This window comes from Streptomyces mutomycini (assembly GCF_001700505.1).
GTDB lineage: Bacteria > Actinomycetota > Actinomycetes > Streptomycetales > Streptomycetaceae > Streptomyces > Streptomyces mutomycini.
In genome coordinates, this window is record NZ_MAPV01000045.1 from 1 (window position 1) to 53295 (window position 53295).

A 53295-nucleotide genomic window follows, 5' to 3' on the forward strand; every position below is an offset into this window, starting at 1 on the left:
CCCGGCACCATCTCTTCTGGTGCCGGGAGGCGACGTACACCGGCCCTCCGGCGGACGACTTCGAGTCCTCGCGCCGCGAGTGGGTCCCGCTCGAACTCGTGCCGGACATGGTCGCGCGCGGTGAGGTACCGGCGGCAAACATGGCAGCCGGACTGCTGATGCTCCATCACATGCGCGTGGCATGAGGGCACATGCCTCCGCGTCGGCAGGGCATGGCCCGATGGCCTCCTGGCGGCAGGAGACTTAAGAGGGTTCGGTTCGTGGGAGAGCTGGGTCCTGACGTCGTGTCGTACCCGGCCCGGAAGTGGGTTACTGGGCGGTGTAGCCGCCGTCGACGGGGAGGGCGATGCCGGTGACGTAGCTCGCGCCGTCACTGCACAGCCACAGGACGGCCTGGGCGATCTCGTCGGCGGTGCCGAGCCGGTCGATGGCCTGGCCCGCTTCGGCCTGGCCGCGGTCGAGTTCTCCGCCTTCGACCATGGCGTCGACCATCGGGGTGCTGATCGTGCCGGGACAGACGGCGTTGATCCGGACTCCGCGGGAGCCGTATTCGAGGGCGGCGCTCCTGGTCAGGCCGATCACACCGTGCTTGGTGGCGTGGTAGGCGGCGCGGCCGGGGTTGCCGACGAGGCCGCCGAGGGAGGAGCAGTTGACGATCGCGCCGCTTCCCTGCTCCCGCATGTGGCGCAGTTCGTGCTTCACGCTCGCCCAGATGCCCCGCAGGTTGATGCCCTGGACGCGGTCGAACTGGTCGGCAGGCTCGTCGGCGGCGTCGGTGGGCGGGGGCATGATGCCGGCGTTGTTGTAGGCCATGTCGAGCCGACCGAAGGCTTCGACCGTGCGGTCGACGGCGGCGGCGACCTGGTCCTCGTCGGTGACGTCGCAGACCAGCGCGAGGACTTGGTGGCCGTCGTCGGCGAGCTGCTCGGCGGCGGCGTTCACGGCGTCCTCGTTGATGTCGGCGAGGCCCACGGCGGCGCCTGCTTCGGCGAAGGCGCGAGCGGCGGCCGACCCCATGCCGGAGGAAGCTCCGGTGACGAAGGCGACCTGGCCGGTGAAGTCGTAGGTGGGGTTCATGGCGGTTGCTCCCAACGAAGGTGTACGGAGGCGCTGTTCAGCGTGCGGTCGTCGTGGTGGCGTCAGCTGTCTGCCGCGGTTCGTCCGCGTCGGTGGTGTGGTGGGCGACGATCCGTGAGGGGCCGGCGGTGCCGCGCAGGGCGAGGGCGATCAGAGGCAGCAGGGTGAGCGCGGCGAAGACGGCGCCGACCAGGGCCGGTCCGCTCAGGCCGAGCGAGGAGTCCAGGGCCCGGCCCGCGACGAGGGAACCGGCGGCGATGCCGGTGTTGTAGCCGGAGGTGGTCAGCGCCGAGGTGAGGGTGGGGGCGTCGCCCGCGAAGCGGACGGCGAGGGAGGTGACGACCGGGTTGACGGTGAACCCGGCCAGGGCCATGCCGAAGACCAGGACCACGGCGGCCACCGGACTGTTCGAGGCCGGGATCAGGGCCAGCAGGATGAGGGAGGTGGCCGCCGCCGCGGTGATCGTCGTGACCATCGGGCGACGGTCCCCGAGACGCCCGCCGATAGCGGTACCGCCCAGCGCACCGATACCGAAGGCGATCAGCACCAGCGGCACGGCACCGGCCGGGATGCCCGCCCGGTCGGTCAGCAGCGGCGTGATGTAGGTGTACGTCGCCAGCACCCCGCCCATGATCAGCACGGCTGCGCCGAGCGCCAGCCACAGCCGTCCCTGCTTGAGGGCCTGGACCTCGGCCCGCACCGACACCTCGGCCCGCTGTCCGGTACGGGGGATGAACCGGCCGACGAACGCGGCGGCCAGCGCGGCGAGGACGGCCAGCGCCCAGAACGGGCCGCGCCAGCCGGTGTAGTGGCCGACGAACGAGCCGATCGGCACACCGATCACGTTGGCCAGCGTGAGGCCGCCCATCATGACGCCGACCGCCCGCGTGGCGCGTGCCGGCCCGGCGGTGGTGGTGGCGATGACGAAACCGACGGCCCAGAACGCTCCGGTGGCCAGGGCGGTCACCACGCGGGCGGTGAGCACGACGGTGAAGGAGGTGCTGAGCGCGGCGACGGCGTGCCCGAGAGCGAATACGGCGAGTGCGCCGATGAGGGTGTGGCGCTGGGGCAGGCGCAGGGTGGCCATGGCCATCGTGGGCCCGCCGACGATCATGCCGACGGCGAACGCGGTGATCAGCAGACCGGCGTGCGACACGCTCACGTTCAGGTCGGCGGCCATCTCGGGCAGCAGTCCGGCGATGACGAACTCGGTGGTGCCCATCAGGAACGTGCCGGCGGCGAGCACCCATACGACGAAGGGCAGTCGGCCGGGGGCGGACCCGGTGGCGGAGGACATGCGAAAACTTCTTCCCGTACGAGGAGATGGATGTACTCGGGTTGGGGGTGCGGTCAGGGGGCGGTTTCGATGGTGATGCGGTCGGCCCCTGACAGCTGGTCCGCGTCGGCGTCGATGTGGCCGAGGATCAGCAGATCTGCGGAGGCGGCGGGGCCGTCCTTGTAGAAGACGGCGAGGTTGCCCCACGGTGCGAAGTAGGCGATGTCCCCGACCTTGGCCGCGGCCGGTTCGGGGGCGTCCTCGGTGGTCAGCTTTCTCGGCGGGTCGGCGACCCGCTCAGTTCCGTGGAAGTCCTCCAGGTCCAGGGTGAGCGGGAGCAGGGAGGCGAGGTCGCGGGCGGCGGGGCTGCCGTTCAAGCTCGCGTCGACACGCCGGCCGTCGATGGTGACGCGGATGTCCATCGGAGTGCTCCTGTCTGATCCGGACGCGCTTGCTGACGCCGATGTCTGCGGCTGCCCGGACGCCGGGGCGGACGATGACACGGAGGCTGTTGTGGCGGGGGCCTGCTCGGCGGGTGAGTCGTCGGAGCAGGCGGTCGCGGTCAACAGCAGCACGCCGGTGGTGGCGGTGGCGGTCAGGGCCCGGCGAGGGGCGAAGGTCATGGGGTGCCGTCCTGCGGGTCGGGCATGGGCTCGGCGTAGTGGCGGAAGCCCTTGCGGTCGGTGTGCAGGCGGTACAGCAGCTCGGCCAGCGCCTTGGGGCTGGAGTGCTCGGAGTCGGGGCGTGCAGCTCCTTGGCGACCTGCACCAGGCCCGTCGGGTTCAGCTGGTAGCCGGAGCTGTGGCGTACTCCTCGTCGGTGACGGGGTTCAGCCACTGCACGACGTCGTGGTCGTCGTCGCCCTCGTTGATGGCCAGGTGGACCATCAGCCGATTCGGCGCGGCACCGTGCCAGTGCTCCTCATCGGCCTCGAACAGGACGCGGTCGCCGGGCCGGATGACTTCCACCGGACCGCCCCGGCGCTGACACAGGCCGATGCCTTCGGTGACGAAGACGGTCTGGCCCAGCGGGTGACGGTGCCAGTGGGTGCGCGCGCCCGGCATGAAGTGCACCAGGTTGGCGGTGACCCGGGACGGGGCGGGGGCCGCGGCGACGGCGTCGATGTATACGTCGCCGGTGAACCAGTCGGCCGGCCCCTTGGCGGTGTCGATCGAGCTGCGGGTGATCTGCACGGATGCTCCTCTTTCGGTTGGCGGGGCAGGTCAGGGGATGAGGAGGGTCTTGATGGCGCGGCGTTCGTCCATGGCCTTGTAGCCTTCGGCGACCTGGTCGAGGGGGAGGGTGAGGTCGAAGACCTTGCCCGGGTCGATCGCGCCGGTGAGGACGCGGTCGATGAGGTCGGGAAGGTAGCGGCGTACGGGGGCGGGGCCGCCGCGCAGGCCGACGTGGGAGAAGAACAGCTCCTGCCCGTCGAGCGCGACCTCGTGGGGAACGCCGACGAAGCCGACGTTGCCGCCCGGGCGGGTCGAGTGCAGGGCCTGGCTCATGGACTGGGCGGTGCCGACGCACTCCAGGACGCTCTCCGCCCCGATCCCGCCGGTCATCTCCTTGATCCGGGCCACACCTTCCTCGCCGCGCTCGGCGACGATGTCGGTGGCGCCGAACTCGCGGGCGAGCTTCTGCCGGGACTCGTGGCGGGACATGGCTATGATCCGCTCCGCGCCCATCTCCTTCGCGGCGATCACCGCGCACAGGCCGACCGCGCCATCACCGACGACCACGGCGGTCGAGCCGGGCTTGACCTCGGCGGCCTCCGCTGCCCACCAGCCGGTGCCCATGACGTCCGAGACGGCCAGCAGACCTGGCCAGAACCGCTCGTCCGGCACACCATCGGTGGCCACGAGGGTGCCCTGGGCGTTGGGGATACGGACGTAGTCGGCCTGGCAGGTGGACATGAACTCGCGGTTCAAGCAGTTCGACTGGAACCCGTTGCGGCAGTTCGCACAGGTGTTGTCGGAGGTCGCGAACGAGCCGATAACGAACTGGCCGGGCTTGACCGAGGTGACCTCGGACCCGACCTCCTCCACGAAGCCGACGTACTCGTGGCCCATGGGATGGGCCGAGTCGGTGGGCTCCGCACCGCGGTAGGGCCACAGGTCCGACCCGCACACACACGTCACGGCCGTGCGGATGATCGCATCGGTCGGCTTGAGGATCTTCGGCTCCTCCAGAGTCTCGAAGCGGATGTCGCCGGGGGCGTGGATCACTGCGCTGCGCATGAGAGGTTCCTTTGCGTACCGGGTACAGGGTGCGCACCCGAATCACGGGTGGGCGGACCACCCGGGCTGGGCACGGGGCTCCGCCGCGCTCTCGCTGTGATGGCGGGGAGGCGAAGCACCACGCCTTCCAGGTAACCCCCTCTTCCCGCGCGGAGCGAGTCACTGACAAGGGGTGTACCGGCAGTACATCCCTGTGGCCGCGTGCGGGACGTACCGTCGAAGGCATGGACAACCGTGAGGAGGTCCGCGAGTTCCTCACCTCGCGGCGCGCAAAGATCACCCCTGACCAGGCCGGACTGCCTTCCGGAGCCCGGCGCCGGGTGCCGGGCCTGCGCCGCAGCGAGGTCGCGGCCCTGGCCGACATGAGCGTCGAGTACTACTCGAAACTGGAGCGCGGCACCCTCGCCGGAGTCTCCCCGGCCGTCCTCGAAGCCCTCGCCCGCGCCCTGCAGCTCGATGACGCCGAACGCGCCCACCTGCTGAACCTTGCCCAGGCCGCCGACGGCTCCGACGCCCTCACCCGCCCCCGCCACCGTGCCGCCACCCGGCAGTGGACACCGCACCGCAGCCTGCAATGGACCCTGGACGCGATCACCGCGGGGCCGGCGTTCGTCCGCAACGGCCGGATGGACATCCTCGCCGCCAACCAGCTCTTCCGCGCCTTCTACACCGACGTCTACGCCACGCCCGGCAACCGGCAGAACCTGGCCCGCTTCACCTTCCTCGACCCCACCTCCCGCCGCTTCTACCCGGACTGGGACGCCTTCGCCGACATCACCGTCGCCATCGTGCGCGCTGAAGCCGGCCGCAACCCCCACGACAAGGACCTGCACGACCTGGTCGGGGAGCTGTCCACCCGCAGCGACGCCTTCCGCACCCGGTGGGGTGCGCACAACGTCCGACACCACGGCACCGGCACCAAGCACTTCCACCACCACGCCGTCGGCGACCTCTCCCTCGCCTTCGAGGGCCTGGACATGGCCGCCGCCCCCGGCCTCACCCTCACCATCTACACCGCCGAACCCGGCTCGCCCTCCGAAGAGGGTCTGCGCCTCCTCGCCACCTGGGCCGCCACCCAGGAAGCCGACCGGGATTCAGAGCGATCTGCAGCCAACTGACCGTGACGGCGCCAAGCCCGCCAGGGGGGTGCACAGACCTTCCACTCCTCTTTGGACCCGCGTGGCGCATTCAGCAGCCGCGGGGCCCAGGCCGGCGCGGATCTCGCCGGCCGGGTCGACTGGTCGATGATCGGGGTGGACAGCGCATGAGCGCATGATTGCCAGTGACGCCCATAAGTCCGGTGGAGGTCGGGAGCTGTGTCCCGCGATGCAGCTGAAGCCGGAGGTGTCCACGTCGGCTCAGGGCGTGGAGAGCGCGGCGATGTCGCTCTGCCCCGCGAAGCGCAGGGTGACGAGGGAGCGGAGAGTGGTCATCTGGTCGCTGCTCTGGTGGAGCAGGCTGTCGACCTGGTGGAGCCGGTCAAGCCGAGGCTGCGTGGCCGGCTGCATGCGGGGATGGTCCCCGCCTCGTTGATTGCGGGCATCGCGCTCATCTGGCTGGCTCGCACACCGCAGGCGGTCCGGGCCTGCGCCGTGTACGCGGTCACTCCTGGCTGCTGTTCGCGACGAGTGCCATCTGCCACCGCGGTACCTGCGGGCCGCTGGGGGAGGCTCTTCCGCGACGTCTCGTGCCCCGGCTGCGGCGCGTGTCCATCCGGTCGGCGGCGCAGGCGAGGGTTGCTGCGGATGACGGCCCCGGTCCGGTGCAAGGGTGACGGGCGACGCGCTGATGTGCCGACCTGCATCCGAGCGGTCGGCATCTCCGCGCTGTGAAGGTGTGCATCCTTCCTGCAACGCTGTGCTCGGGGCGGGCCGATATCTATGGTCACGGTGTGAGGGTTCAACGCGCCGCGCCGGGAGTGTTTTTACCGCAGCGAAGAGAGTGGAATTGTTCACCGTACGCGGGCCATTACGGCATGCTACTGTCGTTCTCGGTTGCAGTTGTGGTTCCCAAAACTTCAAGCTTCTGCGTGGGTATTTTTCGACCAGTGGAAGCTTCATTTTGTCTCCGGTTCTTCTCCGGGCGGGGCATCATCGCGGCGACGCGGAATCCGTGCATTACGGATTCCGACGTACCTGCCCCCGAAGGAGATATGACATGGCGTCAGGCACTGTGAAGTGGTTCAACGCAGCCAAGGGTTTCGGCTTCATCGAGCAGGACGGTGGCGGCGCTGACGTGTTCGCCCACTTCTCGAACATCGCCGCCCAGGGTTTCCGCGAGCTGCTCGAAGGTCAGAAAGTCACCTTCGACATCGCACCGGGCCAGAAGGGCCCGACGGCCGAGAACATCGTTCCCGTCTGACGCTGGCGCGCACTTCGTAGCTGGGGCCCGCATCCTTCGGGGTGCGGGCCCCAGCTCCGGGCATTCTCCGGGAGTGAGTGGTGCCACCTGCGGTGGAACATCCGCCCGCGGAGCCTTCTCGCTGCCCACTCCTTCCGAGTCCCACCTGTCGGTGGAACTGGATTCCTCGCCCATATGGCGTCACTCATTCCATGGTCTGCATCCCGCTCCGGGACCAATCGCAGGTCTCATTTGATTTCGCATTCCGCTCGGCCCGTTCTTGTGATTCCCCGCGCTGTTCTTCCGCTGCGAGAATTCCTTGATACGTGCCGTATCAAGGAAGGTTCTGAATGAACCCCACACGTACGAACAGTCGTTCTTCCCGCAGCCGTGCCGCCGACTCCGGCCGGGGCGGTAGCCGCTTCAACTCGACCGCCTCGACCCGTTCCGCTGCCCCGGCCCGTTCCGGCGGTTCGGGCCGCTCGGCCGGCAATGGGCGGCGGCCCGCCACGGTTCAGGGCGAGTTCGCGCTGCCGGTCACGGTCACTCCCGCGCTGCCTGCCGTCGAGGTGTTCGCCGACCTCGACATGCCGGGGCAGCTGCTGGCGGCGCTGACCGCCCAGGGGGTGAGCGTTCCGTTCCCGATTCAGGGGGCGACCCTGCCCAACACCCTCGCGGGTCGCGACGCCCTGGGACGTGGGCGCACCGGCTCCGGCAAGACCCTCGCCTTCGGCCTGGCTCTGCTGGCCCGCACCGCCGGTCAGCGTGCCGAGCCCCGGCAGCCGCTGGCCCTGGTCCTCGTGCCGACGCGTGAGCTGGCCCAGCAGGTGACCGACGCCCTGGCCCCCTACGCCCGTTCGGTGAGGCTGCGCATGGCCACCGTCGTCGGCGGCATGTCGATCGGCCGGCAGGCCAACGCGCTGCGCGGTGGTGCCGAGGTCGTCGTGGCGACACCGGGCCGGCTCAAGGACCTCATCGATCGCGGTGACTGCCGACTCGACCAAGTCGCGATCACCGTCCTGGACGAGGCCGACCAGATGGCCGACATGGGCTTCATGCCCCAGGTCACCGCGCTCCTGGACCAGGTCAAGCCCGACGGCCAGCGAATGCTGTTCTCCGCCACCCTGGACCGTAACGTCGACCGCTTGGTCCGCCGCTACCTCACCGACCCGGTCGTCCACTCCGTCGACCCATCCGCCGGCGCGGTCACCACGATGGAGCACCACGTGCTCCACGTGCACGGCGCGGACAAGAACCGTACGACCACCGAGATCGCAGCCCGCGACGGCCGGGTGATCATGTTCCTGGACACCAAGCGGGCCGTGGACAAGCTCACCGACCACCTGCTGGCCAGCGGGGTCCGGGCCGCCGCACTGCACGGCGGGAAGGCGCAGTCGCAGCGCACCCGGACCCTGACCCAGTTCAAGACCGGGCACGTCACCGTGCTCGTGGCCACGAACGTCGCCGCCCGCGGCATCCACGTCGACAACCTCGACCTCGTCGTCAACGTCGACCCGCCGACCGACCACAAGGACTACCTCCACCGCGGCGGCCGAACCGCACGGGCAGGGGAGTCCGGCAGCGTCGTCACCCTTGTCACCCCGAACCAGCGCCGGGACATGACCCGCCTCATGACCGCCGCCGGCATCGTGCCCCAGACCACCCAGGTCCGCTCCGGCGAAGAGGCGCTCGGCCGCATCACCGGCGCCCAGGCCCCCTCCGGTATTCCCGTGACGATCACCGCGCCGGTGGTCGAGCGGCGCCGGCGCAGCGCGCCCTCACGCGGTCGGCGCAGCCCCGCCTCCGCGGCCCGGCGCGTGACCGCGCATCAGTCCTCCTTCGACGCGGCTGCCTGAGAACTTCGTGATCCGGAAGCTGACCCATCTGTGCAGGAGGCACCTTTTGACGCTGGTCCAGATGCAGCCGGGTTCGACGGATGCCACGGCCGCAGGCAGGACGGTGGCCGACGCGATGGAGACCGCCGGGCCGCAGGTCTGTAACGACATGACCGTCGAGGTGGCCCTGTCCGTCATGGCCAGTGCCCGTACCGGGCATCTGCTCGTCTGCGACGACAGCGGCCTGTGTATCGGACTGGTCACCCAGTCTCAGCTCGCAGCAGTTCGTGACGGCTCCGCGTACTCGGACAGGGTCCAGCTGCGGGACATCCTCGGCGACCGAGGGCCCTTCACCTCGCCCGTGACCACCATGGTCGAAGCCGGGCACATGATGCGCCACAGCGAGGTCGATGCCCTGCCTGTGGTCGACGAACACGGCAGTGCCTTGGGCGTCCTCGCCCTAGCCCGCTGAGCCGTCACATCCGCGGCAGAACCACTCCCTCTTCGTTCCTCTCCCTGTGAGGCATCATGCGCTGTGTCATCGCCCGCTTCCCGTTCGACCTGACCAGGAGCGGCGTCCTGGAATCGATGAAGGGCATCAAGCCCGAGCAGGCATCCGGCGAGTCCGTGATCATCGGCCGACGCACCTACCCCGTCAAACAGGTCGGACAGGTCATCACACGCCAGGACCGCCGAGACTTCAGCGCAGGAGAAGTCGTGCGGGCCATGACCCAGCTCGGCTTCACCTGCCGCGACCTAGCCCCGGCCCCCGCACCCACTCGGGTTCTCAACCCGTTGCAGCAGGCTTCCGCGATGCTCGGCGCCCCTGTGGCTGCCTGACCGAGGGGCAGGCGCGAGCCGCCGGTAAGCACTGCTGAGGGTCCGGCCGACGCACTCCGGCCGGGCCCTCACCGCGTATCGAGGTGTCCCGGCGAGACGTGGGTCAGTGGTCGGAGTAGCTGAAGTCGCCCATCGTCCAGGCACTGACGTCCTCGATCGCGACCCGGTACATCCCACCTGTCTCCGGGATCCCCACCGTGCCCTGAAGAATCCGCGCCACGTGGAAGTGCAGATGCGTGGGCGGCCCTTCCTCAGAGGCAGCGGTGGTGAACATGGAGGAGAAGTCGCTCAGGCGGGCCGAGTCCGCAAGGACCTCCGACACCCGCTGCCTCCAGACGGCTTCGGGAGCCAGCCGGCCCGTGATGACAGCACCACCGGCGACCACGGTCAGAGGCATCTGATTGCTGCGCCCGGACTCCACCAGGGCGGCAACGTCAACAAGCAGCGCGTCAGGCTTCGACATGAGGCCGATTATATTCCCGGGCAGGACGGCGCTGAGGCCTTGTCGTTGAAGGCGCTGCACCGCTGTGAGTGGCACGGCAGCCAAGATTTCTCCCGCCCATGGCCGCCTGGTCCGAGGGAGAGACGAGTCGGCCCGCCTCCGTGTCGAGCCGGTCCTTGCGCTCGGCGCATGCTCCGCTACGGGGTACGTGCCCCGGCGGGCCCGGCGGCGCGAGCGCCGGGCCCGCCGGCAGGACGCTCAGGCGTACGGGTAGAAGCCCGAGCCCGTCTTGCGCCCGAGCCGGCCCGCGTCCACCATCCGCTGGAGCAGCGGGGGAGCGGCGTACAGGGGCTCCTTGTACTCCGCGTACATCGAGTCGGCCACCGATGCCACGGTGTCCAGGCCGATCAGGTCGGCGAGCTTGAGCGGGCCCATCGGGTGGGCGCAGCCCATCTCCATGCCGTTGTCGATGTCCTCGCGGCTGGCGATGCCCGACTCGAACATCCGGATCGCCGAGAGCAGATACGGGATCAGCAGGGCGTTGACGACGAAGCCCGAGCGGTCCTGGGCGCGGATCGCGTGCTTGTCCAGCACGTTCTGCACGACGGCCTCGGCACGCTTTATGGTCTCGTCGGACGTCGTCAGTGCGGGGATCAGCTCGACGAGCCGCTGCACCGGGGCCGGGTTGAAGAAGTGGATGCCGATGACCTGGTCGGGCCGGGACGTCGCCACGGCCAGCTTCACCAGCGGGATGGAGGAGGTGTTCGAGGCGAGGATCGCGTCCGGCCGGGTCACGACCTGGTCGAGGACCTGGAAGATCTCGGTCTTGACCTGCTCGTTCTCCACGACGGCCTCGATCACGAGGTCGCGGTCGGCGAACTCACCGAGGTCGGTGGTGAAGCTGAGGCGGGCGAGGGTCTCGTCGCGCTCCTCAGCGGTGATCTTGCCGCGTTCGGCGGCCTTGGAGAGGGAGTTGTGCAGCCGGGTACGCCCTATCTCCAGCGCCTCGCCGGTGGTCTCGGCCACCCTGACCTCGAGGCCGCTGCGGGCGCACACCTCCGCGATGCCTGCGCCCATCTGGCCACAGCCGACCACTCCGACGCGTGCAATGTCGGCCATAGAGTCCGTCACCTCGTGCCTTTCGCTGATCTTTGTGCGGCAGTTCCCGTTTGATTCCGGTGTCCGCCTCGACCCCCCGACGTTACTCCGAGATCCGGCTCGGACGAGCTGCGGGTCGGAAGGTCCGAGGACGGGCATGATCTGCGTCACGCGCTGTCGACGTGACATACGGGAACAGAGGCATGGAGGGTACGCATATGCGTCATATGGGTCGGAGAGCATGGGTGGCGGGCGCGGCGGGCGTGGTGGCCGCTCTGCTGACAACGGGTGATGCCGCCGCCGCGCGCAGACCGGATACCCCCCGGCACGGAGGCCGGGGCCGCAGGGCGGGGGAGGGCGAACTGCGGGGTGTGTGGATCGCCACGGTCGCCAATCTGGACTGGCCCTCCGAACCGGGCCTGAGCGCCGCCGCCCAGGAGGCGGAGCTGATCGACCATCTCGACCGCGCGGTCGCCCTGCGGCTGAACGCCGTGGTCCTCCAGGTCCGGCCGAGCGCCGACGCCCTGTGGCCCTCGTCGTACGAGCCATGGGCCCAGTGCCTGACAGGTGTCCAGGGCAAGGATCCGGGATGGGATCCGCTGGGCACGGCGGTGCGCGAAGCGCACGCGCGGGGACTGGAGCTGCACGCGTGGTTCAACCCGTACCGGGTCGCGAACCACACCGACCCGTCCCGTCTGGTGGCCTCCCACCCCGCGCGGCTGCACCCGGAATGGGTCCTGCCGTACGGCGGGAAGCTCTACTACAACCCGGGCCTGCCCGAGGTCAGGGAGTTCGTCCAGGACGCGATGCTCGACGCGGTGAGCCGCTACGCCGTCGACGCGGTGCACTGGGACGACTACTTCTACCCCTACCCGGTCGCAGGCCAGGTCTTCGAGGACGACGCCGCCTACGAGCGCTACGGCCAGGACTTCGCGGACAAGGCGGCCTGGCGGCGCGACAACACCGACCGGCTGGTCCGTGGGACGGCCGAACGGATCAAGGAGGTCAGGAGCGGCGTCCGCTTCGGGATCAGCCCCTTCGCGGTGTGGCGCAACGCCAGGACCGATCCGCTGGGCTCGGACACCGCGGCAGGCGTGCAGACCTACGACGACCTGCACGCCGACACCCGGAAGTGGGTGAAGGAGGGCTGGATCGACTACATCTGCCCGCAGATCTACTGGAACATCGGCTTCTCCGCCGCCGACTACGCGAAGCTGCTGCCGTGGTGGGCGGACACGGTCCGGGGCACCGGCGTCGGCCTGTACGTCGGGGAGGCGCTCTACAAGGCGGGTGACCCGGCTCAGCCCGCCGCCTGGCAGGATCCGGCAGAACTCTCCCGGCACCTCGACCTCGCCGCCGGGCATCCGGAGGTGGGCGGCCACGTCTACTTCTCGGCGAAGCACGTGAAGGCCGACCCCGTCGGGGCCATGGCCCGGGTGGTCGCCGACCACTACCGGACCCGGGTGCGCGCACCCCGTTGAGCGGGGCCCTCGGGGTCTCCCGGTCCCGCCCGGACGTGTGTGCCGGGAGCCACTCGTGCCCCCGGCACACACGCGCTCTAGCGGTCCCGGTCCTCGGGGGCCGTGTGCTGGACGACGCTGTCGGGGCCCGGTGACCTGATCGATTCGTGCCCGTCCTCGAAACGCAGACGGTACGGGGGGCTGCCCCCGTCACCGAGCACTTCGATGATCTCTGCGACCCGGTCGTGCTGTCCCACGGTCCTGCCGTGCGTCAGCAGCCGGTCGCCCGTGTGTGCCTCCATCGGGGGTGACCTCCTCACGGGTGGTGGTCCATGTCGACAAGTCTATTGCCGGACCGGCGTGGCGGCTCGCGTGCGGAGGGCGGCACCCCGCCCGGCCCGCTGGGTGACGGCGATGCACACCAGGACGGCCACCGCCGCCACCGGGGCCGCGGTGGACACCTCCTCGCCGAGGGCGAGGAACGACCAGACCAGGGTGAGCAGTGGCTGGGCCAGCTGGAGCTGGCTGGCTCGCGGGACCCCGATCTCCGCCATGCCGCGGTACCAGACGTACAGCCCCAGGAAGGTCGACCCTGCGGCGACCCAGACCAGGCCGGCGACCCCGCGTGCCGTGAGGTGCACCGGTTCGAAGGGCAGCGCCACGGCCGCGCCGGCGATCGCGAGCGGCAGGGAGAGGACGAGGGCCCAGCCGATCACCTGCCAGCCCGGCATCACCCCGGCCAGCCTGCCGCCCTCGGTGTATCCCGCCGCGCAGACCAGCAGCGCACCGAACAGATACAGGTCGCCGCCGGAGAGCTTTCCGCCGCTCTGCTGGACGGTGAAGGCGATCACCACCGCCGCCCCTGCCAGTGCCGCGATCCAGAAGGCGCGCGGTGGGCGCGAGCCGGTGCGCAGCGCCGAAAGGAGAGCGGTCGTCAGCGGCAGCAGCCCCACCACGACGGCCGCGTGCGAACTCGTGGAGGTCTGGAGGGCCAACGAGGTCAGCAGGGGGAAGCCCACGACCACGCCGCCCGCGACGACCGCGATACCGCCCCAGTGGCGCCGCTCGGGGACCGGGACCCGGCCCGCGAGCAGTGCGCATCCCGCGATCAGCGCCGCGAGCATGCTGCGCAGCGCGACCAGGGACCAGGGGCCGAAGCTCTCCAGGCCCCACACCGTCGAGGGAAAGGTCAGAGAGAAGGCGAGGACACCGAGCCCGGCGAGCACGACCCCGTTCGACGGCCCACGGCGCGCCAGGGGCCGGCCGACGTCAACCGCTATCGCTGTCTGTCCGGTAGCGCTATTCTCTGCTGTCATGCATGAGCGTAGCAGTGTGTCCGAACTGGTGAACTCCCTGAAGGGTGAGCTCAACCGCTACTCACCAGGTGGGAAGCTGCCGTCCAGTCGGGCACTCGTCGAGCGTTTCAAGGTCAGCCCGGTGACCGTCTCCCGGGCCGTCGCACAGCTCGCCGCCGAAGGCCTGGTCGTCACCCGCCCCGGCTCCGGAGCCTTCCGCGCCGAGGCCCGCGCGGCAGCTCCGGCCCCGGGCGACACCTCCTGGCAGGAGGTCTCGCTCAGCGGGGACGGCGGGCCCGAGGTGGTGCCGCGCACCGTCGACGCCTCGGGCGTCCTCGTCACCCTTGCCGCACCGCCGCCCGGGGTGATCGAGTTCAACGGCGGCTACCTCCACCCCGGTCTCCAGCCCGAGCGGGCCCTGGCCGCAGCGCTGGCGAGGGCCGGACGCCGGCCGGGGGCGTGGGGGAGGCCGCCCACCGACGGGCTGTCCGATCTGCGCGCCTGGTTCGCCCGCGAGATCGGCGGCACGCTCACCGCGGCCGACGTCCTGATCACCGCGGGAGGGCAGAGCGCCCTGGCCACCGCCCTGCGGGCGCTCGCACCGCCGGGAGCCCCCGTGCTCGTCGAATCACCCACCTACCCGGGCATGCTGGCCGCCGCCCGCGCCACCGGTCTGCGACCGGTACCCGTACCGGTGGATGCCGACGGGGTGCGGCCCGACCTGCTGGAAGCGGCCTTCCGCGCCACCGGGGCCAGGGTCTTCGTCTGCCAGCCGCTCTTCCAGAACCCGACGGGGGTGATCCTCGCCCAGGACCGGCGCGAACGGATCGTCCGGGCCGCGCGGGAGGCGGGCGCGTTCGTCGTCGAGGACGACTTCGCCCGCCGCCTCGTCCACGCGGACGCAGGCCCGCTGCCCGAGCCCCTCGCGGCCCACGACCCGGACGGCGTCGTCGTCCACGTGCGCTCCCTCACCAAGGTCACGTCACCCAGCCTCCGTGTCGGCGCGCTGGCCGCACGCGGACCCGTCCTGGAACGGCTGCGTGCCATCCAGGTCGTCGACAGCTTCTTCGTTCCCCGGCCGGTCCAGGAGGCGGCGCTCGAACTCGTGGGCTCCCCGGCCTGGGAACGCCATCTCCGTGACGTGGCCGCCGAACTCGGCAGCCGCCGCACCGCCATGACGACGGCGGTGCGCACCCGGCTGCCCGAACTGGCCCTGCCCCTCGTGCCGTCGGGCGGCGGAAGCATCTGGCTCCGGCTCCCCGGCCCGGGTGCCGACGAGCCCGTCCTCGTCTCCGCCGCGCTGCGGGCGGGCGTGGCCGTGGCACCCGGCCGTCCGTACCACTGCGCCGAACCACCCGCCGGACACGTGCGGCTGAGCTTCGCCGCCGTCTCGGGGCCCGCCGAGATCGCGGAGGGGGTGCGCAGGCTGCGTATCGCGGTCGACGAGCTGCGGACGCCCGGCTAGCCTCCCCGGATGAGTCAGAACGACACCGCTGTGCAGCGCTACGAGATCTCCGCCGACCCCGCGCGACTCGACGCGGCCCGCATTCACCACTGGCTGTCCACGGACGCCTACTGGGCCCTGGGGCGCACCCGTGAGCAGCAGGACCGGGCGATAGCGGGATCACTCAACTTCGCCGCGTACGACACCGCTTCGGGCGAGCAGGCCGGCTATGCGCGCGTGATCACCGACCGGGCCACCTTCGCGTGGGTGTGCGACGTGTACATCGACCGTGCGGCCCGCGGACAGGGCCTCGGCACCCGGCTCGTCACCGCTGTCCGGGACGAGCTGGCCCCGCTGGGTGTCCGCAGGTTCCTGCTCGCCACCAAGGACGCCCACGGGGTCTACGCGAAGCTCGGGTTCACCCCGCTCGCCGAACCGGACATGTGGATGGTCCTCCAGACGGGCTGAGCGCGGGGTGAACGAACAGGGCGGGCGGCCCCCTTGACCGACGGGGCGCCTGGCCCCACGATCACGCGCATGAGTGTTCGGGTGTCTCTCGTCGCCGCAGCACGAAGCTCCGCCCTCCTCGCCGAGCGTTTCGACGACGACCGGCCGCTCGACCACGCCGGCTGGCGCGAGGTCCAGTTCGCCGCCCACGCCCTGGTGCGGCTCGGCGCCGCCGAGCTGCGCTACTGCTCGCCCACACCGCGCAGCCGCGCCACGGGTGACGCACTCGGCTTCGCCCCGCTCGTCCAGCTCGCCCTGCGGGACTGCGACATGGGCCGCTGGCGGGGCCTGACCCTGTCCGAGGTCGCCGCCCGCGAGCCGGCCGGTGTCGACGCCTGGCTCGCCGATCCGCGCTCCGCCCCGCACGGCGGCGAGTCCCTGCTCGCCTTCATATCCCGGGTGGGCGGCTGGCTCGACACCCGGCCGGTCCGCGAGGGCGCGGTCGTCGCCGTCGCCGAACCCGCCGTCGTCCGCGCGGCCCTCGTGTACGCCCTCAAGGCCCCGCCGTCGACGTACTGGAACGTCGACGTCCGTCCGCTGTCCACCGTGACGATCACGGGGCTGCCCGGCCGCTGGAGCGTCAGCCTCGAAGCCACTCCGCACTGACCGGGTCACCCGGTCGAAGGAACCGGGCCGTACGGCGTCTTCCCGCCAGTCCGACCAGTCGGTATGGTGCGTGGCACCGAGACGAGGAGAGAGACCCGTGCCGCAGATCCAAGGCCACTGTGACGACCGGTTCGCCGCGGTACGCGACGCGTTCGCGGCGAACTTCGCGGAGCGCGACGAGCTCGGGGCGGCGGTCACCGTCCTGCTCGACGGCCGCCCCGTGGTGGACCTCTGGGGCGGCTGGGCCGACGGGGACCGGACCCGCCCCTGGGAGCGGGACACCGTGGTCAACGTCTGGTCCACGACGAAGGGCCCCACCGCGCTCTGCGCCCACATCCTCGTCGACCGCGGCCTCCTGGACCTGGACGCCCCGGTGGCCGCGTACTGGCCCGAGTTCGCGGCCCGGGGCAAGGAGTCCGTCCGCGTACGCCACCTCCTCTCGCACCGCTCCGGGGTCGCGGGCCTGCGCGATCCGCACACCCTGGCCGAGCTCTACGACTGGGAGCTGACCACGGCCCGCCTCGCGGCGACCGAGCCCTGGTGGGAGCCGGGCACCCGCTCCGGCTACCACGCGATCTCGTACGGTTTCCTGGTCGGCGAGGTCGTCCGCCGGATCACCGGTCTGCTGCCCGGGGAGTTCCTGCGCCAGGAGATCACCGGACCGCTCGGCATCGACTTCACGGTGGGCCTCCCGGAGAAGGACGCGGAGCGGGTCGCCGAACTCGTCCAGCCGAAGGACGTCTCCCGCGAACAGGCAGCCCTCTTCGCCCTGATGGAGCCGGTGGCCATCGCCTCGCTGCTCAACCCCGGCACGGGCACGGCCGCCGCGAACACCCCGGAATGGCGGGCCGCCGAGATCCCCGCCGCCAACGGTCACGGCACCGCCCGCGCGGTCGCCGCCCTCTACGGCATCCTCGCCGGGCGCGGCACCCTCGACGGCAGGCGGATCCTGTCCGAGGAGGCGGCCGAGCGGGTCCGCGAGGGGCAGGGCAGCTGCCGGGACCTGATGCTGGGAGCGGGGTTCGCCCACGAAACCGAACTGGGCCTCGGCCTCTGGCTGAGCGGCCCGAACGGCTCGTACGGCCCCAACCCGCGTGCCGTCGGCCACGACGGGGCGGGCGGCTCCTGCGGCCTCGCGGACCCGGAGGCCGGGATCGCGCTCGGCTACGTCATGAACCGGATGGGCCCGAACATCGCCGACGACCCGCGCAAGATGGCGCTGGTCGACGCGGTGTACGGGGCTCTCCCGGCTCAGTAACCGGCCGGGCGCACCAGCCCCGACTCGTAGGCGTACACGGCGGCCTGGCGCGGAGGCCCGTTTCACCAGGATCCGGCTCACACGAACGGCAGCCGGAGAGCCTGTGCGGCATCGTGGCGATCCAGTCGTCCCCGCCCAGCCGGCCCGCTCCGTGGCCCGGGCATGCAGGGCGGCGGCACTCCCGGCACCGGTACCGGGCCAGGGGCCGCTCCACCCGCTACGGCCGGCGGCGGGGCTTTCCGCGCTTGGCGCCGCTCTTGGGGTTCTTGGCGCCGCCCGAGCCGCCGGAGCCGCCCCGGGAGGTCTTGCCCGCCGCCGGCTTGCGCGTGGCACCGCTCTTCCTGTCGGCCCGCTTGGCCTTGGGCTGCGGCGGTGTCGGCGGACGGCCCCGGGTGCTGTTGACGGTCCGCCCACGGACGATCCCGATGAACTCCTCCACCAGGTCCGTGGTCTTCTCCTCCGGCCACGACAGTGCGATCCGCGACTCGGGGACGCCGATCAGCGGCCGGTAGGTGAGGTCCTTGCGGTGGTGCAGGCGGGCCAGCGACTGGGGGACGACGAGCAGCCCCACCCCCGCCGCCACCAGCTCGACGGCGTCCTCGGTCGTGGCGGGCCGCTCGAACGCGGGCCGGCCCGGGGGGCGCTCCCAGTCGAGGACGTCGTCGAGCGGATGCAGCACGATCTCGTCGTCGAGATCCTTCACCGACATCTCCTCGACGGCGACCGCGGCGTGGTCCTTGGGGATCACGACGACCGTCGTCTCCGTGTAGAGGGGGATCGCGCTGAGATCCGCGGGGTCGACGGGCAGCCGCACGAAACCGGCGTCGGCGCCGCCGTCGCGCAGCAGGCCGGCCGCGTCGGCCGCGGGTACGCCGACGAGGGTCAGCGGGGTGCCGGGCAGCCGCTCGTTCCAGATCCGCACCCACTTGGTCGGGGTCACGCCCGGGACGTAGGCGAGCCGGAACGCAGGGGGTACTTCCGAGCCTGTCACCCCGCCAGGTTACCGGCCGTGGTCGGAGGCGGCGCACATGCTCGATACCCTGGACACCATGACGTCGCACCAGACCACCCAGACAATGAAGCCCGCCACCGCGGCGAAGAAGCTGGGTGTGTACCTCGAAGCCACCCCCGCCGAGTTCCAGGAGGGCGTCGTCTCGCGCGCCGAGCTGAACGCGCTGCAGACCGACCCGCCCGAGTGGCTGCAGGAGCTGCGCCGCAACGGCCCGCACCCCCGGCCCGTGGTCGCCTCGAAGCTGGGCGTCTCCATCGCAGGTCTCGCGCGCGGCGGTGTCACGGAGCCCCTCACCACCGAGCAGATCGACGCCCTCAAGCAGGACGACCCCGAGTGGCTGCGGAAGGAGCGCGCCACCCAGGCCGAGGTCCGCAAGGAAGCGGTGCGCATCAAGGAGCGCGACGCGGCCCGGGCCGAGCAGGCCGACCGCGACTGACGTGCCACCCCGGTCGTTACGGACGTTTGTGGCCGTCGGCGGCGATCCGGACACGCGCCGGGCCGGGCCGGCGCGCCGGCCCGGGAGCTTGGCGCGTCCCGGCGGTACGAGGAGCGCCTACGGGGCGGGACCGCGCAGGACCGGTGACGGGCCGGCGGTCTATTCGCCCGTGTAGAACGCGATCGTCGCCACCGTCGTCGCGGTCACGGTCTCCGGGTCCGCGCCGGAGGCGGCGAACGCGTGTCCCCACTCCTCGCCGGAGCGCGCCACGAAGGCCTTCGCCTCGGGGGAGGCCTGCCACTCAACGGCGTCCTCCGGGCTGATCCCGCCGCCCGACAGGTGCCACCCGAGCCCAAGCAGCGCCAGGTCCCAGCCGATTCCGACCGCGCCCGGACCGTACTGGCTGCGGAACTCCTCCGGAACCACGGACACGTGCTCCAGCTCGAACACCGTCCGGCCGGTGCCCTCCGGTGTGAGCCGCACCTCGACCTCGCTGAAGCCGGGGTCGGGCCCGAACCGCCACGACACACGGAGCCGCTCCGCGGGCACGCACTCCAGGATCTCGCCGCCGGCGTTCCCCTCCAGCTGATAGCTTCCGCCGGCCCGGAAGTCGCCGGTCACCGGGAGGAACCACCGGGCGATCCGCTCCGGCGAGGTCACCGCGCTCCAGACCTCGGCGGCACCGGCGTCGAACGTGCGACGCAACAGCACCGTGCCGGCCTCCTCCGACGCGACCCGGCGTGTGCCGACCTCCCGGTGGACCCGGCTGATCTCCTCGATGATGTCGCTCATGGCCGCTCATCCCGCTTCCGCGTGTCCGCCGTACTCGTTCGGTCCTCAGGCCATGTAACCCAAGTTCCGCCGCAGCCGCCTCTGCGGGCACGGTGGAACTCAGCCTTTGACGGCCTCCGCGATCCGCAGAGCCGCCTGGTCCGGCGTGAGATGCGTGGTGTCGACGACCTCGGCCTCGGCGTGCAGCCACGTGCGGGCCGCCTCGGCGTAGGGCTCGAGGTAGGCGCGGCGGAAGGAGGAGGGACCGAGAACGGTGTCCCCCTCGATGCGCCCGCGGAGGGTGTCCTGGTCGGCGTGGAGGACGAAGTGCCTGACCGGAATGTCATGGTGGGCGAGGCCCGTGCTGATCTCGCGCCAGTACTGCTCGACCAGGACGGTCATGGGCATCACCAGGGTGCCGCCCGTGTAGTCGAGCACGCGGCGGGCGGTCTCGACCACCAGCGGCCGCCAGGGCGTCCAGTCCTGGAAATTGCCCGTCCAGGGGAGCCCCGGCTTGATGTCCATGAGCGTCTCGCCGACCTTCTCGGCGTCGAACACCCGTGAGTCCGGGATCAGCTGCTGCACGAGAGCACCGGTGGTCGTCTTGCCCGCGCCGTGTGTGCCGTTGAGCCATACGATCATGGGGCCCCACGCTAGCGCCGTGCGGGTCTGCGCGGGGTCGTGTCCGCGCAACCACCGAGAATGCGCCCCGCCCATGCGTCCGGCACGAGACTCCTGGCGCCAGGCCGTTGCCCGCCCGCACGGCCCTGCACATACTGAGCCGGACCGATTCCGTACGGGGGACTCTTCATGACCGAGGGCATCAGCTCGCACTCCGGCACGACCGTCGCGGCGGACCGGGACGGAGAACCCATGGTGCGGGTGGAGAACCTGCATCGTTCCTACGGTTGCGGGGCCGCCGCCGTCCACGCGCTGCGCGGCGTCTCCTTCGACGTCCCACGCGGTGAACTGACCGCCCTCAAGGGCAGATCGGGCTCCGGGAAGACGACACTCCTCAACCTGGTCGGCGGCCTCGACTCCCCCGACGAGGGCCGCATCACCGTCGGCGGCACCGATCTGGCCGGCCTCGGTGAGGACGGCCTGCTGGGGCTGCGCCGCGACCGGATCGGCTTCGTCTTCCAGTCCTTCGGCCTGATCCCGATCCTGACGGCCGCGGAGAACGTCGGTGTGCCGATGCGCCTGCGCAGAACCGACCCTAAGGAGCGTGAGGAGCGCGTCGAGCTGCTCCTCGCCATGGTCGGACTCGCCGACCACGCGGCACAGCGGCCGGGCGAGCTCTCCGGCGGCCAGCAGCAGCGTGTCGCCATAGCCCGTGCGCTCGCCAACCGGCCCGCCCTGCTGATCGCCGACGAACCGACGGGGCAGCTGGACGCGGAGACCGGGCTCGCGGTGATGGAGCTCCTGCGCGCCGTGGTGCGGGGCGAGGGTGTGACGGCACTGGTCGCCACGCACGACGCCCAGCTGCTGGGCCTGGCCGACCGGGTTCTCGAACTCAACGACGGCCATATCGTCGAGCAGATCTGACCCACCGCCGGAGTGCCGCATTCCGGTGCTGGCGTGCCGAATTCCGGTCACGATCCGGTCAAGCCCTGTGCGAGAGCGATGTTTTCCGAGCGCAGGCTCTGAAAGCATCTGTGCTCGAAAGGCTGTCGGGGGACGTACACACAGGGGCACTTCGGGGGGAGACCGGTGACGGGGTTCGTGTTTCTCCGTGCGCGCGGACACCGGTCGCTGCTCACAGCCGCACTGCTCGCCGTCCTGCTGACCACCGCCGTACTGGCCACCCTCGCCGCCTTCGCAGGCTCCGTCGGGGACGCCGGGCTGCGCCACGCTCTGCAGACCCGGGACGCGGCTGCCGCCTCGCTGGTCATCACCGCGGAGGGCCCCGGCACGGACCGTGCCGAGGCCCTGCGGGCCGCCCGGCGCGGGGCGGAGCAGTCCTTCGACGGACTTCCGGTGACTCTGCGGCAGTTCGACCACTCGGGTCCGTACGCGCTGCCGCGGGGTCTGCAGCCACCGGCAGCCCGCGAGGGCGAACCGGATCTCACCGAGCTCGCCGTGGCCGACCGTTCACGGGTCCGCCTGTCGAAGGGCGACTGGCCCGCGGCAGGACCCGGTGACGTGATCGGGGTCGCCGTGCCCGAGGCCGCCGCGAAGCAGCTGAAGCTCGTCCCGGGTCCGCGGGTGCTTACCCTCACCGACCGGCTCGGTGGTCCCGCGGTGCGGATACGCGTCACCGGCACCTACCGGCCGGCCGACCGGAACGATCCGTACTGGCAGCTGGACGAGCTGGGCGGGCGCGGTGTGCGCAAGGACTCGTTCACGACGTACGGGCCGTTGCTCACCGACACCGCGGCCTTCGGATCAGGCCGTATCACCCAGGACGGTCCGTCGTGGCTGGCGACCGCTGACTTCAGCTCGTTCGGCGCCGACCGGATCGGCCCTCTGCGCACCGCCGCGGAGAACAGCCAGGCGTTCCTCGCCGCACAGCCCGGGCTGAAGGGCGGCGTCATGGCCCGCACCTCGCTGCCCGATGTCCTCGGCCAGCTGGAACGGGCGCTGCTGGTGTCCAGAGCGACGCTGCTGATCGTCTCGTTGCAACTGGTGCTGCTCGCGGCGTACGCGCTGCTGCTGGTGGCCCGGCTGCTGAGCACGGAACGCGCGGGCGAGACCCAGGTGCTGCTGGCCCGCGGCGCGTCGCGTGGCCGTCTCGCCGCGCTCTCCGCCATGGAGGCGCTGCTGCTCGCCCTGCCTGCCGCCGTGTGCGCACCGCTGCTCGCCGGTCCGCTCACCCGGCTGCTGGCCGGGCAGGGACCGCTGGCCAGGATCGGGCTGCACATCGACACCGGCCCGACCGCGGAGGTCTGGCTGGTCGGCGCGGCGGCGGCGCTGGCCTGTGCCGCCGCCGTGGTGGCCCCGGCGCTCACCGCGGCCACGGCGGTACGCGGCCGCGCCCGTGCACTGCCCGCCCCGCTGCGGGCCGGCGCCGATGTCGGACTCCTCGTCGTCGCCGCGGTCGCGTTCTGGCAGCTGGACCGGCGCACTTCGGGCAGCGGTGCGCTCAGCGGTGACCGCGAGGGGCAGTTGGGCATCGATCCGCTCCTCGTCGTGGCGCCCGCGCTGGCGCTGCTGGCCGGGACCGTACTCACCCTGCGGCTCCTGCCGCCGGCCGCGAAGCTCGCCGAGCGGCGCGCGGCCGCGGGCCGGGGTCTGACCGCCTCGCTCGTCGGCTGGCAGCTCAGCCGCAGACCACTGCGCGGGGCGGGTCCGGTGCTGCTGCTGGTGCTCGCGGTCGCGATGGGCATGCTGGCGATCGGCCAGGGCGCGTCCTGGGACCGCTCGCAGGACGACCAGGCGGACTTCCGTGCCGGTGCCCCGGTACGCGTACTGGGCAGCGGCACCGTCCAGTTCGGACAGGGCGGGGTGTACGACGGTATGCCGGGCGTACGGGCAGCGGTGCCGGCCGCCCGCACCGGTCTCGGTCTCTCGGGCGGACGTCAGGCCACCGTACTGGCGCTCGACACCCAACTCGCGGGCACGGAACTGCAGCTGAGGGACGATCTGGCGGACGCCGGCCCCGAGGGGCTGCTGAAGGCCCTGCGCCCGCAGAGGGCCGCGCGCACCGGCGTGCCGCTGCCCGACGACACCGCGCGTCTCGTTCTCGATGTCACCCTCCGCGCCGCCGAGGACGGCCCGTACAACGAAGCGGGCACGATGATCACCCTTACGTTCGAGGACCGCTACGGAGTGCCGTACCGGCTTCAGCCGGACACAGTTGAGCCGGACGGCAAGCCGCACGCGATGACCGTGGACCTCGCCGGGGCGGCCGACGCCCCGGCGGGGAGGCCGGCGGGTCCGCTCGCGCTGACCGCGTTGGAATTCGACGAGGTGGGCTACCCGGACCGGATCGCGTCCAAGCGGCTCACGATCGGGGGGATGCGCTCGATCACCGCCGATGGCGCCACCCGGGTGGTCACCGCGGCGAAGGGGCTCGCCTGGGAGGCGAGGACAACGGTGAGCGCCGAGCCCGATCCGGGCAAGAAGGAGCTTCCGCCCGCGATCACCGCCGTGGGCTCATCGGTCCGGACGCCGCTCGACCTCTCCTACCACACGGGCAGAGCGGTGTTCGACGAGGAGTGGGGTGCCGAGCGCACGGTCGGGGTCCGGGTCGCGGCCCGGCGTGCCGAAGCCGCCCTGCCGGCCGCACTGGCCACCGATCGGTTCCTCGAGTCCAGCGCCGCGAAGCCCGGCTCCGTGATCGAGGTCCCGATGCCCGGCGGCCCCGTCAAGGTGAAGATCGCGGGAGTCCTCCGTGGCATCCCGACCACCGGGCCCGGTGCGGGAGGCCCCGGTCCGGCCGCCACCCCCGCGACCGACGGCGGCGCGCTGCTGCTCGACCTGCGGGCCGTCAACCGGGTGCTCGCCGCCCGTCCCGACTCGGCGCTTCCGCCCACCGAATGGTGGCTGTTCACCGAGCCCGGCACGGGGGACCGGGTCGCGACCGCCCTGCGGGACAGGGCCGAGATCGACCCGACGCAGATCCAGGTGCGCGACGAGATCGCCGAGGACCTGCACGACGACCCGCTGGGCGCGGGCCCGCAGTCGGTGCTGCTCGCGGTGGCTCTCGCCGCCGCGGCGCTGGCCGCGGTCGGCTTCGCGGTGAGCACGGTGGGAGCCCTGCGGGAACGCTCGGCCGAGTTCGCGGTGCTCCGGGCGCTCGGTGCCCCGAGGCGCCGGCCGGCCCGGCTGCTCGCCGCCGAGCAGTCGCTGCTGATCGGGCTCGCGCTGCTGATCGGGCTCGCCCTCGGCGCGGTGCTCACCCGTGCCGTCGTACCGCTGATCGTGCTGACCGGACAGGCCACACAGCCCGTTCCGGGTGTGCTGGTGGAGCTGCCGGCCGGCCGCGTCGCCTTGCTGGTCGCGGGAGTTGCCACCGCGCCCGTCCTCATCGTGGCGGCGCTGGCACTGCGCCGCGGCGATCCCGCGACGGCGCTGCGCGTCCAGGGAGGCGAGTGACATGAAGGCCGCCGCCCCCTGGGTACGCACCCGGCTGCGTACAGCGCCCGGGCCCGCCGTCGCGCTGCTGCTGCTCGTCCTGGTCACCTCGTTCCTCGCCGCGGCCTTCCCGCGCGCGGTGGACACGTACGAAGGCCAGGGCCTGCGCCACGAGATGAGCAGCGCCTCGCCGGAGCGAAGCGCCATCCAGCTGACCGACGAGCCGATGCGGTACGAGGACAGCGGCCCGGGCGACTGGGCCGACTCTCTGCAGTCCCGTCGGCTGGCCGGGCACCACCGCGAGATTCTGGCCGCCCTGCCGAAACCGCTGCGCGCCGACACCGGACAGTCCGCCTATGGAGCACGCATCCTCGAGCCAGTGGCGGCCACCGACGAATGGTTGCCTCAACTGGACGGCGGAGGAACGGTGTTCACGCTCGTCGCCCAAGCCGGAATGGCCGAGCACTCCACCCTGGCCTCGGGGCGGCTGCCCGGAGCCACCGCGGACTCCGCCACCCCGGCAGCCGACGCCGTGGAGGCGGCGGTCACCTCCGCCACCGCCGCATCCCTGCACATCAAGGCCGGTTCGACCATTCATGTGCCGCGTCCCGGCGGCGCGCCCCTCGCCGTTCACGTCACCGGCATCGTCGAACCTCTGCGGCCGGACCTGAGCTACTGGTCCGTCGAACCCGTCCTGCGCACGCCGACGCGGCTCTACACGGCGCAGACCATTCCTCAGCCGTACTGGCACGGCGCACTTCTGCTGGCCCCCGAAGCGGCACCGGTACTGCTGTCGGTGACCCCGGAGACCGAGGCATACTGGCGTATCGCCCCCGACCCGGCCGGGGTCGGCATTGCTGATGTGCCCCGGATCACCCGAGCGATCGCCTCCCTCGAACACGGCCCGCTGCAGAGCGCGTTGCGCACCACGGTCTCGCCCCAGCTGCAGACCGAGTCCGGCCTGGACGGCGTCCTCATCGACTTCGACGTCATCGGCTCCGCCATCGGCCCGGTGGTCGCGGTCGCGGCCTTCGGCGTCGGCAGCATCGCGGGTGTCGTCCTGCTGATGGCCGGCGGTCTGGCCGCCGCGCGCAGGCACGCCGAGCTGTCCCTGCTGCGCTCGCGCGGCGCTTCGGTCCGCGGTATCGCGGGGCGGCTGCTCGCCGAGGCCGCCGTTCCCGTTCTGCCCGCCGCGGCCGTCGGCTGCGCTCTCGCGCTCGTCATCGTTCCCGAGGGCCAGATGCTGCCGCCGCTGCTGGCCTCGGCGGCGGTCGCCCTGGTCGCCTGTGCCGCGCTGCCGCTGAGGGCCGCGTTCCTGCACCGGCGGCCTAGGCTGCACGGAGAAAGGGACGACGTCGTACGGGCCAGACCGTCGCGCCGCCGGACCGTGGCCGAACTGACGCTGCTGGTGCTGACCGTGGCAGCGGTCGCCGCACTGCGCCGCCGGGGTACCTCGGACGGTGACGTGGACGAACTGGTCAGCGCCGCGCCGGTGCTGGTCAGTGTGATCGCCGCGCTGGTGCTCGTACGGCTCTACCCGCTGCCACTGCGGCTCGCGGCGCTGCCGATCGTACGACGGCGTGGTGCGATCGGCTTCCTGTCACTGGCCCGTGCCGGCCGTGCTCCCTCCGCCACCGCGCTTCCACTGCTGGCGCTGCTCGTGGCCCTGACGACGGCGGCGTTCGGCGGCTCGGTACTCGCCGGTGTCGCCGACGCCCGTGACCGGGCGTCCCTGGTCGCGGTCGGCGCCGATGCCCGGATCGATTCGGCCGAGGCGCTGCCGGACGCGCTGGCCGGGAAGATACGGAAGGTGGCAGGGGTGCGCGATGTCGTGCCCGTCCGCAGCGAGTACGACCTGGACCTGCGGGACGCCCGCACCGAGAGCGTCACGCTGCTCGCCGTCGACCCCGACTCGTACGCGCGTCTCGCCCACCGCACCGGCCTCGGCGCCTTCCGGGCCGACGAGCTGCGGAAGTCCTCCGGAGTGCTGCCCGCCCTCGCCTCCCCCGCCGTCGCCGAGCGGCTGCGCGGCCGGACGACCGCGATCGGACCGGCGGGCGGCCTGTTCACGGTCCGCGTGGACGTCGTGCGCAGCGCCACTCCTGCCGTGGCCGAAGGAGACTTCCTGGTGGTCGACGCGGGGGGCCTGCCGGGCAGCCGCCCCGCCACCACGCTGCTGATCTCCGGCCCTTCGGCGGACGGCGCCGGTCTCGAGGCAGCCGCCCGCACGGCCGGCTCCGCCGCCGCCGTGACGACCCGTTCCGCCGTACGCGACGGCTTCACGGAGTCACCCGTGCAGAGCGGCGCCGAACGGATCTACCTGGTGGCCGCAGTCGCAGGCGCCGGATACGCCGTTCTCGCGCTGGTGCTCTCACTGCTTCAGACCGCCCCCGAGCGGTCCGCGCTGCTGGGCCGGCTGCGCACCATGGGCCTGACCCGCCGTCAGGGGCGCCGTCTGCTGATCCTGGAGAACCTCCCGCAGGCGCTGCTGGCCGCCGTGGGTGGTGCGCTGGTCGGCTGGGCGGCGATCCGGCTGCTGGCCCCCGGAATCGATCTCGGCCGCCTCGCCCTGGCCACGCAGGGAGGCTTCACCTCGCTGGGCCCGGTACAGCTGCGTGCCGACCCGGTGAGTCTGCTGCTGCCCGCGCTCGCCGTGGTGGTGATCGCGTCGGCTGTGGCCGCGGCGCAGGCCCGGGTGGCCACCCGGCGTACGACAACGACCGAACTCAGGGCAGGAGACACGCGATGACCGAGTCCTCCACCGGGATCACCCTCGGCGAGCTGGAGCGCCGGGCCGCGGCCCGGCGCGACCGGCCCGAGTACGGCCACGACGCGCTGATCACCTGCGATCGTCTGGTCCGTATCTTCTCGGCGGACGGAGTCGAGGTACAGGCGCTGCAGGGGCTCGATCTGCTGGTGCGCGAGGGCGAGCTGATGGCACTTGTCGGTGCGTCCGGCAGCGGGAAGTCGACCCTGATGAACATTCTGGCGGGCCTGGACGAACCGACGGCGGGCGCTGCGAAGGTGGCCGGCTGCGATCTGCTGACCATGGGGGCGAAGGACCGGCTGCGCTACCGGCGCGAGGTGGTGGGCTTCGTCTGGCAGCAGACGGCGCGCAACCTGCTGCCGTATCTGAGCGCCGCGCAGAACGTGACGCTGCCGATGCAGTTGCGCGGCCGTACGAAGAAGAAGGCCGAGCGGGCCGAGTCGCTGCTCTCCCTGCTGGACGTCTCCGACTGCCGCGACCGCCGCCCGCACCAGATGTCCGGCGGCCAGCAGCAGCGCGTCGCCATCGCGGTGGCGCTGGCGAACGAGCCGTCGGTGCTGCTCGCCGACGAGCCGACGGGCGAGCTGGACTCCCGGACGGCCGAGCAGGTCTTCGCCGCGCTGCGTACGGCGAACGAGGAACTCGGCACGACGACCCTCATCGTCACCCACGACCAGTCGGTGGCCGACGAGGTCCGCCGCACGGTGGCCATCCGCGACGGCCGCACCTCCACGGAAACCCTGAAGCGTACGGAGATCGACGCCGCGACGGGCCAGGAATCGGTGGTGGCCAGGGAGTACGCGATGCTGGACCGCGCGGGCCGCCTCCAGCTGCCCGCGGACTACACCGACGCCCTCGGCATGCGTGACAGGGTGATGCTGGAGCTGGAACCCGACCACATAGGAATCTGGCCGGACGACGAGACGGGGCGCCTGCCTCCGCATTCCGGCTGAGGGCGGCGAGCCTACCGGGCGGCCGCTTCGGCGGCTTCCCGCCCCCAGTGAGCCGGCAGGGCGGGGCCGGCCGGCGAAGCAAGCGGGTTCTGCTGGCTACTGCGAGTGACAATCGGTGACTTCCGCACTCAGCGGACGGCAGCAGCATCACGGCGGTCAGGCCGCTGGGCGACGAAGACCAACTCCTTGCCCGGACGGTCGGGTGCGTCCCGGACCTCCTCCAGCACGAATCCCTGCGCGATCAGGTCCGTCTCGATCTCCTGGCGCTCCCGGAACCTCAGGGTCGAATCGGACGTGAACCGCTGCCCGTCCGCGGCGAACACGTAGTTCCAGCGAAAGGTCACCAGGGGTCCGCCCACCTCGACCAGATCGACCCAGCTCTCGACCCCGCCGACGCCCGGGATCTCCGTGACCCTGTGCGACGCGGCGCGGTTCCACGTCTCCCAGGCCCGCCCGGCCGGGTCGCGGGTCTCGAATACGAGTCGCCCGCCGGGTCGCAGAGCTTCGTAAGCCCCCTCGAGCGTCCGCCGCCACGTACGCGGAGCGGCGATCTCCTGGGCGACGTTCGCCGTCATGGTGACGAGGTCGACCCGCAGGGGTGGAAGAGCTGTCGCGTCCCCGCAGATCCAGCGGACCCGATCACTGCCCGGCTTGCCGCGGGCCACCTCGATGGAGGCCTGCGCGGGATCGACGCCGACGACCTCGATTCCGCGATCGGCCAGGAGGAGTGCGAAGACGCCGGTGCCGCAGCCGATGTCCAGCACGTGCCTCGCGTCGAGTCGCCGGGCGATGTCCAGGTAGGCGTGAAGGTCGCCGCGGTCCGGATCGAGCGGGTCGTAGATCGCTGCCAGTCGCGGGTGCTCGAAGATCTCGTCAGCCATGAGTTCGAAGGTATAGCTGATCGGCGGTCGACCGCTGCTCCGAATTTTTTTGCATAAAACTGCAGGCTTGCGTATAGTCATGCCATCGATGAGGAGGAATTCCGATGGTGGTACGTGCGGCAGTGGCTGGGGCGAGTGGATACGCCGGCGGGGAACTGCTCCGTCTGCTCCTCACTCACCCCGAGGTCGAGATCGGGGCCCTCACCGCCCACTCCAACGCCGGAGAGCGGCTCGGCGCACTGCAGCCGCACCTGAGGCCGCTCGCGGACCGCGTGCTCCAGCCGACCACGGCCGAGGTGCTCGGCGGGCACGACGTCGTCTTTCTGGCTCTCCCGCACGGGCAGTCCGCCGCTGTTGCCGAACAGCTCGGCGACGAGGTGCTCGTGGTCGACATGGGCGCCGACTTCCGGCTCGAAGACCCCGCCGACTGGGAGAAGTTCTACGGATCGCCGCACGCCGGCACCTGGCCCTACGGCCTGCCCGAACTGCCCGGGGCCCGTGCCGCACTGGCGGGGACCAAGCGCATCGCCGTCCCCGGCTGCTACCCGACGGCCGTCTCCCTCGCTCTCTTCCCGGCGTACGGGGCCGGCCTCGCCGAGCCCGAGGCCGTCGTCGTCGCCGCGTCCGGGACCTCCGGCGCGGGCAAGGCGGCCAAGCCGCATCTGCTCGGCTCCGAGGTCATGGGCAACATGACCCCGTACGGCGTCGGCGGCGTCCACCGGCACACGCCCGAGATGATCCAGAACCTCGGTGCCGCGGCAGGCGAGCCGGTCACCGTGTCGTTCACGCCGACCCTCGCACCCATGCCCCGCGGCATCCTCGCCACCTGCAGCGCCAGGGCGAAGCCCGGGGTGAGCGCCGAGTCGCTCCGTGCGGCGTACGAGAAGGCCTTCGCCGACGAGCCGTTCGTCGACCTGCTGCCCGAGGGGCAGTGGCCCGCCACCGCGGCCGTGTACGGGTCCAACGCCGTGCAGATCCAGGTCGTCCATGACGAGGCGGCCGGCCGGATCGTCGTGATCAGTGCCATCGACAACCTCGCCAAGGGCACCGCCGGAGGCGCCCTGCAGAGCATGAACATCGCTCTCGGGATTCCCGAGGACACGGGTCTTTCCACGATCGGCGTCGCCCCGTGAGCGACGCACACGCAGTCGCCGGGCTGCGGGCCACGAACAACGCCGTGCGGCAGGGCCGCGCGTGCGGAGAAACGAACGAGGAGATGCAGTGAGCGTCACGGCAGCCAAGGGATTCACGGCGGCGGGCATCGCCGCCGGGATCAAGGAGAGCGGCGGACCGGACCTGGCCCTCGTGGTCAACGACGGGCCCCGCCGCGCCGCCGCGGGCGTCTTCACCTCCAACCGCGTCAAGGCCGCACCCGTCCTCTGGTCGGAACAGGTGCTCAGGGGCGGAGAAGTGACCGCCGTCGTCCTCAACTCCGGTGGCGCCAACGCCTGTACGGGCCCGCAGGGCTTCCAGGACACCCACGCCACCGCCGAGAAGGCCGCCGAGGTCCTCGCCGGACACAGCGCGGGCGAGATCGCGGTCGCGTCGACCGGACTCATCGGTCTGACGCTCCCGATGGACAGGCTTCTGCCCGGTATCGAGAAGGCGGCCGCCGCCCTCAGCGAGCACGGCGGCGAGAAGGCCGCCATCGCCATCAAGACCACGGACACGGTCCACAAGACCGCCGTCGCGGGCGGAGAGGGCTGGACCGTCGGCGGCATGGCCAAGGGCGCGGGCATGCTCGCCCCCGGACTGGCCACCATGCTCGTCGTCCTCACCACCGACGCCGACGTGGAAGCGCCCGCGCTCGACACCGCGCTGCGAGCCGCCACCCGCACCACCTTCGACCGGGTCGACTCCGACGGCTGCATGTCGACGAACGACACCGTGCTGCTGCTCGCCTCCGGGGCGAGCGGAATCACCCCCGGCCGGGCCGAGTTCGACCAGGCCGTGCAGAGCGTCTGCGCCGATCTCGCCCGGCAGCTGATCGGCGACGCCGAGGGCGCGTCCAAGGACATCCGTATCGAGGTGATCAACGCGGCCACCGAGGACGACGCCGTCGAGGTGGGCCGCAGTATCGCCCGCAACAACCTCCTCAAGTGCGCCATCCACGGCGAGGACCCCAACTGGGGCCGCGTCCTCTCCGCGATCGGCACCACGAAGGCAGCCTTCGAGCCCGACCGGCTGAACGTCGCCATCAACGACGTCTGGGTGTGCAGGAAGGGCAGCGTCGGCGAGGACCGCGACCTGGTGGACATGCGCTACCGGGAGGTCAGGATCACCGCGGACCTCGCGGCGGGCGACGAGTCCGCCGTTATCTGGGCCAACGACCTGACCGCCGAGTACGTCCACGAGAACAGCGCGTACAGCTCGTGAGCGCCGCGAGGAAGCACACCGCGCTGCCCAAGGCGCAGATCCTCATCGAGGCGCTGCCCTGGCTCACCCGGCACAACGGCAAGACCGTCGTCATCAAGTTCGGCGGCAACGCCATGATCGACGACGACCTGAAGGCCGCCTTCGCCCAGGACGTCGTCTTCCTGCGGCACGCCGGCCTCAAGCCCGTCGTCGTGCACGGCGGCGGCCCGCAGATCAGCGCCCAGCTCGACAAGCAGGGCCTGGTCAGCGAGTTCAAGGCCGGACTGCGCGTCACCACGCCCGAGGCCATGGACGTCGTGCGCATGGTGCTGGCCGGGCAGGTCCAGCGTGAGCTCGTCGGGCTGCTCAACCAGCACGGCCCGCTCGCCGTCGGCATGACCGGCGAGGACGCCCACACGATCACCGCCACCCAGCACCGCCCGACGATCGACGGCGAGATCGTCGACATCGGCCGGGTCGGTGAGATCACCGCCATCGACACCGGAGCGATCCAGGCGCTGCTCGACGACGGCCGGATCCCGGTCATCTCCTCCATCGCCCGCTCCGCCGAGGACAACCACGTTTACAACGTCAACGCCGACACCGCGGCCGCCGCACTCGCCGCCGCGCTGAACGCCGAGACGCTCATGGTCCTCACCGACGTCGAGGGCCTCTACGAGGACTGGCCGAACAGCGACGACGTCATCAGCCGTCTCACCGCCACCGAGCTGGAGAAGCTGCTGCCGGACCTCTCCAGCGGCATGGTGCCCAAGATGCGGGGCTGCCTCCACGCCGTGCGCAACGGTGTCGAGACCGCCCGTGTCATCGACGGCCGGGTCCAGCACTCGATCCTGCTGGAGATCTTCACCGACGAGGGGATCGGCACGATGGTCGTGCCCGACGCGACCTCCGCCGCACGGACGGGAACAGAGGGGGAGTCATGAGCAACGAGGAGTTCGCACAGCGCTGGCAGGGTGCGCTGATGGACAACTACGGCACCCCGCAGCTGCCCCTGGTGCGCGGCGAGGGCGCCCGGGTGTGGGACGCGGACGGGGCCGAGTACCTCGACTTCGTGGGCGGCATCGCGGTCAACGCGCTCGGCCACGCCCACCCCGCGGTGGTGGAGGCCGTCTCCAAGCAGATCGCTTCCCTCGGCCATGTCTCCAACCTCTACACCGCCGAGCCCCCCATCGCGCTCGCCGAGCGGCTGCTGCAGCTCTTCGGGCGTACCGGCAGGGTCTTCTTCTGCAACTCCGGTGCCGAGGCCAACGAGGCGGCCTTCAAGATCGGCCGGCTGACCGGGCGTACGCACATGGTGGCCACCGACGGCGGCTTCCACGGCCGGACCATGGGCAGCCTCGCCCTGACCGGCCAGCCCGCCAAGCGCGACCCGTTCCTGCCGCTGCCCGGCGATGTCACGCATGTGCCCTACGGCGATGTCGAGGCGCTCCGGGCTGCGGTGACGACCGACACCGCGCTCCTGGTCATCGAGCCCATCCAGGGCGAGATCGGTGTCGTCGTACCGCCCAGGGGTTATCTGGATGCGGCCCGGGAGATCACGCGGGCCACCGGCACGCTGCTCGTCCTGGACGAGGTGCAGACCGGGATCGGCCGCTGCGGCCACTGGTTCGAGCACCAGGCCCACCAGGGTGTCGAGCCCGACGTGGTCACACTGGCCAAGGGGCTGGGCGGCGGACTGCCGATCGGCGCCGCCGTCGCCTTCGGTGCCGCGGCCGACCTCCTGAAGCCCGGTCAGCACGGCACGACGTTCGGCGGCAACCCCGTCGCCTGCGCCGCCGGTCTGGCCGTGCTGGACACCCTGGCCGCCGACGGCGCGCTGGACGAGGTGAAGCGGCTCGGCGAGCGGATCCGGGACGGCGTCGAGGGTCTCGGGCACCCGTTGGTCGCCCACGTCCGCGGCTCGGGACTGCTGCTGGGTATCGTGCTCACCGGGCCCCTCGCACCGAAGGTGCAGCAGTCGGCCCAGGGAGCCGGACTCCTGGTGAACGCGCCCGCCCCCGACGTCGTACGGCTCATGCCGCCGCTGATCATCGGTGACGCCGAGGTGGACGCGTTCCTGCGGATTCTTCCGGGAGCCCTCGACGCGGCTTACGGGGACGGACGATCCGGGGAGTGACGATCCGGAGAATGAGGCGACGACGATGACCGAGGCGCAGGACACCGAGCACGGCGGGCCGTCGGTGCCGCAGACCCGCACCGCACGCCACCGCAGGATCGTGGACATCCTGAACCGGCAACCGGTGCGCTCGCAGAGCCAGTTGGCACGGCTGCTGTCCGACGACGGGCTGAGCGTCACCCAGGCGACGCTCAGCCGGGACCTGGACGAGCTGGGTGCGGTGAAGATCCGCAACACCGGCGGCGAACTGATCTACGCGGTGCCCAGCGAGGGCGGTTTCCGCACCCCGCAGGCGCCGCTCGGAGGGTCCGCCAAGGAGGAGCGGATGCGCAGGCTCTCGGCCGAGCTGCTCATCTCGGCGGAGGCCTCGGCCAACCTCGTGGTGCTGCGCACGCCTCCCGGGGCCGCCCAGTTCCTCGCCTCGGCCATCGACCAGGCCGAACTCCAGGCGATCCTCGGGACGATCGCCGGGGACGACACGCTGATGCTCATCAGCCGTGACCCGAAGGGCGGCCAGGCGCTGGCCGACCACCTGCTGCGGCTGGCCCAGAACGACCGCTGAGCGGCCGTCAGTAGCGGGTGATCGCGGTCGGGCCGGACGCCGTCCCGACCGCGATGTGCGGACGGCGGACCGGGTCGGCCCAGCCCAGGATCCGGTCCATGGCGGCCGCGGGCACGGACACACAGCCGGCGGTCGCGCCCCTGCCGTCGACGTGGAGGAAGATCCCGGCGCCCCTGCCCCGTACCGGCCGGTGGTAGTTGAAGCCGATGACGAGCGCACGGGCGTACTGGGTGGCATAGGTGACGAGGTGTTCGGCCTCGTCGGCGCGGCAGTCGCCGGGCCGCGGATCCACCCAGCGGTTGTAGGCCCGCGACTCGTTGTCCTGGCACCACCACGCGCTCTCGCCGGCCCGGCGGTACGGGTACCGGGTCCCTGGCGGGGCGGCCTCGGTCCCGAAGGCGTACGGCAGGTCGTACAGCCCGGTGGGCGTGGTGTTCGTGCCCTGGATGCGGGTGGCGCCCTCCACCAGGCCGTTCGCCCCGAAGCGGGCGGGCGCCGAACCCGCCGCCACCCAGCCGCTCCCGCGCCGGTCCCACCAGGTGACCGTGCCCGTGACGGAGTCCGTGCCCGGCGCCTCGGCGGTGATCAGCTGGGTGCCGCCGCCCGTGTCGGCCAGCCGCTCCGGCAGGGGCGGGGGCTCGGCGGGGCGCGCGGCGAGCGATCCGGCCAGGGCGAGGAGTACCGACGCGGTCACCAGGAATCTGCGCATGCTCCGGACCGTACGGCGCGCGGCGGCCCGGCCCCACCGCGCCTGCTCCGTACGGCCCAGTGGTTCACCCCGCGGCCTGCGGGGGCATCGCGGGCAGCGGAAGAGGGAGTCCCGGCAGACCGTCGATGCTGGTGGCGATGGACTGCTTCTTCTCGAAGTACCGGCTCAGGCTCTCGTCGTCCTCGCGCCGGAAACGGTCGGAGTGCAGGGAGCGGTCCTCGTCGTACGACATGAAGGGCACCGCGTAACCGCAGCTGTCCCGGACCAGTTCGGCCGTCACCACGATGATCGCGCGCAGCCCGTGGGGGGCCGGGTCGATCCCGGGGAAGTGACCGAGCAGGCCGGGGAAGCGGGGGTCGTCACGGAAGACCGGCTCCCCGCGGCCGTGCACGCGGACGATCTTGGGCGGGCCCTGGAAGGCGCACCACATCAGCGTGATGCGCCCGTTCTCCCGGAGATGGGCGACGGTCTCGGCAGTGCTGCCGGCGAAGTCGAGGTAGGCCACGGTCTGTTCGTCCACGACGGCGAACGAACCGCGCACGCCCTTGGGGGAGAGGTTGACCGTGCCGTCGCCGTCGAGGGGCGCGGTCGCGGTGAAGAAGAGGGGCTGATCCTCGATAAAGGTCCTGAGCCGGCCGTCGATGCGCTCATAGGTTTTTCCCATGACGCCATTGTCGTACGCACCGCAGGCCATGGCCCGGGCATTTCACGGTCCGGGGTACGCGCCCCGGGCTCGGGCGCGCTCCTGTGCCTGCAGGAGCCTCAGTGCCGCGATGCGCGTGGGACGCGGCCGGTCCGGCATCAGCCGCGCGCGCAACAGGGCCGTGTCGAGCGTGGCGGCGTACGGCCGCAGGGCGCGGACGGTGGCACGGACGACGACGGCCGACGGATCGTCGAGCAGCGGACGTATCCGGTCCGGCCGAACGGCGTCGAGCGCGCACAGCGCCGACACCGCATGGGCGCGCACGGCGGGCAGCTGATGTGACGTCAGGGGCCACAGTGTCTCGACGTCCGTCCGTGAGCCGCACTCGCCGAGCCCGGCCACCGCGGCCGGGTGCCGCGTGGGATCGGCGCACATCGACCGGTACAGGGGGAGCGGGTCCGTGCCGCCCTGCCGGAGCACGTAACGGGCGCACGCCCGTACGAGTCCCGAGCGGTCGGCGAGGAAGGCGGCCGCCTCTCCGTGCCGTCCGGTCCGTCGCAGGCCGGTCACCCCGGCGGACCGGACCTGTGGTGACCGGGCAGCCAGGAGGGGTGCCACCACGGCGTCGTAGCCGTCGGCACCGGTCCCGGCGAGTGCGGCCTCGGCGCAGAGAACCTGGATGCGTACGTCCGCGGCGGTGGCCGCCCTGCGGGCGAGCTCCGCGGGCGTCAGCAGGTGGCGGTCGACCGCGATGCGGTGGGCGAACCGGCACACCGCGCGGTCCTCGTGGGTGAGCAGCGCCCCGACGTCCGGGCCGGGCCCGTCGCGCAGCACGCGTTCCAGCAGGCGCAGGGCGAAGCCGCCCCGGTCGCGTCGGGACAGGAGAAGGATGAGCGGGGCAGCCGGGGCGAGCTCCGGCCCGGTGGCGTCCGCGAGCACGGCGCGGGCCAGGTCGCGCACCTGCGCCGCCCAGTCGGCGCAGCGCACCACCACCAGGGGCAACAGCCCGGGTGCGTCGGTGGCCCTGCCCAGGGCCGCCTCGCGCACCCTGCCGTTGGGGTGGCACAGGGCCAGCGCGAGCCGGGACTCGGAGGCGGGGCCGAGCGGACCGCCAGGCAGTCCTCTCAGTTCGTTGCGTGTCGGCAGCCGGTTCGCGGGGTGGGCGGCCAGAATCCGTACCCCGGTGTCCAGCGCGAGCCAGGCCGCCGGGGAGGTGGTGTCCAGCGTCTCGCGCACCGGCAGCCCGAGAGCGAGGTGTCCGGCCGACTGCTGCCCGTCACTCATGAGGCCCCCCGGGGAATGTCGATGGACGCCGATCGTAGAGCGCGGCACTCCTCCGAGGACAGGCAATTTACCGATACTGACCAGCGACTTTGACATTATATACGGGATGCCGCATAGTTATGCCATTCGCTGCCGTCAGGCGGACGTACACCCCTTGCACACCCGAGGAGCACCGCAGTGAGCAACGGCACCGGTAACAGCGACGTACGCCTCTGGGGCGGCCGTTTCGCCGACGGCCCCGCCGAGGCGCTGGCCAAGCTGTCCGCCTCCGTCCACTTCGACTGGCGCCTCGCGCCGTACGACATCGCGGGCTCCCGCGCCCACGCGCGAGTGCTCAACAAGGCGGGGCTGCTCACCGACGACGAGCTGGCCCGCATGGCAGCCGGACTCGACGACCTCGAAGCCGCCGTCGCCGACGGCTCGTTCACCGGCACCATCGCCGACGAGGACGTCCACACCGCGCTGGAACGAGGGCTGCTGGAGCGCCTCGGCCCGGACCTCGGCGGGAAGCTGCGCGCCGGCCGGTCCCGCAACGACCAGGTCGCCACACTCTTCCGTATGTACCTCCGTGACCACGCGCGGATCATCGGCGGACTGATCGCCGAGCTCCAGGACGCGCTGGTGGGCCTGGCGGAGGCGCACCCGGACGTGGCCATGCCCGGCCGCACGCACCTCCAGCACGCGCAGCCCGTCCTCTTCGCCCACCACGTCCTGGCCCATGTGCAGTCCCTGATCCGGGACGCCGAGCGGCTGCGGCAGTGGGACGAGCGGACGGCGGTGTCCCCGTACGGCTCCGGCGCGCTGGCCGGGTCGTCCCTCGGGCTCGACCCGGAGGCCGTCGCGGCCGACCTCGGCTTCGAGCACGGCTCCGTCGCCAACTCCATCGACGGCACCGCGTCCCGGGACTTCGTCGCCGAGTTCGCGTTCATCACCGCGATGATCGGCGTCAACCTCTCCCGGATCGCCGAGGAGATCATCATCTGGAACACGAAGGAGTTCTCCTTCGTCACCCTCCACGACGCATTCTCCACCGGCTCCTCGATCATGCCGCAGAAGAAGAACCCGGACATCGCCGAGCTGGCCCGGGGCAAGTCCGGCCGCCTCATCGGCAACCTGACCGGGCTGATGGCGACGCTGAAGGCCCTCCCGCTCGCGTACAACCGCGACCTCCAGGAGGACAAGGAGCCGGTCTTCGACTCCTGCGACCAGCTCGAGGTCCTGCTCCCCGCCTTCACCGGCATGATGGCGACGCTCACCGTCAACCGGGAGCGCATGGAGGAACTGGCCCCGGCGGGGTTCTCCCTCGCCACGGACATCGCCGAGTGGCTCGTCAAGCAGGGCGTCCCCTTCCGGGTGGCGCACGAGGTCGCGGGCGAGTGCGTGAAGGTGTGCGAGCTTGAGGGCATCGAGCTCGACGAGCTGACGGACGAGCAGTTCGCGAAGATCTCCGAGCACCTCACCCCGGAGGTCCGCACCGTCCTGAACGTGCCCGGCGCGCTCGCCTCGCGCGACGGGCGCGGCGGAACGGCCCCCTCGGCCGTCGCCGTCCAGCTGGCCGAGGTGAAGGCCGACCTGGTGACGCAGCACGGCTGGGCGACCGCGCGCGGATGATTCGCAGGCATCGCGGGCTACGTTGACGGGAAGGCGTTCGGAACCGACCCAGAGGAGCCCGCGATGCCCTTCGCCCGCCTGAACCGAGCGACCACCCCCACCTCCCACATCGGGCTCGGCCTGGCTGCCGTCGGCAGGCCCGGATACATCACGCCGCACCGCGACCGCGATCTGCCCGGCGACCGGGGCGTGGACGCGCTGCGCGCCCGCACCCACGAGCTCCTGGACGCGGCCTACGCCCAGGGGGTGCGCTATTTCGACGCCGCCCGCTCCTACGGCCGGGCCGAGGAGTTTCTCGCCGAATGGCTGACCGCCCGTCCCGATGTGACGGATGTGGTCATCGGCAGCAAGTGGGGGTACACCTACACCGGTGACTGGCGCGTGGACGCCGAGACGCACGAGGTGAAGGACCACGGACTCGCCACCTTCGAACGTCAGCACGGCGAGACGGCCGCCCTGCTCGGCGACCGGCTCGATCTCTACCAGGTCCACTCGGTGACCGCCGACAGCCCCGCGCTGAGCGACAAGGACCTGCACGCGCGTCTCGCCGAGCTGGCCGCCGGAGGCACCACGGTGGGCTTCTCGGCGAGCGGCCCCGGCCAGGCCGACGCCATCCGGGCCGCCCTCGCCGTGACCGTGGACGGTGAACCCCTCTTCCGTACCGTCCAGGCCACCTACAACGCCCTGGACACCTCCGCCGGAGCGGCACTCGCCGAGGCGCACGAAGCGGGACTCACCGTGATCGTCAAGGAGGCCGTGGCCAACGGGCGGCTCGCCGGGACCGAGGCTCCCGCTGTGCTCCGGGAGATCGGCGCCGACGCGGGGCTGGACGCCGACGCCGTCGCCCTGGCGCTCGTGCTCCACCAGCCGTGGGCGGGAGTCGTCCTGTCCGGCGCGGTCACCGTCACCCAGCTGGCGGCCAATCTGCACGCGCCGCTGCTCGACCTCGACCCGGACCGGCTGGACCGGCTCGCCGCCCTGGTGGAGGAGCCGGAGGCCTACTGGCGCCACCGCGCCTCGCTGCCCTGGAGCTGAGCGGCCCGCCTCCGCCAGGTGGGCCGCCGCCTCGGTGTCCCCCTCACGCCCAGTCGGCGAGCGCCTCGAAGTCCGCCCGCACCAGCCCCACCCAGGGGTCGATCCGCCGCAGCAGGGCCCGCCCCGGATGGTGTGCGGCCACCCAGGCCGTGTCGAGAGTCGTGATCTCGTCGTCGACCCAGGCGAACGGCCGGCCATCCGCGTAGTCGACGACGTACCGCGTCTTCCAGTACGTCCCGTCGACCGTGACCGCGTGCATCGCGGGCCAGTCGATGTACGGCAGCGGGGGCAGCCCGATGCGGGGGCCGACCCACTCGTTCGCCTCGTCCTTCCAGGTGGTCGCCCAGACGAGTTCGTACCGGCCGGCGAGAGCCCGCAGCTCGTCGCCGTGACCTGGGCTGAGCAGTACGGGCAGCGGCACCCCGGTCGTCCACCCCGTCGGCCGCATCCGGTGGCGCGTGTAACCCTCAGGGGCGGTGGGGAGGGACAGCGCCGCATACGGGTTCAGCGGACCGTCGATGTCGATCAGCAGCAGCGGCTTCATGGGCGCCATGGTGCCTTGCCGGGTTGCTGACGGCCCGCGTGACGACGCGCCGGCTCCGGGCGGGGCGGCCTGGCGGTACGAGGTCGAGTGGAACGGACTCCGGAGAGTCGATGGGACATCGCTGTCTCACATGGGATAACTTTGTCTCATGACTCTCGATCGTGAGCAGGTGCTGCGGAGCGCCGCCGCACTGCTGACCCGCAAATCCACGGCGACCATGGACGAGGTGGCCAGGGCCGCGGGCATCGGCCGCGCCACCCTGCACCGGCACTTCGCAGGGAGGGACGCCCTGGTCGCGGCGCTGGAGAACCTCGGCATCCAGGAGTTCGAAGCCGCTCTGGACGCGGCCGCACTGGACGAGGGCAGCGCCGAGGACGGCCTGCGACGGCTGGTCACGGCCGTTCAGCCCGGTGCGGGGCTGCTGTCCTTCCTCGTCACCGAGAACCAGCTGTTCGAGGGCGACGACGTCAACGAGGGCTGGAGCCGTCTGGACGCCCGGGTGTCGGCCTTCTTCCGGCGTGGCCAGGAGCGTGGCGAGTTCCGGATCGACCTCACACCTGCCTGGCTGACCGAGGCGCTTTACGGACTGATCGGGAGCTGCGCGTGGTCCGTACAGACGGGCCGGGTCGCCGCGCAGGACTTCTCCTACATGATCGTCGAGTTGCTCCTCGGCGGAGCACGCCGGAGCGTGGAGAAATGAGCAGCACCGATGCAAGGGCGGGCGTCACGGGCGACCCGCACCATCCGGGCCGGTGGATCGCCCTCACCGTCCTCGTCCTGGCCGTGCTGCTGGTCGCCGTCGACGCCACCGTCCTCGGCCTCGCCACCCCATTCCTCAGCGAGGATCTCGAACCCACCGGCACCCAACTGCTCTGGATCGGCGACGTCTACTCCTTCGTCATCGCGGGACTCCTGGTCTCCATGGGCAGCCTCGGTGACCGCATCGGCCGCAAGAAGCTCCTGCTGACCGGTGCCACCGCCTTCGGCGCGGTCTCCGTGCTCAACGCCTACGCGTCGACTCCCGAGATGATGATCCTGGCCAGGGCTCTGCTCGGTGTCGCGGGCGCCACCCTGATGCCGTCCACCCTCGCCCTGATCCGCAATCTCTTCCACGATCCGCGCGAACGCAGCCTGGCCGTCGGCATCTGGGGTGCGATGGCAGCGGCGGGTGCCGCCGTCGGGCCGGTCGTGGGCGGGCTCCTGCTGGAGCACTTCTGGTGGGGATCGGTCTTCCTGATCAACCTGCCCGTGATGGCGGTCCTCGTCGCCGTGGGCATCAAGATGATCCCCGAGTCGAAGAACCCGGCACCGGGCCCCTGGGACCTGCTCAGCGTGGGGCTATCGCTGGTCGGCATGATCGGCATCGTGTACGCGATCAAGGAGGCCGCCGCACGCGGCCTGAGCTGGGAGGTTGGCGCGGTCGCCGTCGGCGGCGCGCTGGCGCTCACCTGGTTCGTACGCCGCCAGCTGAAGCTCCCCGCCCCCCTGCTGGACATGCGGCTCTTCCACCACAGAGGGTTCTCCGGCGCGGTCCTCGCCGACCTGCTGACCATCCTCGGACTGTCCGGGATCGTCTTCTTCCTCTCCCAGTTCCTGCAACTGGTCCAGGGGCGTGGTCCGCTCGAGGCCGGGCTCGCCGAACTGCCCGCGGCTGTCGGCGCGGTGACCGCCGGGCTCCTGGCGGGGAGCGTCGCACGCCGCTACTCCGTGCGCTCCGTGGTCGCCGTCGGGCTCGGTGCCATCGGCGTGTCGCTCGCCGTGGTCACGGTGATCCACAAGGAGACCGGCTACCCGCTGATCGGGGTCCTGCTCCTGGTGGTGGGCGTCGGCGCGGGATTCGCCTTCACCGTCACCTCCGACGTCATCCTCTCCAGCGTCCCGAAGGAGCAGGCGGGCTCGGCGTCAGCGGTGTCCGAGACGGCGTACGAACTCGGCGCCGCCCTCGGTATCGCGCTGCTGGGGTCCATCGTCACGGGCGTCTACAAGGACTTCGGGACCCCCGAGGGCATCCCTGTGACGGCCGCGACAGCGGCTCACGAGTCGCTGGGAGGAGCCGTGGAGACGGCGGAGCACCTTCCGGCGCAGCAGGGGAGCGAGCTCGTCATCGCCGCGCAGGAGGCCTTCGTCAACGGGCTGAGGGTCTCGGCGGCGGTCGGTGCCGTCGTGCTGCTCGCGACCGCGGTCGCCGCGTGGTTCCTGCTGCGCGGCCAGAAGCTGGAGGAAGGGATCGTCCCGGACGAGTGAGCGCTGCGGCGCGGTCGCGCCGAACGGCCGGAATCCACCCGTCCGGCTCAGGCGGCCTTCGCCTTCGTGGCGTACATGTCGACGTACTCCTGGCCGGACAGCCGCATCACCTCGGCCATCACGGAGTCGGTCACCGCCCGGAGGACGTAGCGGTCCCGGTCCATGCCCTCGTAGCGCGAGAACTCCATCGGCTCACCGAAGCGGACCGTGACCTTGCCCGGGCGGGGCAGGCCGGCGCCGCCCGGCTGCAGCTTGTCCGTGCCGATCATCGCGAACGGCACGACCGGCGCACCGGTCATCAGGGTCAGCCGGGCGATTCCCGTACGGCCACGGTAGAGGCGGCCGTCGGGGGAGCGGGTGCCCTCGGGATAGATGGCGAAGGCGTTGCCCTCCTCCAGCACCCGGCGGCCCGTCATCAGCGCCGCGACGCCGCCGCGGCCACCGTCCCGGTCCACCGGGATCATCCCGCAGCCCGTGAAGAACCACGCCATCAGCCGGCCCTTGAGGCCCTTGCCGGTGACGTACTCGTCCTTGCCGATGTAGAAGACCGGCCGGTCGCAGCAGATCGGCATGATCATCGAGTCGATGAACGTCAGGTGGTTGCCCGCGAGGATCACCGGCCCGGTCCCGGGGATGTTCTCGACGCCCTCCACCTGTGGCCGGAAGAGCAGGCGCAGGATCGGTCCGAGCACTGCCTTGATGACCGTGAGTCGGGACAACGCATCCTCCGGTGACGTGGCCGGGCGGCCGGGGCGGGAATTCGCGAGGGTCTGTGCAGGTGAGGACGATACTCGCGGGTACCGCCTCTGCGCACATCGGGTTCACGGAGTGGATACGCAGTGTTGACGTGTGTTTCCGCCATGTTCGTCCACGGGCTGCCCCACCGATGGCGTAGCTGCCTACGATCAAGCCTCCCCCGAAGGTGCCGGACATCACATGCGAGGAGCAATCATGACAGAGCGCGCCCGGACCGCACCCGGTCGGCGGACCCTCCTGGGGGCCGCCGTCCTCGGTACCACGGCCCTCGGCCTGTCCGGAACGGCTGACGCGGCCGGGCGTGGCGCGCCCGACGCCCGGAGCGGCAGGCACGGCTCCTACCGGGACCTGCCCGTGCCCACCGTCATCGGCCACCGGGGCGCCAGCGGTTACCGTCCCGAGCACACCCTCGGCTCCTACCAGCTCGCCCTGGACATGGGTGCGCACATAGTCGAACAGGACCTCGTGCCCACCAAGGACGGCCACCTGGTGTGCCGTCACGAGAACGACATCACCGGCACCACGGATGTCGCGGAGCACCCCGAGTTCGCGAGCCGCAGGACCACCAAGAAGGTGGACGGCATCTCGCTCACCGGCTGGTTCACCGAGGACTTCACCCTCGCCGAACTGAAGACCCTGCGGGCCAAGGAGCGCATCCCCGGCAACCGCCAGGAGAACACGCTGTACGACGGCCGCTGGGAGATCCCGACGTTCGAGGAGGTCCTGCGCTGGGCGGACCAGGAGGGCCGCAGGCGCGGCAGGCCCGTCTGGCTCTACGTCGAGACCAAGCACCCCTCCTACTTCAGGGGCCTCGGGCTCGGCCTGGAGGAGCCGCTCGCCAAGCTGCTGCGCCGTCACGGCCGGCACCGGGCGGACTCCGCACTGATCCTCCAGTCCTTCGAGCCGACCTCGATGCAGCGGCTGTCGAAGCTCGTCGCCACTCCTCGTGTCGTCCTGCTGTCCGGACCGAAGGAACGGCCCTGGGACTTCGTCGAGGCCGGTGACCCCCGTACCGTCGCCGACCTGGTGCGGCCCACGGGGCTGAAGTGGATCGCGTCCTTCGCGCAGGGCATCGGCCCTACGCTGGACCTGGTCATCCCCAGGGACGGCGCCGGGCGGCTGACCACCCCGACCGCCCTGGTCGCGGACGCGCACGCGCGGGGCCTGATCCTGCACCCCTACACGTCTCGCAACGAGAACACCTTCCTGCCCGCGGAGTTCCGGCGCGGCACGGACCCGAACGCGTACGGGGACGTGTTCGGCGCTCTCCGGGTGTACTTCGAGGCGGGCATCGACGGGATCTTCTCCGACAATCCCGACACCGCCCTGCTCGCGGCCGCGGAATTCGCCCGGGACTGAGACCCGTCGGCCGAGACCCTACGGCTGGGACCCCAGGGCTGAGACGCGACAGCCGGGGCCCGGGCCGGGAGCGTCAGCGGTCCGGCCCGTATGCCCCGGTCGGGTGGAGCTCCCCGTGTGCGGCAACCCGCCGCACACGGGGAGCGTTGACGGGGCATGACTCTTCTTGATCATGTCTCCACGCCCCCGGCCGGGGGGACCGGTGGCCGGCAGCCCGAGGTCGTCCACGCCCTGTACGCGCTGGTGCGCGCGGAGGCGGCAGCCGAGGCCCACGCCGCCGGGGTCGAAGCCGCGGACCTCGAACAGGCGGTGTGGCTGAGGCTGCTGGAGCGCCCGGCCGGCCCCCGCGCGCCCGGTCCCGAACCCGCCGACCCCGCCCGCTGGGTCCGCGCAGCCGTGCGCGCGGAAGCGCGCGTCGCCCGCCGGAGGGCCCGGCGCGAGCGTGCGTACACCGGCGGTGAGCCGCCGGGTGACTGGACCGGCTGCCCCGAACGGATCACGGTCGGAGCGGACGAACGGCGGGCGCTGCGCGCCGCGGTGGGCCGGCTGCCCGGCAGATGCCCGCGGTTACTCGAGGCGATGCTGGCCGCCCACGATCCGACGTACCGGGAGATCGCGGGGGAGTTGGGTATGTCACAGGGCAGTTTGGGCCCGATGCGTTCCCGATGCCTCGGATGTCTGCGCAGAATGCTCGCGGCGGAGGTTGTAGCTCCTGAACTGCGGGGAAAGGAGCGGTAGACAACCGGCGGATCAGGTGAGCGGGAGGCATGCACACATGGGCATGAGTGTGACCATCTCGGCGGCGACGGCACAGGACGTCGAGCAGATCTTCAGACTCCAGTACCTCTGTTTCCAGAGCGAGGCGGAGCTCTACGGCAACTACCGGATCGGCCCGCTCGTCCAGTCCCTCGACTCCGTCCGGGACGAAGTCGGCACGGACCTGGTGTTCGTGGCGAGGCTCGGCGACGAAGTCGTCGGCTCGGTACGCGGCTTCACCGACGCGGACGGCACCGGCCGGATCGGCAAGCTCTGCGTCCACCCCCGGCTCCGTAACCACGGTCTCGGCACCCGCCTCCTGCGTGCCGCCGAATCCGGCCTGGCGGACGGGCGTTCGGCCACCCGCTTCCGCCTGCACACGGGGGAGCGAAGCGAAGGAAACCTGCGGCTCTACCGCAAGGCCGGTTACGCCCGGGTGGGCAACGCCACCGGAGACGACGGCGTGCAGTTGGTCCTGCTCGAAAAGGACGCCGCCGCGTCGGCCTACGCGGCCAGTGCCTGAACGACTCCCGTGACGCCCGGTGTCAGTCGTTCCGTGCGTGGCGCAGCCAGATCATCCCCGTGACCGGAAGGATCACCGGGATGAACAGATAGCCCATGCCGAACCCCGACCACACCGTGCTGTCGGGGAAGGCGGACGGCTCCAGCCGCGCCCAGGTGCCGACGATCAGCACACCCGCGAGCTCGGCGGCGCAGCACACCAGCGCCGCCCTGCGCGCCGTCTCCCCGCCCCGCACCAGCGAGTACGTGATGAACCCGTACACGACGGCGGCGACGGCCGAGAGGATGTAGGCGAGCGGCGCCTTGCCGAAGTCCAGGATCATCTCGACGATCGAGCGGGAAGCGGCGGCCACGGTGAACACCCCGTAGAACCAGACCAGTACCCGGCCCGGCCCGGTACCGAGCTCGAACCGCTGCTTCTCGCGCGGGGCGTCCGGCCGAGAGGCTTCGTGCTCCGGGCCCGTGGAGGTGTGGGCCTCCGTGCGGTCGGTGTCGCTCAAGGTTCAGTTTCCCCAGATGTCGTAGAGCCGCACTTCGAGGACGGCGAGCACGACCGCGCCGGCCGACACCGTCACCGAGCCCCAGCGGGTCCGCTCCGACAGCGACAGGAAAGCCGCCGCGGGCACGGACGCGAAGGCGCCGATCAGATAGGCGATGAAGATCGTCATGCCCTGGTCGGGCCGCTCGCCGCGCGCCAGCTGCACGATTCCCACGAGCAGCTGTGCCAGGGCCAGCACGGAGACGACCGCCATACCGATGAAGTGCCAGTCCTTCGTGGGCTGGTCCCGGTAGGCGGCGATTCCGCACCAGGCGGCGAGGGCGAGCGCGGTCACGGCGACCGCGACCGTCAGGGCGTCGAGCATGAGGTGAGGGTATTACGGACGGGGTGTGCCGCCGCGTGCGGCCCCGGGCGGCGCATGGACGCGGGCGGTGTCCAGGAATCGTGGCCTTTGCCACAGGGTGAGCACAGCGTGATCGCTGCGCCGAAGGTGCTGGGCCCGTAGCCGCCGGTGTCTTCGCAGGTCGAGGCGGTGTGCGGAGAAGCGGGGATGGCGGGGACGGCGCGTCCACGGCCGTCCGCTATTCGGACGCGATGGGTCGCCGGGACGTTACGTCTGTTTTACTTGGGCCATGACCACGACGAGCTACCGCAGCCCTGCGACCGAGGCGATCACGACGCCCGGTGCTCGTTGTATGTGTCGAATGCGCGCCTTCTGAGGGCCCCAGCCTGAGCCTCGCGCCCCGAAGCGAGCCCGTGCCGTCCGCACCCGGTGGCCCGGGCATGCCCGGCGGCCGCGCCCCGCGCCGGACCGTGCCGAGACTCCCGCCGGCCGGCCGCCGACAGCAGTCTCACCAGCCGAATGCCCCGTGCCCGGCGGACACCGCGCCGTGCACTCGACAGTGACGGAAACCCCTGTGATCACCACTTCGGGCCTCACGAAGGTCTACCAGTCACGCGGCCGTGAGGTCACCGCCCTGGACGGCGTGGACCTGCACGTCCGCGAGGGAGAGGTCTACGGCGTCGTCGGACAGAGCGGCGCCGGCAAGTCCTCCCTCATCCGCTGCGTCAACCTCCTCGAACGCCCCACCTCGGGCACGGTGACGGTCGCCGGCCAGGACCTCACGGCCCTGGCGGGCCGAGGCCGCCGCGCAGGGAAGGAACTCCGCCGGGCACGCAGCCGCATCGGCATGGTCTTCCAGCACTTCAACCTGCTGGACTCCCGCACCGTACGGGACAACGTCGAGCTCCCCCTGGAGATCCTCGGGCTTTCCGGACAGGCTCGGACCAGCAAGGCGCTCGAACTCCTCGACCTCGTGGGTCTCTCCGACAAGGCGAAGGCCTACCCCGGTCAGCTGTCCGGAGGCCAGAAGCAGCGCGTCGGCATCGCCCGCGCCCTCGCCGGTGACCCGGAGGTGCTCCTCTCCGACGAGGCGACCTCCGCACTGGACCCGGAGACCACCCGCTCCATCCTTCAGCTGCTGCGCGACCTCAACCAGGAGCTCGGCCTCACCGTCCTGCTCATCACGCACGAGATGGACGTGGTCAAGACCGTCTGCGACTCCGCGGCGCTGATGAGGAAGGGCCGCATCGTCGAGTCGGGAACCGTCGGCTCGCTGCTGGCCACGCCCGGCTCCGAGCTGGCCCACGAACTGTTCCCGGTCGGCGGCACCGCCTCCGGTCCCGGCTCCACCGTCGTCGACGTCACCTTCCACGGAGACGCCGCTGCCCAGCCGGTGATCTCGCAGCTCTCCCGGACGTACAACATCGACATCTCGATCCTCGGTGCCGCGATGGACACCGTCGGCGGCAGGCAGATCGGCCGCATGCGCATCGAGCTGCCCGGCCGCTTCGAGGAGAACGTCGTACCGATCGGCTTCCTGCGCGAGCAGGGCCTCCAGGCCGAGATCGTGGACGACGGCCCCGCCGTCTCCGCCGGCATCCCCGCCCAGACCCCCGCCACGATCACCAAGGAGGTGGCGAAGTGACCTGGTCGGAAATGCAGCCACTGCTCTCGCAGGGAACCATCGACACCCTCTACATGGTGCTCTGGTCCACGCTCGTCACCGTCGTCGGCGGACTGCCGCTCGGCATCCTGCTCGTCCTCACCGACAAGGACGGGCTGCTCCAGAACACGGCCGTGAACAAGGTCATCGGCGTGATCGTGAACATCGGCCGCTCCCTGCCGTTCATCATCCTGCTGATCGCGCTGATCCCCTTCACCACCTGGGTCGTCGGCACCTTCATCGGCCCGTCCGCGATGATCGTGCCGCTCGCCGTCGGCGCCATCCCCTTCTTCGCCCGGCTGGTGGAGACCGCGGTGCGCGAGGTCGACCACGGGCTCGTCGAGGCCGTCCAGTCCATGGGCGGATCCATCCCGACGATCGTGCGCAAGGTCCTCCTGCCGCAGGCACTGCCCTCACTCGTGTCCGCTGTCACCACCACCGTCATCGTGCTCATCGGCTACTCGGCGATGGCCGGAGCGGTCGGCGGCGAGGGGCTCGGCTCCAAGGCCGTCACCTACGGATTCCAGCGCTTCGACAACCAGTTCATGCTCATCACCGTCGTGCTGCTCATCGTCATCGTGACCGTGGTCCAGCTGATCGGCGACGGAGCCGTACGCCTGCTGGCCCGCCGGGGCCGCACCACCTCCTGAACTTCTCCTCCCCCTGAAGCCCGCACTCCTTGTCCGGGCGCACCACCATCACCACCGGAAAGAGGCACTCTTCGTGCGTAAGAACATCAAGATCACCGCTGCCGCCGCAGCCACCGCCGCCCTCGCCTTCGGCCTCAGCGCCTGCGGCACGGACTCCGACCCGGCCGCCAAGGGCGAGACCGGTGCCGGCGCGGACACCTCCAAGGCCCTCGTCGTCGCCGCGTCCCCGACGCCGCACGCCGACATCCTGAACTACGTCAAGAAGAACCTGGCGGACAAGGCCGGCCTCGAGCTGGAGGTCAAGGAGTTCACGGACTACGTCCTGCCGAACACCGCCACCGAGAACGGCCAGGTCGACGCCAACTTCTTCCAGCACAAGCCCTACCTGGACGACTTCAACAAGAAGAACAAGACCCACATCGTCCCGGTGGTGAACGTCCACCTCGAACCCCTCGGCCTCTACTCCAAGAAGGTCAAGGACGTGAAGGACATCAAGGCCGGCCAGACGATCGCCGTCCCGAACGACACCACCAACGAGGGCCGTGCGCTCCAGCTGCTCGCCGAGAACGGGCTGATCACCGTCAAGGACGGCGTCGGCACCAACGCCAAGCTCAGCGACATCACGGACAAGAAGGGCCTGGAGTTCAAGGAGATCGAGGCCGCGACCGTGCCCCGCGCCCTCGACGACGTCGACGCCGCCGTCATCAACGGCAACTACGCCATCGAGGCCGACCTGAAGCCGGGCCAGGACTCCCTCGCGCTGGAGAAGGCGGAGGGCAACCCGTACGCCAACTTCCTGGCCGTCAAGGAGGGCAACGAGGAGGACCCGCGCGTCCAGAAGCTCGCGAAGCTCCTGAACTCCGACGAGGTCAAGAAGTTCATCGAGGACACCTACAAGGGCTCGATCACCCCCGCCTTCGGCGAGCCCGCCAAGTCCTGACATCCAGGCACCACTTGCCGCACGAGCCCCGCACACCCGCACCAGGGTGTGCGGGGCTCCGCCGTGCGGACCCGGCCATGCGCATCCAGGGCCCGATGCTGCATGCTGGTGGCTTTACACGGTCTTCGGCATGGAGCTGCGCATGACTACCACCTTCCCGTCCATCTCCATCAGCACGGACAGGTTGGTGCTGCGCCCCTTCGACATGGCGGACGTCCCGGCGTACATCGAGATGATGAACGACGAACTGGTCACCGCCTGGACCGAAGCACCGCACCCGTACACCCAGGTCGACGCCGAACGGTGGGTCCGCAGGATCGCGCCCGCCGAACGCACCCAGGGCAACGGCATCGTCTTCGCCGTCACCGAGTTCCTCACCCAGCGTCTCGTCGGTTCGGTGCGGCTCCTCAACACCGACCGGCGCACCCTGGCCACCGAGGTCCGCTACATCACCGCGCCCTGGGCACGCGGGGAGGGATACGCGACCGAGTCCGTGCTGGCACTCGCCGAGTGGCTCTTCCGCGACCAGGGCTTCGAGCGGATCGAACTGCGCACCCCCGCCGGGAACACCGCCTCCCAGCAGGTCGCCCAGAAGCTGGGCTGCATCAGCGAGGGAGTCCTGCGCAACGCCCGCATAGCCAGGACCGCCACCGAGGACGGAGGCTGGACCGACATCCGGACCGACCTCATCGTGTGGGGGCTCCTGCCCGAGGACCTGGAGGGCGTCGCCGAGCAGCTGGCCGACGCCGGCGGCTACGGCACGTACAACGACTGGAACTGATCCTCCCCGCCGGGCCGCAGGAGCCCCCGGCGGGGCGTTGGTACGGACCGGCTACGCTCACCCTTGCTCCGCCCCCCGCGCGGAGAGCCCCGCATGCTCACACACCAGGAGACTGACGAGATGGCCGACCGGGTGACGGTGATCGGCTGGGACGGCTCGCCACTGACCAGGGCGGCCACGGCCGCACTCTCGGCCGCCACGCTCGTCGCCGGTGCCGCGCACCACCTCGCACTCCCGGAAGTGCCCGAGCGGGCCGAACGCGTCCGCCTCGGCAGCGTCGACCTGGCCGCCCGCAGGATCGCGGGCCACCGCGGGAGCGCCGTCGTCCTCGCGGACGGCGACCCCGGCTTCTTCGGCGTCGTACGCACCCTGCACAAGCCCGAACACGGACTCGAGGTGGAGGTCGTTCCCGCCGTCTCGTCCGTCGCGACCGCCTTCGCCCGCGCCGGAATGCCGTGGGACGACGCGCAGATCGTCGTCGCCCAGCCGCGCACCCTGCGCCGCGCCGTCAACGTCATCCGCGCCCACCACAAGGTGGCCGTACTCACCTCCCCCGGAGCGGGCCCCGCCGAGCTCGCCCTGCTGCTCGAAGGGGTCCACCGGACCTTCGTCATCTGCGAGGAGCTCGGCACCGTACGCGAGCGGGTCACCGTCCTCACATCCGACAAGACGGCCGACCACACCTGGCGCGACCCCAACGTCGTCATCGCCATAGGCGGCGGCCCCGAGACCACCGCCACCAGTGCCTGGATCGCGGGCCGCAGCCCGGTCCACCCCGAGGGCGTCCGCGGCTGGGCCCTGCCCGCCGCGTCGTACGGTGGTGCGGGGGAGGGCGGCGAAGGGGAGTCGCCCGGCCTGCGCGCCGCACAGCTGGCCCGCCTCGGGCCCCGCGCCGGTGACCTGGTCTGGGACATCGGCTGCGGCAGCGGCGCCCTCGCCGTGGAGGCGGCCCGCTTCGGTGCAGCGGTGCTCGCCGTGGACAGCGACCCGGACGCCTGCGCGCGTACGACGGCGGCGGCCCGCACCTTCCAGGCCGGCGTCCAGGTCGTCAGGGGAACGGCCCCGCACGTGCTGGAACGTCTTCCCGAACCCGACGTCGTACGGATCGGCGGCGGCGGAGTCCCCGTGGTCACGGCGGTGGCCGACCGGCGGCCGGAACGCATCGTCACCCATGCCTCGAACCGTGACGAGGCGGAGGCGTTGGGCGCGGCGCTCTCGGAGAACGGATACACCGTCGAGTGCGCGCTGCTCCAGTCCGTGGAACTGGACACCTCCGCCTGGGCGGAGCGCGAGCGGACCGTCGTCTTCCTGCTCTCCGCGGTGCGTACCGACCTCGCCCCCTGAACCCTTCGCGGGGGGCGCGAGGTAGGCTGACCGATTGTTGTACCGCGCCCGGCTGTTCGACGGTTCGTTCGTCAATGTCCGGAAAAGTGGACCGCTTTGGTCCGCGATGTGGTACGGCGCAACCGGGGGACGCGCAACGTGGCGCAGTCCACAGCGAGCCGGGGCAGAACTGTCTGCCGCGGCGGCGAACGGCCGCGAGAATGTATACCTCCGCGCGCGTTTCGTGCCGCGCGGGGAGCCCGCTCGTTCTTGTTGACGAGCACCGGCGTCCCGTGGTTCGGGCATCCCGGGCAAAGGGCGAAGGAGCACTGACGATGGGCGAGGGGTACGCATGACTGACACCGGCCAGATCCCGGGCGAGGGACTGCCGGAGAACGCAGGCATGGTGGAGCAGCCGGGCATCCCCGTCCCGGACGCCTACACCTACCTCGAACCCTCCGAGCCCATCGCCGAGGACGACGACCTCCTCCTGATGCCCGCGACCCAGGGTGCGTGGAGCGACGCTCCTGCCGCCCCGACGGGCCTGTCCGAGCAGCTCCCGGCGCACGCCCAGGCCGTGAACGGCACGCACGGACGCGGGGTGGCCGACGTCAACGGCGTACGGATCCCGGCGCACACGCCGGTGCAGGTCCCGGCCGCCGCCGGGCCCGCCCGGCGCCCGCTCCACCGCGGCCCCGCCTCCACCGAGGCGCCCTCCTACGGGGGGACGCCGACCCACGGGGTGGTCCGCTCGCTCGCGGACCGGGGACCGGCCGGCCCGCAGAACCCGATGCCCGTGCGGCATGCGGGACCGCCGACGACCGGTCCTGAGTACTACGACATCCCGGCCGAGGACGCGGCCGTGCTGCCGGGCCCGCAGCTGGGCGAGATCCCGCCCCAGGGCGCGCCCGCCTGGGGGCCGCCGGAGCCGGCCGCCGCGCCGGAGCCGGTGGTCGAGCCTGATCCGGTGGTGGAGCCTGAGGCATTGGTCGATTCCGTCGCGCCGGCCGAGCACGCTGAAGCGA

At 71.5% G+C, this 53295-nt stretch carries 54 protein-coding genes and 2 pseudogenes; 34 read left to right on the forward strand and 22 right to left on the reverse strand.

Annotation, left to right across the window (positions count from 1 at the left end):
- On the forward strand, nt 1-185 hold a 185-nt coding region (locus tag BFF76_RS07230), incomplete at its 5' end, for an NUDIX hydrolase (protein WP_478076849.1).
- 124 nt (nt 186-309) lie between these two features.
- Here the strand turns inward: BFF76_RS07230 and BFF76_RS07235 are convergent.
- From BFF76_RS07235 to BFF76_RS07255, 6 genes and pseudogenes are all read right to left on the reverse strand, one after another.
- Nucleotides 310-1077 (reverse strand): SDR family NAD(P)-dependent oxidoreductase, encoded by a 768-nt coding sequence (locus BFF76_RS07235; protein WP_053930977.1) that lies wholly within the window; start codon nt 1075-1077, stop codon nt 310-312.
- Between the two features lie 37 nt (nt 1078-1114).
- On the reverse strand, nt 1115-2374 hold the full coding sequence (locus BFF76_RS07240; protein WP_065847674.1) for an MFS transporter: 1260 nt from the start codon (nt 2372-2374) through the stop codon (nt 1115-1117).
- Between the two features lie 53 nt (nt 2375-2427).
- A complete protein-coding gene (locus BFF76_RS33585) occupies nt 2428-2976 on the reverse strand; it encodes a cyclophilin-like fold protein (RefSeq protein ID WP_078850716.1) in 549 nt (182 codons plus the stop codon).
- A pseudogene (locus BFF76_RS33590) lies at nt 2973-3107 on the reverse strand (SDR family NAD(P)-dependent oxidoreductase); the annotation flags it as partial. The pseudogene BFF76_RS33590 and the gene BFF76_RS33585, both read right to left, overlap by 4 nt.
- Nucleotides 3108-3135: 28 nt before the next feature.
- Nucleotides 3136-3546 carry a (R)-mandelonitrile lyase gene (locus BFF76_RS07250; RefSeq protein ID WP_031097509.1) on the reverse strand — a complete coding sequence of 137 codons (411 nt, stop codon included), beginning with the start codon at nt 3544-3546 and terminating at the stop codon, nt 3136-3138.
- Nucleotides 3547-3576: 30 nt separating this feature from the next.
- Nucleotides 3577-4593, reverse strand: coding sequence for a zinc-dependent alcohol dehydrogenase family protein (locus tag BFF76_RS07255; protein WP_031097511.1), 1017 nt, complete (start codon nt 4591-4593; stop codon nt 3577-3579).
- A 224-nt stretch (nt 4594-4817) separates the two neighbouring features.
- On the opposite strand from BFF76_RS07255, the gene BFF76_RS07260 reads away from it, so the two are divergent.
- Nucleotides 4818-5711: a helix-turn-helix transcriptional regulator gene (locus BFF76_RS07260; protein ID WP_031097513.1), complete on the forward strand. Its 894-nt coding sequence runs from the start codon at nt 4818-4820 to the stop codon at nt 5709-5711.
- A gap of 240 nt (nt 5712-5951) precedes the next feature.
- On the opposite strand, the gene BFF76_RS32890 is transcribed toward BFF76_RS07260, so the two are convergent.
- Nucleotides 5952-6101: a hypothetical protein gene (locus BFF76_RS32890; RefSeq protein WP_158709697.1), complete on the reverse strand. Its 150-nt coding sequence runs from the start codon at nt 6099-6101 to the stop codon at nt 5952-5954.
- 649 nt (nt 6102-6750) lie between these two features.
- Between BFF76_RS32890 and BFF76_RS07265 the strand changes: the two genes are divergently transcribed.
- From BFF76_RS07265 to BFF76_RS07280, 4 genes are all read left to right on the forward strand, one after another.
- Nucleotides 6751-6954: a cold-shock protein gene (locus tag BFF76_RS07265; protein ID WP_031097515.1), complete on the forward strand. Its 204-nt coding sequence runs from the start codon at nt 6751-6753 to the stop codon at nt 6952-6954.
- Between the two features lie 329 nt (nt 6955-7283).
- Nucleotides 7284-8789: a DEAD/DEAH box helicase gene (locus tag BFF76_RS07270; RefSeq protein WP_053930979.1), complete on the forward strand. Its 1506-nt coding sequence runs from the start codon at nt 7284-7286 to the stop codon at nt 8787-8789.
- A 46-nt stretch (nt 8790-8835) separates the two neighbouring features.
- Nucleotides 8836-9240 (forward strand): CBS domain-containing protein, encoded by a 405-nt coding sequence (locus BFF76_RS07275; protein ID WP_053930980.1) that lies wholly within the window; start codon nt 8836-8838, stop codon nt 9238-9240.
- Between the two features lie 56 nt (nt 9241-9296).
- Nucleotides 9297-9608, forward strand: a complete 312-nt coding sequence (locus BFF76_RS07280) for an SCO5918 family protein (protein ID WP_053930981.1) — start codon at nt 9297-9299, stop codon at nt 9606-9608.
- A 103-nt stretch (nt 9609-9711) separates the two neighbouring features.
- On the opposite strand, the gene BFF76_RS07285 is transcribed toward BFF76_RS07280, so the two are convergent.
- Together BFF76_RS07285 and BFF76_RS07290 are read right to left on the reverse strand one after the other, a co-directional pair.
- A complete protein-coding gene (locus BFF76_RS07285; RefSeq protein ID WP_031097528.1) occupies nt 9712-10071 on the reverse strand; it encodes a hypothetical protein in 360 nt (119 codons plus the stop codon).
- 237 nt (nt 10072-10308) lie between these two features.
- Nucleotides 10309-11169: a 3-hydroxybutyryl-CoA dehydrogenase gene (locus tag BFF76_RS07290; protein WP_053930982.1), complete on the reverse strand. Its 861-nt coding sequence runs from the start codon at nt 11167-11169 to the stop codon at nt 10309-10311.
- A 197-nt stretch (nt 11170-11366) separates the two neighbouring features.
- On the opposite strand from BFF76_RS07290, the gene BFF76_RS07295 reads away from it, so the two are divergent.
- A complete protein-coding gene (locus BFF76_RS07295) occupies nt 11367-12629 on the forward strand; it encodes a glycoside hydrolase family 10-like protein (RefSeq protein WP_078850717.1) in 1263 nt (420 codons plus the stop codon).
- A gap of 77 nt (nt 12630-12706) precedes the next feature.
- Here BFF76_RS07295 and BFF76_RS07300 read toward each other — a convergent pair whose 3' ends face one another.
- Together BFF76_RS07300 and BFF76_RS07305 are read right to left on the reverse strand one after the other, a co-directional pair.
- Nucleotides 12707-12910, reverse strand: a complete 204-nt coding sequence (locus BFF76_RS07300) for a DUF1918 domain-containing protein (RefSeq protein WP_031097534.1) — start codon at nt 12908-12910, stop codon at nt 12707-12709.
- A gap of 42 nt (nt 12911-12952) precedes the next feature.
- Nucleotides 12953-13924: a DMT family transporter gene (locus tag BFF76_RS07305; protein WP_065847676.1), complete on the reverse strand. Its 972-nt coding sequence runs from the start codon at nt 13922-13924 to the stop codon at nt 12953-12955.
- On the opposite strand from BFF76_RS07305, the gene BFF76_RS07310 reads away from it, so the two are divergent.
- From BFF76_RS07310 to BFF76_RS07325, 4 genes are all read left to right on the forward strand, one after another.
- Nucleotides 13923-15368 (forward strand): aminotransferase-like domain-containing protein, encoded by a 1446-nt coding sequence (locus BFF76_RS07310; RefSeq protein WP_065847678.1) that lies wholly within the window; start codon nt 13923-13925, stop codon nt 15366-15368. The two genes, BFF76_RS07305 and BFF76_RS07310, sit on opposite strands and share 2 nt — an antisense overlap.
- 9 nt (nt 15369-15377) lie before the next feature.
- Complete coding sequence (locus BFF76_RS07315; protein ID WP_031097542.1) at nt 15378-15815, forward strand: GNAT family N-acetyltransferase; 438 nt, start codon at nt 15378-15380, stop codon at nt 15813-15815.
- A gap of 69 nt (nt 15816-15884) precedes the next feature.
- Entirely contained in the window at nt 15885-16460 is a 576-nt protein-coding gene (locus tag BFF76_RS07320; RefSeq protein ID WP_031097544.1) for a histidine phosphatase family protein, read from the forward strand.
- 97 nt (nt 16461-16557) lie between these two features.
- The gene (locus tag BFF76_RS07325; protein ID WP_065847680.1) at nt 16558-17718 is read left to right on the forward strand and encodes a serine hydrolase domain-containing protein; all 1161 of its coding nucleotides are present in this window, start codon (nt 16558-16560) and stop codon (nt 17716-17718) included.
- Nucleotides 17719-17935: 217 nt separating this feature from the next.
- On the opposite strand, the gene BFF76_RS07330 is transcribed toward BFF76_RS07325, so the two are convergent.
- A complete protein-coding gene (locus tag BFF76_RS07330; protein WP_065847682.1) occupies nt 17936-18709 on the reverse strand; it encodes a LysR family substrate-binding domain-containing protein in 774 nt (257 codons plus the stop codon).
- A gap of 58 nt (nt 18710-18767) precedes the next feature.
- Between BFF76_RS07330 and BFF76_RS07335 the strand changes: the two genes are divergently transcribed.
- A complete protein-coding gene (locus BFF76_RS07335) occupies nt 18768-19166 on the forward strand; it encodes a DUF5997 family protein (protein WP_063839404.1) in 399 nt (132 codons plus the stop codon).
- Between the two features lie 159 nt (nt 19167-19325).
- On the opposite strand, the gene BFF76_RS07340 is transcribed toward BFF76_RS07335, so the two are convergent.
- Together BFF76_RS07340 and BFF76_RS07345 are read right to left on the reverse strand one after the other, a co-directional pair.
- Entirely contained in the window at nt 19326-19958 is a 633-nt protein-coding gene (locus tag BFF76_RS07340; RefSeq protein WP_065847683.1) for an SRPBCC family protein, read from the reverse strand.
- Between the two features lie 99 nt (nt 19959-20057).
- Nucleotides 20058-20579 (reverse strand): P-loop nucleotide/nucleoside kinase family protein, encoded by a 522-nt coding sequence (locus tag BFF76_RS07345; protein WP_031097555.1) that lies wholly within the window; start codon nt 20577-20579, stop codon nt 20058-20060.
- Nucleotides 20580-20747: 168 nt separating this feature from the next.
- On the opposite strand from BFF76_RS07345, the gene BFF76_RS07350 reads away from it, so the two are divergent.
- The 4 genes from BFF76_RS07350 to BFF76_RS07365 all read left to right on the forward strand — a co-directional run bounded on the left by BFF76_RS07350 (nt 20748) and on the right by BFF76_RS07365 (nt 28673).
- Nucleotides 20748-21482, forward strand: a complete 735-nt coding sequence (locus BFF76_RS07350) for an ABC transporter ATP-binding protein (RefSeq protein ID WP_065847685.1) — start codon at nt 20748-20750, stop codon at nt 21480-21482.
- A 165-nt stretch (nt 21483-21647) separates the two neighbouring features.
- On the forward strand, nt 21648-24974 hold the full coding sequence (locus tag BFF76_RS07355; protein WP_053930988.1) for an FtsX-like permease family protein: 3327 nt from the start codon (nt 21648-21650) through the stop codon (nt 24972-24974).
- Nucleotide 24975: 1 nt separating this feature from the next.
- A complete protein-coding gene (locus BFF76_RS07360; RefSeq protein WP_065847686.1) occupies nt 24976-27702 on the forward strand; it encodes an ABC transporter permease in 2727 nt (908 codons plus the stop codon).
- Complete coding sequence (locus tag BFF76_RS07365) at nt 27699-28673, forward strand: ABC transporter ATP-binding protein (RefSeq protein ID WP_031097569.1); 975 nt, start codon at nt 27699-27701, stop codon at nt 28671-28673. The genes BFF76_RS07360 and BFF76_RS07365 overlap by 4 nt, the downstream gene beginning before the upstream one ends.
- A gap of 128 nt (nt 28674-28801) precedes the next feature.
- Here the strand turns inward: BFF76_RS07365 and BFF76_RS07370 are convergent, their stop codons facing one another.
- Nucleotides 28802-29554, reverse strand: coding sequence for a class I SAM-dependent methyltransferase (locus BFF76_RS07370; RefSeq protein WP_031097570.1), 753 nt, complete (start codon nt 29552-29554; stop codon nt 28802-28804).
- A 104-nt stretch (nt 29555-29658) separates the two neighbouring features.
- Between BFF76_RS07370 and argC the strand changes: the two genes are divergently transcribed.
- The 5 genes from argC to BFF76_RS07395 all read left to right on the forward strand — a co-directional run bounded on the left by argC (nt 29659) and on the right by BFF76_RS07395 (nt 34608).
- Nucleotides 29659-30687 (forward strand): N-acetyl-gamma-glutamyl-phosphate reductase, encoded by a 1029-nt coding sequence (gene argC / locus BFF76_RS07375; RefSeq protein ID WP_031097573.1) that lies wholly within the window; start codon nt 29659-29661, stop codon nt 30685-30687.
- Between the two features lie 88 nt (nt 30688-30775).
- Nucleotides 30776-31930 (forward strand): bifunctional glutamate N-acetyltransferase/amino-acid acetyltransferase ArgJ, encoded by a 1155-nt coding sequence (gene argJ / locus BFF76_RS07380; protein ID WP_031097575.1) that lies wholly within the window; start codon nt 30776-30778, stop codon nt 31928-31930.
- Nucleotides 31927-32853 carry an acetylglutamate kinase gene (argB, locus tag BFF76_RS07385; RefSeq protein ID WP_031097577.1) on the forward strand — a complete coding sequence of 309 codons (927 nt, stop codon included), beginning with the start codon at nt 31927-31929 and terminating at the stop codon, nt 32851-32853. The genes argJ and argB overlap by 4 nt, the downstream gene beginning before the upstream one ends.
- Nucleotides 32850-34046 carry an acetylornithine transaminase gene (locus BFF76_RS07390; RefSeq protein ID WP_053930991.1) on the forward strand — a complete coding sequence of 399 codons (1197 nt, stop codon included), beginning with the start codon at nt 32850-32852 and terminating at the stop codon, nt 34044-34046. The genes argB and BFF76_RS07390 overlap by 4 nt, the downstream gene beginning before the upstream one ends.
- A gap of 25 nt (nt 34047-34071) precedes the next feature.
- Nucleotides 34072-34608: an arginine repressor gene (locus BFF76_RS07395; protein ID WP_031097583.1), complete on the forward strand. Its 537-nt coding sequence runs from the start codon at nt 34072-34074 to the stop codon at nt 34606-34608.
- Between the two features lie 7 nt (nt 34609-34615).
- Here the strand turns inward: BFF76_RS07395 and BFF76_RS07400 are convergent, their stop codons facing one another.
- The 3 genes from BFF76_RS07400 to BFF76_RS07410 form a co-directional block, all read right to left on the reverse strand.
- The gene (locus BFF76_RS07400; protein WP_065847688.1) at nt 34616-35317 is read right to left on the reverse strand and encodes a L,D-transpeptidase family protein; all 702 of its coding nucleotides are present in this window, start codon (nt 35315-35317) and stop codon (nt 34616-34618) included.
- 64 nt (nt 35318-35381) lie between these two features.
- Nucleotides 35382-35981, reverse strand: a complete 600-nt coding sequence (locus tag BFF76_RS07405; RefSeq protein ID WP_065847694.1) for a pyridoxamine 5'-phosphate oxidase family protein — start codon at nt 35979-35981, stop codon at nt 35382-35384.
- Between the two features lie 42 nt (nt 35982-36023).
- The gene (locus tag BFF76_RS07410; protein ID WP_065847690.1) at nt 36024-37244 is read right to left on the reverse strand and encodes a hypothetical protein; all 1221 of its coding nucleotides are present in this window, start codon (nt 37242-37244) and stop codon (nt 36024-36026) included.
- A 177-nt stretch (nt 37245-37421) separates the two neighbouring features.
- On the opposite strand from BFF76_RS07410, the gene argH reads away from it, so the two are divergent.
- Together argH and BFF76_RS07420 are read left to right on the forward strand one after the other, a co-directional pair.
- Nucleotides 37422-38855 carry an argininosuccinate lyase gene (argH, locus tag BFF76_RS07415; RefSeq protein WP_031097592.1) on the forward strand — a complete coding sequence of 478 codons (1434 nt, stop codon included), beginning with the start codon at nt 37422-37424 and terminating at the stop codon, nt 38853-38855.
- A 63-nt stretch (nt 38856-38918) separates the two neighbouring features.
- Nucleotides 38919-39890, forward strand: coding sequence for an aldo/keto reductase (locus BFF76_RS07420; RefSeq protein ID WP_065847692.1), 972 nt, complete (start codon nt 38919-38921; stop codon nt 39888-39890).
- 43 nt (nt 39891-39933) lie between these two features.
- On the opposite strand, the gene BFF76_RS07425 is transcribed toward BFF76_RS07420, so the two are convergent.
- Entirely contained in the window at nt 39934-40434 is a 501-nt protein-coding gene (locus BFF76_RS07425) for an HAD domain-containing protein (protein ID WP_065847696.1), read from the reverse strand.
- A 148-nt stretch (nt 40435-40582) separates the two neighbouring features.
- Here BFF76_RS07425 and BFF76_RS07430 point away from each other — a divergent pair, with 148 nt between their 5' ends.
- Together BFF76_RS07430 and BFF76_RS07435 are read left to right on the forward strand one after the other, a co-directional pair.
- Nucleotides 40583-41134, forward strand: coding sequence for a TetR/AcrR family transcriptional regulator (locus BFF76_RS07430; RefSeq protein WP_031097598.1), 552 nt, complete (start codon nt 40583-40585; stop codon nt 41132-41134).
- Complete coding sequence (locus tag BFF76_RS07435; protein WP_031097600.1) at nt 41131-42678, forward strand: MFS transporter; 1548 nt, start codon at nt 41131-41133, stop codon at nt 42676-42678. Before BFF76_RS07430 ends, BFF76_RS07435 begins: the two co-directional genes overlap by 4 nt.
- A 47-nt stretch (nt 42679-42725) precedes the next feature.
- Here BFF76_RS07435 and BFF76_RS07440 read toward each other — a convergent pair whose 3' ends face one another.
- Nucleotides 42726-43397, reverse strand: coding sequence for a lysophospholipid acyltransferase family protein (locus BFF76_RS07440; protein WP_031097601.1), 672 nt, complete (start codon nt 43395-43397; stop codon nt 42726-42728).
- 232 nt (nt 43398-43629) lie between these two features.
- Between BFF76_RS07440 and BFF76_RS07445 the strand changes: the two genes are divergently transcribed.
- From BFF76_RS07445 to BFF76_RS07455, 3 genes are all read left to right on the forward strand, one after another.
- A complete protein-coding gene (locus BFF76_RS07445) occupies nt 43630-44793 on the forward strand; it encodes a glycerophosphodiester phosphodiesterase (RefSeq protein WP_031097603.1) in 1164 nt (387 codons plus the stop codon).
- A 156-nt stretch (nt 44794-44949) separates the two neighbouring features.
- Complete coding sequence (locus BFF76_RS07450; RefSeq protein WP_031097604.1) at nt 44950-45531, forward strand: sigma-70 RNA polymerase sigma factor region 4 domain-containing protein; 582 nt, start codon at nt 44950-44952, stop codon at nt 45529-45531.
- Nucleotides 45532-45568: 37 nt separating this feature from the next.
- On the forward strand, nt 45569-46072 hold the full coding sequence (locus tag BFF76_RS07455; RefSeq protein WP_031097606.1) for a GNAT family N-acetyltransferase: 504 nt from the start codon (nt 45569-45571) through the stop codon (nt 46070-46072).
- A 22-nt stretch (nt 46073-46094) separates the two neighbouring features.
- On the opposite strand, the gene BFF76_RS07460 is transcribed toward BFF76_RS07455, so the two are convergent.
- Both BFF76_RS07460 and BFF76_RS07465 read right to left on the reverse strand, forming a co-directional pair.
- A complete protein-coding gene (locus BFF76_RS07460; RefSeq protein WP_031097608.1) occupies nt 46095-46571 on the reverse strand; it encodes a hypothetical protein in 477 nt (158 codons plus the stop codon).
- Nucleotides 46572-46574: 3 nt separating this feature from the next.
- A complete protein-coding gene (locus BFF76_RS07465) occupies nt 46575-46934 on the reverse strand; it encodes a hypothetical protein (protein ID WP_031097610.1) in 360 nt (119 codons plus the stop codon).
- Nucleotides 46935-47487: 553 nt separating this feature from the next.
- On the opposite strand from BFF76_RS07465, the gene BFF76_RS07470 reads away from it, so the two are divergent.
- From BFF76_RS07470 to BFF76_RS07495, 6 genes and pseudogenes are all read left to right on the forward strand, one after another.
- Nucleotides 47488-48558, forward strand: a complete 1071-nt coding sequence (locus BFF76_RS07470; protein WP_031097612.1) for a methionine ABC transporter ATP-binding protein — start codon at nt 47488-47490, stop codon at nt 48556-48558.
- On the forward strand, nt 48555-49226 hold the full coding sequence (locus BFF76_RS07475) for a methionine ABC transporter permease (protein WP_031097614.1): 672 nt from the start codon (nt 48555-48557) through the stop codon (nt 49224-49226). Before BFF76_RS07470 ends, BFF76_RS07475 begins: the two co-directional genes overlap by 4 nt.
- 73 nt (nt 49227-49299) lie before the next feature.
- Nucleotides 49300-50166: a MetQ/NlpA family ABC transporter substrate-binding protein gene (locus tag BFF76_RS07480; RefSeq protein WP_031097616.1), complete on the forward strand. Its 867-nt coding sequence runs from the start codon at nt 49300-49302 to the stop codon at nt 50164-50166.
- Nucleotides 50167-50308: 142 nt separating this feature from the next.
- Entirely contained in the window at nt 50309-50947 is a 639-nt protein-coding gene (locus BFF76_RS07485) for a GNAT family N-acetyltransferase (protein ID WP_051834721.1), read from the forward strand.
- A 120-nt stretch (nt 50948-51067) separates the two neighbouring features.
- A complete protein-coding gene (cbiE, locus tag BFF76_RS07490; protein ID WP_065847698.1) occupies nt 51068-52291 on the forward strand; it encodes a precorrin-6y C5,15-methyltransferase (decarboxylating) subunit CbiE in 1224 nt (407 codons plus the stop codon).
- Nucleotides 52292-52622: 331 nt separating this feature from the next.
- Nucleotides 52623-53295, forward strand: a pseudogene (locus tag BFF76_RS07495) (nicotinate-nucleotide--dimethylbenzimidazole phosphoribosyltransferase); the annotation flags it as partial.

Bases quoted from the DNA above. Each gene is read 5' to 3' on its own strand.
- BFF76_RS07235 (WP_053930977.1), bottom strand. From the start codon at position 1,077: ATGAACCCCACCTACGACTTCACCGGCCAGGTCGCCTTCGTCACCGGA.
- BFF76_RS07240 (WP_065847674.1), bottom strand. From the start codon at position 2,374: ATGTCCTCCGCCACCGGGTCCGCCCCCGGCCGACTGCCCTTCGTCGTA.
- BFF76_RS33585 (WP_078850716.1), bottom strand. From the start codon at position 2,976: ATGACCTTCGCCCCTCGCCGGGCCCTGACCGCCACCGCCACCACCGGC.
- BFF76_RS07255 (WP_031097511.1), bottom strand. From the start codon at position 4,593: ATGCGCAGCGCAGTGATCCACGCCCCCGGCGACATCCGCTTCGAGACT.
- BFF76_RS07260 (WP_031097513.1), top strand. From the start codon at position 4,818: ATGGACAACCGTGAGGAGGTCCGCGAGTTCCTCACCTCGCGGCGCGCA.
- BFF76_RS32890 (WP_158709697.1), bottom strand. From the start codon at position 6,101: ATGCAGCCGGCCACGCAGCCTCGGCTTGACCGGCTCCACCAGGTCGAC.
- BFF76_RS07265 (WP_031097515.1), top strand. From the start codon at position 6,751: ATGGCGTCAGGCACTGTGAAGTGGTTCAACGCAGCCAAGGGTTTCGGC.
- BFF76_RS07270 (WP_053930979.1), top strand. From the start codon at position 7,284: ATGAACCCCACACGTACGAACAGTCGTTCTTCCCGCAGCCGTGCCGCC.
- BFF76_RS07280 (WP_053930981.1), top strand. From the start codon at position 9,297: ATGCGCTGTGTCATCGCCCGCTTCCCGTTCGACCTGACCAGGAGCGGC.
- BFF76_RS07285 (WP_031097528.1), bottom strand. From the start codon at position 10,071: ATGTCGAAGCCTGACGCGCTGCTTGTTGACGTTGCCGCCCTGGTGGAG.
- BFF76_RS07290 (WP_053930982.1), bottom strand. From the start codon at position 11,169: ATGGCCGACATTGCACGCGTCGGAGTGGTCGGCTGTGGCCAGATGGGC.
- BFF76_RS07295 (WP_078850717.1), top strand. From the start codon at position 11,367: ATGCGTCATATGGGTCGGAGAGCATGGGTGGCGGGCGCGGCGGGCGTG.
- BFF76_RS07300 (WP_031097534.1), bottom strand. From the start codon at position 12,910: ATGGAGGCACACACGGGCGACCGGCTGCTGACGCACGGCAGGACCGTG.
- BFF76_RS07310 (WP_065847678.1), top strand. From the start codon at position 13,923: ATGCATGAGCGTAGCAGTGTGTCCGAACTGGTGAACTCCCTGAAGGGT.
- BFF76_RS07305 (WP_065847676.1), bottom strand. From the start codon at position 13,924: ATGACAGCAGAGAATAGCGCTACCGGACAGACAGCGATAGCGGTTGAC.
- BFF76_RS07315 (WP_031097542.1), top strand. From the start codon at position 15,378: ATGAGTCAGAACGACACCGCTGTGCAGCGCTACGAGATCTCCGCCGAC.
- BFF76_RS07320 (WP_031097544.1), top strand. From the start codon at position 15,885: ATGAGTGTTCGGGTGTCTCTCGTCGCCGCAGCACGAAGCTCCGCCCTC.
- BFF76_RS07335 (WP_063839404.1), top strand. From the start codon at position 18,768: ATGACGTCGCACCAGACCACCCAGACAATGAAGCCCGCCACCGCGGCG.
- BFF76_RS07340 (WP_065847683.1), bottom strand. From the start codon at position 19,958: ATGAGCGACATCATCGAGGAGATCAGCCGGGTCCACCGGGAGGTCGGC.
- BFF76_RS07345 (WP_031097555.1), bottom strand. From the start codon at position 20,579: ATGATCGTATGGCTCAACGGCACACACGGCGCGGGCAAGACGACCACC.
- BFF76_RS07350 (WP_065847685.1), top strand. From the start codon at position 20,748: ATGACCGAGGGCATCAGCTCGCACTCCGGCACGACCGTCGCGGCGGAC.
- BFF76_RS07360 (WP_065847686.1), top strand. From the start codon at position 24,976: ATGAAGGCCGCCGCCCCCTGGGTACGCACCCGGCTGCGTACAGCGCCC.
- BFF76_RS07365 (WP_031097569.1), top strand. From the start codon at position 27,699: ATGACCGAGTCCTCCACCGGGATCACCCTCGGCGAGCTGGAGCGCCGG.
- BFF76_RS07370 (WP_031097570.1), bottom strand. From the start codon at position 29,554: ATGGCTGACGAGATCTTCGAGCACCCGCGACTGGCAGCGATCTACGAC.
- argC (WP_031097573.1), top strand. From the start codon at position 29,659: ATGGTGGTACGTGCGGCAGTGGCTGGGGCGAGTGGATACGCCGGCGGG.
- BFF76_RS07390 (WP_053930991.1), top strand. From the start codon at position 32,850: ATGAGCAACGAGGAGTTCGCACAGCGCTGGCAGGGTGCGCTGATGGAC.
- BFF76_RS07395 (WP_031097583.1), top strand. From the start codon at position 34,072: ATGACCGAGGCGCAGGACACCGAGCACGGCGGGCCGTCGGTGCCGCAG.
- BFF76_RS07400 (WP_065847688.1), bottom strand. From the start codon at position 35,317: ATGCGCAGATTCCTGGTGACCGCGTCGGTACTCCTCGCCCTGGCCGGA.
- BFF76_RS07405 (WP_065847694.1), bottom strand. From the start codon at position 35,981: ATGGGAAAAACCTATGAGCGCATCGACGGCCGGCTCAGGACCTTTATC.
- BFF76_RS07410 (WP_065847690.1), bottom strand. From the start codon at position 37,244: ATGAGTGACGGGCAGCAGTCGGCCGGACACCTCGCTCTCGGGCTGCCG.
- BFF76_RS07420 (WP_065847692.1), top strand. From the start codon at position 38,919: ATGCCCTTCGCCCGCCTGAACCGAGCGACCACCCCCACCTCCCACATC.
- BFF76_RS07425 (WP_065847696.1), bottom strand. From the start codon at position 40,434: ATGAAGCCGCTGCTGCTGATCGACATCGACGGTCCGCTGAACCCGTAT.
- BFF76_RS07430 (WP_031097598.1), top strand. From the start codon at position 40,583: ATGACTCTCGATCGTGAGCAGGTGCTGCGGAGCGCCGCCGCACTGCTG.
- BFF76_RS07435 (WP_031097600.1), top strand. From the start codon at position 41,131: ATGAGCAGCACCGATGCAAGGGCGGGCGTCACGGGCGACCCGCACCAT.
- BFF76_RS07445 (WP_031097603.1), top strand. From the start codon at position 43,630: ATGACAGAGCGCGCCCGGACCGCACCCGGTCGGCGGACCCTCCTGGGG.
- BFF76_RS07450 (WP_031097604.1), top strand. From the start codon at position 44,950: ATGACTCTTCTTGATCATGTCTCCACGCCCCCGGCCGGGGGGACCGGT.
- BFF76_RS07455 (WP_031097606.1), top strand. From the start codon at position 45,569: ATGGGCATGAGTGTGACCATCTCGGCGGCGACGGCACAGGACGTCGAG.
- BFF76_RS07465 (WP_031097610.1), bottom strand. From the start codon at position 46,934: ATGCTCGACGCCCTGACGGTCGCGGTCGCCGTGACCGCGCTCGCCCTC.
- BFF76_RS07485 (WP_051834721.1), top strand. From the start codon at position 50,309: ATGACTACCACCTTCCCGTCCATCTCCATCAGCACGGACAGGTTGGTG.
- cbiE (WP_065847698.1), top strand. From the start codon at position 51,068: ATGGCCGACCGGGTGACGGTGATCGGCTGGGACGGCTCGCCACTGACC.